Source organism: Empedobacter sp. GD03797 (genome assembly GCF_029842105.1).
Taxonomy (GTDB): Bacteria; Bacteroidota; Bacteroidia; order Flavobacteriales; family Weeksellaceae; genus Empedobacter; species Empedobacter falsenii_C.
In genome coordinates this window covers 1-57,168 of record NZ_JAOCFS010000022.1, presented here as the reverse complement: position 1 = coordinate 57,168, position 57,168 = coordinate 1, and the positions used below count along the sequence as shown (strand labels likewise).

The following is a 57,168-nucleotide window of genomic DNA, read 5'->3' as shown; positions in this document are numbered from 1 at the left end:
TGTAATTAAAAAAGAAACCTATTCTGTTTTTTACTTCGATTTCTCCCGAATTTAAATCAGAAAGTATAGGTTGAAAATATTCTATACCAAAATTAAATTTTCGAGCAGCTGCTTCTAATCCTAATTTCGCAAATTGAGCTTTTCCCTTAGATTTTGGAATCGTCTCCCCAAATTGTTCATTTTTATAATAAAGTTCGTTTTGAAAACCGACTTTTCCAAGTAATTTTAATTCATTGTTAATGAAAAGATGTTGTAATTGAATTAATTGATTCCATTGATCTCCAAATTTGTATTTCTTCTTATTTTCTCCTTTCAAGTTGTAGTCTGTTACTAATTGTAAAGTCGAATTCTTATAAGCTAATTGGTAATTTATTGCAAACTGAGTATCCCAACTTCCTGTACCTAATTGAAAACTAGGATTGGTTGTTTCAGCATTTGCTTGATTAAATTTTGCGATTGGAATTTTTAAACCTATTGCAGCACTTAATCTATGTTTTAGCTCATTAGAACTTGTATTTGATTTAATGACTTTAACTATTCCCATCATATTTAAATCTCCAATACCAGAAATAGAAGAAGAGTTTTTACCTTCTTTATTATGAAAATGGTAAGGAATGCTAGCATTGATGTCAATTCTATTATTTATTGGAATTCTTGCCCATAATTGAATGGTATTGAATTGTTGCTTTTGTGTTCTTTTATTAGAAAAAGCATCTTCTTTAGCTTTATAAGATTGATGAAGGTAACGAATACCAACGAAATTTGAATTTATAAGATTTTCAATTCCATTTGAGGTTGAAGTTGCTGAACAACCACAAGCATCACAATCTAATTCTAAATCATATAAATGAGAGACTACAATAGAATCATTATCTGTATATGCAAATAATGAAATGGGAGTAAATAATATAACGAAAAATAAATTGATATATAATTTCATTTGAATAGATTTAAAATTCTGCATAAGCAGGGTTATTAATAAATGAGTAATCAGTTAATGTTTTTAGAAAAGAAATAATTGCCTTTTTTTCTTCTTCTGTCATAGGAATTCCAATTCGATTATTTTGTTTGAGTTGAGAATCCAAATATTTATCATTTTGTACACCTTCTGAATAAAAATTCAAAACAGCTTCTAAACTATAGAATCGACCATCGTGCATATAAGGTTTGGTCATTTCAATATTTCTTAAACTTGGAACTCTAAACTTCATAAAGTCAGTCGAATCTAATGTTACACGATATAAACCTCCATCTTTGTATTGTTTATTATAATACATTCCTGTATTTCGAAAAGACTCATCTGTAAAAAGTGTTCCTTTATGACAGCTTGAACATTTCTGTTGAAAAAGTTGTAAACCTTTTTTTTCGGTTTCGTTTAAATCTGCCTCTTTCCTTAAAAATTGATCATATTTAGAATCTTTTGATACAACTGAAGCCATAAACTGTCCTAATGCGCTGAGAATACGATTTGCATCTATTTTATCATCTCCAAAAGCATTTTTAAACATTTTTCGATAAGAAGAATCTGATGATAATTTCTTAATAATTTCGGGAAAAGTTGTATCCATTTCTTCTTCAGCTGTAATAGGAGAAATTGGTTGTTGAGCTAAATCATGAATAACGCCATCCCACATAAATCGATTTAGAAAAGCTAAATTTTGAATAGGAGGAGCATTTCGAATTCCTAATCGATCATCAATTCCATGACTAACAGGATGTCCGTGGTGAGTAAAGGCATTTTCTTGAATATGGCAAAAAGCACATGAAATAGTATTATTTCTAGATAATCGACCTTCATAAAATAGTTTTTTTCCTAACTCAACACCATTCTTAGTTAACGGATATTTATCTGTATCAAATGTTATTTTAGGAAAATAAGAAGGAATTTCTAATTGATAAGGTTCATCAACGATCTGTCCATAATCAATATCATCATCGTTACAACTTAGCAAGATGAATAAACTGAAAATGATTGTTATTATTTTATTCATTGTTTGTAGAATTATGCGGTGTTTATAAAACACCGCTATAAACTTTATTGATTTTTTTCGTCGTTATGTACATGATCAACTCGAAACATATTTTGTATATTTTCTGTTACCAATTGTGCAAAGTTGGAAGATCCCATAATGTTATTGTTCGACTCATCTAATATCAATTTATGATCACCACTTAAATAAGTGTTCAAATTTGCCATAATATGAATAGATGGCTTAATCTTAGAAGTTACCCGTGCAGATGTAGGTAAATCTAATGTTACTTCTCTATATAAATCTTGAACATTATTTTTGTTAATATCTCCCATATTTCCAGTATGAGTTAAGAAGAAAGTGTCAGTAGTAGTTTTCCCATAAAAACCTTCTATTTTAAAGAAAACATAACCAGCAGCCCAAGACCAAGTCATTCCATTTTTCTTTGCTTTTTCCCAAAAAGTAGCTTGTCCAGTCTGGCCTAATAAATAAGCTTTCTGAGATACACCAAGTCCAAAACGTACTTTTGTATATTTATTTTGAGGAATATTATCCAAATTTAAATAAACGACATTAGCTATTGCAGAATCTTGATTAATAACAAAAGCGCCTTTGTCTGGATCGTTTTTATGATAATCAAATTCATTTCCTTTTTCGTCAATTAATGTGATGTTAGAAATGATATATTTTAATGTTGTTAATTTATGTTTTTGTCCGTTTGATGAGGTTTGTGTTGTTTGATCTAGAACAATTCCTCCCAAATTATCAAATCCATTTTCAAACTTTAATTGAATTTTACCTGTTTCAGTTGATTTAATTTCAGAGAAATCATCATCGTTGTTGCAGGAAGTAAATAAAGTAAGTAATGCGATAAATGATAAGTTTAAAAAATATTTGATTGTTTTCATTGTAATAATTGTTTAATTTTTTTGAATAAAAATGCTGTTGGAAAACAATAATTGTTCTCCAATACTGAATATTTGTTCTATTAATTAAACAATTGGAGGTTTTAGATATTTAAAAACCCAATCGATAGAATAGGATGATTGCCAAAAGAATCGATGTTTTATTTTTACAATAAAATCTTGAATAAATGGAATATCTAAACATTCGAAATGTATATAAATTTCTGCAAATCGAATATTCTTTACTAAAACCGAATCAGATTCTTGTTCCGTTTCTTTTAGTTGCTTCGATAAATAACATTTTCCATTACATTGCATTTCTGGTCGCTCTTTATTGATACAATATTCATCAATAATCTTCTCCTGAGTACTAATGAATACAGTAAAAGGAATTAATGATCGAAAACCAATTAAAAGCACGAACAATGCAATCAATAAACAATTGAAACTTTTGACAAATCTTATATGAAATGTCAACTTGATTAAATGTTAATGAGATAATAATTTGATAAATATGGGCTATTTATCAAATAGGAGGCTGAAGTTGTTGATCTAATTGATATTGAGTCTCGAAAGCTAATTCGAAAGTCGATATTTTTTCAATAGATTTTGTAAAGTTAGATGTATTAATTTCGAAGGTAGGTTGATAGATAAAATAATCAATTGTGCGTAAAGAAACTTGAATTTTATTATCATCATTTTGTTCATCACTAACAGTCTTGGAAATCTGTTCTTTCAGATAACAAACGCCATTACACAATAATTCTGGACGTTCTATATTAACACAATATTCTTTAGAAATCTTATCATAATTCACTAAATAGTCAATAACTGGTAGCAATGGTCTACAAGTTATTAGAACAACAGTTAGTATGAAAAGGTAAGATTTCAATTCCTTAAAATTTTTATAAAATTAGACAGTTTTTATTTATTTTGAAAATGAAGATTATCAGTTTTTTCAGAAATTAAATTTAAGTTACTTTTTATTGAAATGACATTAATGAAATAATCTTAAAAGGTTTATATTTTTTAGATTGAGAAAGATATCGTAACTTTGAATTAATCATTTTAGGATCAATTTATGGCAAATTTTATCGACATCTATAGAAGAAACAACCAATCGTGGTTGTTTTTGTCGTTGGCATATTTGCATGATGATACTTTCTTAAGAAGCTCGAAAGAGTTTATCAACTAATCCCTGTTACGACTCGAGACAGGGAACCTTCTATTTTTTTCAATTATCAATTATTTTCAATTTTCTGTAAGGAGATTTGTATCAAATTTTAGCGAATTTTATTTTCGGTCATTTGATATTTGAGTCTTAGGAAATCTTCTTCGAATGATTGAAAGTTTAACTAAGAATTTATCAAAATGACAACAAATATTATTTTAACAACAGGATTATACGATTTAATTAAAGACCATTTAAGAAGAAAAAAAGTAACAGCAGAACAAGAAAATATCTTGACAAAAGAATTGCGTCATGCAGAGCAAATTTTGAGAAGAGATTTGGCGGATAATATTGTGACTGTTGGGAAAAAAGTAACAATAAAAGAATTAAATTCAAATCAAGAATATCAATTAAATTTTGTTAGCCCAGAAAAGGCAAAACCGAAAAAGAATCGTCATTCTATTTTAATGGACGAAGGTTTAGCAACAATTGGTTATAAAATTGGAGATGTAATTGAATGGCCAGCAAATGATGGTACAAAAAAATATGAAATTCTGAATGTAGAAGCAGTATCATAATTTGTACAAAACGCATAATAAAAAAACCGAGCATTAGCTCGGTTTTCTTATTAACACAATTGAAAAATATGAGTGATTATAAACACTTTATTTCTTGATTATTTTTTGAGAAAAAACTTTTCCTTTTTCATCAATTGCTTTTAAGATATAAACACCTACTGGTAAATTACTCAAATTAAGTTGAGCAGTTTTAGTATTCATCTCTTTCGAGTTTACTTTTAGTCCAGCCATATTGTATATTTCTACAGCTTTGATGTTATAGATAGACTCTATTGTAAGTATATCTCGGAATGGATTAGGATAGATTTTGGTTTCGCCTAATTTTTCTGTTTCTGTTGTTGCAAGACTACTACATCTTATTTTTAAATTATACACAAACTCTGATTTGTGATCATACCAATAATCAACATCTCCATTAGTAGGTACGCCAAAACTATATGCAGATTTACCTATCGTATTTTCGGCATATGGTGTAATGCTCCAAGCATCTATATTACTTTCTTCTTCTAAAGATAGCCAGTATCTATTTGTGTTTTTACCATCTAACTTCAATGGCTCTTTAAAATCTATTTTGGCACGGAATTTTTCATAATGAAAATATATTACACCATCATATATCAAGTGGTAATTCTCTATAAAAGCAGTATCTATAGTCGAAATAGGAACGTTTTTGATTGTTTTATCAGTCGCTTGTACATAAGGCATATCTGTTTTTGGATTATTTTCTAACAGATATATTTTAAGAAATGGCATTTCTGGCCATACTATCTCTGGCTTATTATTTATATCATTTATCCAGTAATCAATGTCTAATCCATCAATCTCTAACGAGTAATTTTTGTCTACTACTACATCAAATATATTTTTGGTAGAGACGGAAGCTGTTAGATCAGGAATAGTCATTTCCAATACTTTTGGAGCTTCTGGTACAGTTTGTTTACATGAGCTGTAACTACAATCTGCTTTTAACTGATAGACAAATTCTGAAGAAGGACTTTTTGTCCATTTATCTTGCGATTTAAGAGCAAATTTATTTCCAAGACTATATAAGGCATTTATTTCTACTGCTTGCGCATCAGTTACTAATTTTAACCATTTTTTTGTAACATTATCTGATTCTAATGCATCTAATGTAATTGGTTGATCAAAATCGATGTTATATTCGTAACCTTTTATTCCATTGATTGTTGCAATTAATTTTTTAGAAACAATTTTTCCTTTTATTTTCGAAATTAGAGTAGAAGGTAATTCATTTGCATCAGCTAGAAGGTCAAAATCAACTTGTGTGGCTTCTCCAAGTAAATTTATTTTAATTCCGCTAATTGTTGTCGCACGACCAGGACTTGCGTTGATATCAAATGCAAGTTCTTCATTGCTTTTAAACTCTTTTAGTAATTGAAATTGAGTTGTAGGTATCCCAAAATTACAAGCTTCATTAATAGGATTCGGATTTGGGTTAGTACCTGTTAATTCAAGCTTAACTTTTTCTGTACCCACTGTACAGTTTTCATCACTATGTATATATAAGCGAACTACACCTGTTATTGGACTTCTAAAATTAATTGCACCAGGACTTGCAGCTAAAACTTTATTGGTTTTAATATTCTTTAATGCTAATTGTATTTTTGTGTTATTATTTACTTCAAAAAAATATTTAACATCTTTATAAACAAAAATATCTACATAGCTTCCCATGCTAATTTCTTGAGGCAGGCTTGTTAAACTATTCATGACAGGAAGTATAACTTCATTTGTTACTGCTCCATTTGGAGTATTGGTACATGCGACAGGTTCTACAACATTAATTGTATAATCTTCTACTTGCCCAAAAGTAGAGCCAATATCACAGCCATCACGTGTATGAAAAGCTGCTCTATCATCAGTTTGTCTTTTCAGAATACGCATTCTTGTCTGTCCTAATTTCGCATCTTGTGGAACTCTTACTCTAACAGTGATTGATTTTCCATCTTTCCCGTTCGAATTATACAACAAATCATCACCAAAAATTATTTCTGATTGTGAATCACTATAATTGTCATAATAATTACTAAAATTTCCATCTTGGTTAAAGTCTATCATTACTGTAAATGAACTATAGAATAATCCTTTTGTATCACCCTCTAATGTAATGTCGTAATAACTCGATTGCTGTAATTTGGCTGGAGTTAAAGCTGTAAAATCTTCATAACCAATATTAGTGTCGTTACCACTGCTGTTTACCAAATAAGTGTTAGCATTACTTTTAATAGTTACTTTAGTAATTTCCTCTGGTGTAGGAATGTTAGCAGGTGTACAATAAGTTAATCCCAATTTGGGTTGAGGACTTGTAAAGTCTGCAAGTTGATTAACGACAACTTTTGGTGTTTTTGCTTGCTCTAACCAACTTTCAAGAATGGATGACTTTGCGTGTTGCGCAAAAACATTCGCACTTAGTAATGTGATTAGAATTATATTTAGATGTTTTTTCATAATAAGTAAGATTAATATTATTTTTTAATGATTTTTTTCGTTACAACACCTTTATTAGTATATAATTTCAAAATATATACACCAGTAGCTAAACGATTTGTAGAAACACGGTTGACTTGATTGTCTTTTTCAACTTGTCCTGTTTCAATCAGACGTCCTGTTACATCAATAATTTCATATTTATTAACATTATCTTTTGCGTTAATGTACACTAAATCTTTCACTGGATTTGGGTAAATGGTAACGTCGTTTACTTCTAATTCATCAGTACCTAAACGTGCACAAGTAGGAGGAAGATCAAAGGCTTCTTTTCCATCTGTTCTTAATAAAGGATCACCTTGATTAGCACTATAGCCTAAGCCTCTTTTGGCAAAAGCTTCCCAAATCAAACATTGGTTAGTTCCTTTGTTTAAAACAACATCCGCCATTAAAATTCCATCACGACCATCAACAAAACCTGGATCATTCTTTTGTATTTTTAAACCTTGTAAAACTAAATCTAAGGTCATATTATTACCGCCTGTATTTGATTTGAAATCTGGATTGAAACCATATTTATCTATCATTTTCCAGTGTAATTCCCATAACATCAATGCCCATACGTAACCTGTAGGATGCATTTTATTTTCACCTGCTCCAATTACTTTCAAATAATCATACGTATGCGGATTTGCTTTCATATCAGTTGTATAAGGTAGGATTCTTAATCCGGCACCATCAAAAGCATATTCTCCCATATTGATTAAATCTTTTGATGTTTGATAAGCTTGTTGCGTCAAATTAAGTGCAACATAATCACTCCAACCTTCACCCATACCTTCTTCGCCATTAATATTTCCTCCAGTCAAACGATTACTAACGGCGTGTGTATATTCGTGCAAAATAACTTGGCTATCAAAACCGCTGTCACGTGTTCTAAAGCTAAAGTTAGAAGATGGCATAGTTCCTGACACCGTCTCATTTTTGGCAATGGCAGCTTTTATTTGATCACCAACTACCTTTTCGATAGAAGCAATTGGAATAGTTAATCCAAGCTCATCTTGTCCTACAGAAACCATTCCGTCCAATGTTGATGTTGGATCATTGTTAATAAAAATAATGGCTGCGGGATTGTGAGGTGCAATATTTTTTACTTTTATATCAAAGGTACATCCACCTCTATCTACTAAAGCGATTTTACCTTTTATTGTTTGGTTATCATCCGCAAATGCTTCACAACCATCATGTTCATTAATTCCTTTTTTATCGTTGATTAGCATCATATCAGCAACTACCGATGGTGATTTACCATAAGTATAACCAGTGTTATTTCCACTAGCTCCTTTGTATATACCTTTTATAGGTCCGTCTTTAATTTCTAAATAACCTGCATCAGCTGGTAAAGTTTCGAATGTTAAGAAAGCCGTAGTAGGATTTTTCATGATTGTTGGACTATATGCCATAAAAGCATTGTTTTTCATTGGTGCTTTTGTTCCGTAGCCAGAAGTTGTAAATCCAAGTACGCGAGCTTTATCACCAACATTCATCTGAAAACTTCCTGCTTTTGGTGTAAATCCATGGTAATGTAAAATATCATGAATAGAATTTACCGAATAAAACATCTGTGTTGTAGCTGCCGAAGTATATTGTAAGGGATCATAGTTCATTGATTTACCAGGATTTGGAAAATCAAATAAGAGTTTTTCTCCTCCGTAAGCTTCATTACCAATCATAACATGTGCTGCAACAATATAGAGAGCACCACTTCCAAAAACGTAATCTGTCAATACACCATTTTTGTCGTATCCTACTTGTGCATTATTTCCTACAGTATGATATTTAGTTAACGACGGATTGAATTTTAATGCTTCTGGTAATGCTTTGTGCCATCCTTCTAAAGAAGCTACAGGATCATAAACATTTGTCAATAATTTGAAATCAGATTTAAGTGGACTTTGCTGATTAGCTGGAATCACACGATATGTTCCATTTAAAGGAGCATCTAAAGTTGTAGTTTCTGCTGCGAAAGCATTGGTTACCCATTTAAAATCTTCAGGATTATTATGGTAAACATTTTCAGAAGTATTATCATGGCCACCACAAGCATAAATAATTGATTTTTTTGACAATAATTCACCTGTATTGGCATCAATTATTGTTTCATACAAATTATTCAGATTATTTTCTTGTAATTCATCTTTAATTTCTGTCAAAGCTAACCAAGCTAATCTTAGGTTTCCATCATTATTATAGTAATACAAATAAGATGGCGACTCTTTAAGAAAAGAAACAGAATTTTCAGTGTTAATAGGTTGATTATTTTTGAATTGTTTAACCAAATCCTCTGTAGAAGTAGCAATAAAGTTTTTACCTAATTTTTGAGCCATTGATTGAATAGCTTGCTCAACCGTAAGACTTGGAGCAACATTTAACGATTTGTTATTGTTTCCATAAACAAATGTTTCGTTATGATTGATAACTTTACCATCTTGAACAAAAAAAGTTGCATTACCTCCATAAACTGGAATGCCATTGATTGTTTGTTGAATTTTTACATAATCTGCTTGATTGTTTCCGATCACATCTTCTGTGATGACATTGTAGTCTAATTTCGAATCAATAGTACCTTTTTGTTTGGCTTGATTCAAAAAATCATCGACTACTTGAACTGGTGTTTGAGCAAATGTGCTTTGAGAAATAAAGCCAATTAGCATCAGTAGGAAGTAATTTTTTTTCATGAATGTGGAATTTCAATAATTGTCCACTAAAATTATAGATAATTGTTTTTTAAAAAATTTATTAAATATTGAAAAACTTCTATGTAGACAAAATGTAGACATTATTTAAGTTTAAATAACTTGTTATAAGGTATTTATGTGAAATGCTTTACTAGATATGTAGACAAGATGTAGAAATTTTTTCTTAAAAAATAAAAAAAATAAAGTGTATTTTGAATTAATATTTAATTTTTTATTAAGAAATAATTAAGAATTAGAAGTCTTTTTTGTAAAAGAATTAATTAAAAATGAATATTTATTCAGAATAAATAGTTTTTTTTTAATATTAATACATCATGATTTTCAATATTTTATATTCAATACCTCAAATATTTCCTAAAAAAAAACCGAGCATTTGCTCGGTTTTTTTATTTGTATTTTTTTGAAAAAATATTTTAAACATCTAAATGTGAAGCAGTAATTTTCTGACCATAAAAAATTGTCGTATTTGCTTCAAAACTTTTCGCATCATCTGTCGTATAAAATGTAAGATGTCCATTTTTTGAGCATTGTGTTTCTACTTCTGGATGGCGATGTAAATAGTCAGTTAATTTATTCGCTACCAATTCTCCTTGCGAAAGAATTGTTACATTTTCTGGTACATATTGCGAAATCACAGGAAGAAGAAGCGGATAATGTGTGCAAGCCAATACAATTGTATCGATTTCGGATGATTGATCAAATAAGCGTTGAATATCTTTTTCTACAATATCGTGCGCAGCTTTGCTATCAATTTCATTATTCTCAACCAAAGGAACCCAAAGTGGACAAGCTAATTGAAAAACATCAATTGTTGGATGAAATTTGTTCATCTCAATTTTATACGATTCGGACAAAACAGTTCCTTGCGTAGCTAAAATTCCGACTTTGTTATTCTTTGTGTATTCATTTATCGATTCTGTTGTTGGGCGAATAACACCCAAAACTCTTTTGCCTTCGGGTAAATCATTTTGCTGAATTGTTCGTAAAGCCTTTGCAGAGGCTGTATTGCAAGCAAGTATAACCAAATTGCATCCCAAATCAAACAATTTAAAAACGCATTCTTTGGTGTATTCATAAACCGTCTCAAACGAGCGAATTCCATAAGGGCAACGAGCATTATCACCTAAATAGATATAATCGTATTGCGGAAGTTTTTTCTGTATTTCTTTGAAAACGGTTAATCCTCCATAACCTGAGTCAAAAACACCAATTGGTCCTTGCATATTCGCTTATTTTTGAAGCACAAATTTACAAAATGTATTAAGATGTTAGCGTAATAATTTGGTTTGAAAATTTACCTATGATTAATGAGTTTTAAAATCTTTATGAACCAACAATTTTTTTCTGCTTTCTTTTTTTATTTCGCCAAATAATAAAACCTGTAATGGGTAAACTTGCCACAATTATTGAAGAAGTAAAGGCTAATATTTTACCAAATAAACCTAATATTTGTCCTGTATGGATATCGTACATTGAGTTTGCAAACTTTTTACCATTTGATAAATTCTCATTCATTAATTTATAAACCTGAAATTGTTCCGAATCAAATTGATATTCGTCAACCGCATAATAGCGCAAACTTTTATGATACGCTCTTACGGCTAAAGGATTTTTATCAGGAACAGGTAAATAAATCCAATGCATTGCAGCTGTAGAGCTATTTTTTAAACTATAAGCATATGCCGAATCAACAATAGTGTAATTGTTTTCTAACATTTTTTTAGGCTGATAGACATATCCTTTTTCTTCATTAGGAAATGATTTTCCTAAATTAACAATTTGCGTATATGAATTACGAACAGGTTTGAAACTAAATGCAATACCTGATAAAGCAACAATAAAAGCAATACTAAAAGCATAAAATCCTAATACATTATGCAAATCATAATTGATGCGTTTCCATTTTGCTTTGTATTTTATCGTTAATCCATTTTTAGCTTGTTTTCTCTTTTTTGGCCACCAAAGTATTAATCCACTTATCATAATCATGATAAAAATAACAGTCGAAAAACCAATTATATTTTTTCCGATATCACCTAATAAAAGATTCATATGAATGTATTGTATCACCAAGAAAAAATCTTGTTTCATATTTTCCTGGTGTAAGATTTTCCCTGAATATGGATTGACATACACAAAGTAAGATTCTTTTTTATCATCCATCGTCATCACAACGGTTGATCGATCTTTATCCATATACATCACGCGAAGAACAACATGTTTAGGATTTTTGTCTTGTACTTTAAGAATAATTTCACTTGGTTTTATGAATGGTTGATGAACAATTTCAACTTTTCTATAATCAAACAGTGCATCTTTTATTTCATCTTGAAAACAAAAGATAGCTCCTGTTATTGCTACAATACAAATAATAATACCTGTAAATAATCCAAGCCATTTGTGAAGAAAAAGAAAATATTTTTTCATTAATAAAATTAATTTAGAATAAATAAAAATTATATTTGCAGCAAATATAAATTATTTAAAAACACACTATGAAAAAAAATATCATCTGTTTAACAATTTTATTTGGGAGTGCCTCGCTGTCATATGCCCAAACGAATGATAGTATATCCACAGATTTGAATGATGTTGTGGTAGTTGCTTCAAGAAAACCTACAAAAATATCTGATTTGGCAGGAACTGTTTGGGTGATCAATCAAGAACAAATTGCGCAACAAGCTAAAAATGGTGTTCCATTAAAAGAAGCTTTAGCGATTATGATTCCAGGGATGGATGTTGGTTCACAAGGAAGATCAAATTATGGTCAGAATATGCGTGGACGTTCGATGTTGGTGATGATAGACGGTGTTTCCTTAAACAGTATCCGTAACATAAGTCGTCAATTGGATGCAATAGATCCATTTAATATCGAAAGAGTTGAGGTTTTATCTGGTGCAAGCGCAATTTATGGCGGAAATGCAACAGGTGGTATTGTCAATATTGTAACGAAAAAAACGCTAAAAAATGGAATTAGTGGCGAAACAGAACTTGGTTCACGTACAGGTTTTTCAGGAAGTGATGATCATGATTGGCGTGCAGCTCAATCTATTGGTTACAAAGATGATAAATTTACTGGACGTTTGGCTGTTGCTTTTCAACAAAATGGTGGAGCTTATGATGCAGATGGTGATCAAATATTTGCAGATATTTCGCAATTAGATTTACAATATAATCAATCTATTGATGTGTTGGCAACAGCGGGTTACAAATTCAATCCGAAACATCAAATCAATGGATCTGTGCAATATTATCGTTCAAAATATAATGGAGATCGTAGTTTATATTTAGGTGAAAATATTAGTGTTTTAACCAAAGGAGATGCTTCTGTTTTGGAAATGCGAGATGGTTTTGATACGGATAAAAATCCAGGAACAGAGCGTGTAATGGGAACATTGAGTTATAATGGAACGAATATTTTAGGAGGGCAAGACGTTTATGTTCAATTTGCTTCTCGTGTTGAGAAATTAGGATTTTACCCATTTCCAGGTAATTTAACGTTGCCTTCTGGGACAAGTCCTTATATGTCGGCTTCTCAACAGGATACGTATTATTCGGGTCTAAAAGCTGTTTTGGTAAAAGATTGGGGGAAATTGAAATTAACATATGGTGTAGACGCTGACTTTGAAAAGTTTGAAGGTCAACAAAATGTATTTGATTCTCAGAAATCATTATCAAGTGGAGGAATGATTAATCACACTGTTTTAACAATTGATCGTTATCCAACCAATCATTCTACAAGTTTTGCAGGATATGCGCAAGCTGAGTATGATATTTTACCTCAATTGAAAGTTTCGGGAGGAATTCGTTACCAAGATATTTCGATTAAGTTGGATGATTTTGTTGGTTCTACTCAACAATTGCAAATCGCAAATGGTTATGGAAACAGCGCCGATTATATTCCAGGCGGAAAAAGTAGCTATAATATGACGATGCTAAATGCTGGTTTGTTGTATAAAATTAATGAATTGAACCAAGTTTGGACAACTTATTCACAAGGAGTTTCGTTGGCTGATCCATCAAAATTTTATGGATATGGAAATTATAAATTTAATTCTGCAACCAATAATTGGGATTTAAGTTCGAGTGTCAATGTAAAAGATTCTCCTCTTTCTGGTGTGAAAACAGGACAATTTGAACTTGGTTATCGTTTCAGAACAAATAATGGATTTAAAGGACAAATCTCTGGATTTATCAGTAATTCCGATAAAAATATTGCTTTAAAACGTGATGGATTAAATCTTTGGGTAGAAGTAGTTGATCAGAAATTAAGAAATATGGGCGTAGAAACAGAGGTTTCTTACACGAACGGAGGATTTTATGTTGGAGCAAATACATTGTTAATCAAATCTGAAGTGGAGAAAAATGGTGATTGGCAAAAACAAGACGTTTCAACTTCTGGACCTTCTAAATTTACAGCTTACGCAGGTTATGGATTTGATAATTGGAATTTTAGATTTCAAACTTTACAAAGTTTCAAATACACAGATGGTTTGGAAAATGTGATTGATTCATACAATACATCAGATTTAATGATTGCTTACAAATTACCTTTCGGTAAAATTAATTTAGGTGTTCAGAATATTTTTAATACCGATTATCAAACAATTTGGAGTGCAAAATCACAAGTTTTGTATAGTGCATATAAAGTTCCAGAATTGTTTTATTACGCTGGACGAGGAAGAACTTTTAATCTAAGTTTTACATACAATTTTTAATTTATGACAAGCGAATCTTTTGATTCGCTTTTTTCTTGAAAATATTTTTTAGATAGGAAATATTGAAAACTGTACTAGAAAGTTTTGTGTATTTCATTTATAAAGAAAACTAAACAAGAAAATGTATTAAAACCTTTTCAAATATGGTTATTGGCTTAATGATTGCAATTGAATTTATAAATAAAGTTTCTCACAAAAAGAATGAATTATGAAGCAATTAAATAAAAAAATGATCTCAGGTTTAGCGTTAGCAGGTTTGGGAGGGTTGACTTATGCTTGGTTGAATTGTCGAAAAGTTAAAATCCCGGATTATGTTACAGCGGTCGAAAATTTTGATCCGCAACAATACATGGGAAAGTGGTATGAAATTGCACGATTAGATTTCAAATATGAAAAAAATATGAGTCATGTAACTGCGACTTATTTTTTGAATAAGAAAGGTGTAATAGAAGTTCATAACAGAGGTTTTGATGATAAAGAAAACCAATGGACAGAAGCTCATGGAAAAGTTAAGTTGAACGGAGAAGAGGGGAAAGGAGCTTTAAAAGTTAGTTTCTTTGGACCATTTTATTCAGGATATAATGTAGTGTTGATGGATCCTAATTATGAAACAGCTTTGGTTTTTGGTGAAAGTCATGATTATATGTGGATTTTATCACGACAAAAAACAATTTCGGAAGAAACAAAACAAAAGTTTCTTTTGTATGCAGAAGAAAAAGGATATGCGATAGAGGAACTTACTTGGACTGTACAAGAATAAGTTGATAAATATAGTTTCATCTCAAAGGGCTAATTTCTTTTAAGAAATTAGCCCTTTGAGATGAATGATGAATATATTATTCTGCTAATGGATTAATTTGATCTGCTGTAGGAAAATCTTGCCCTGTATTACCGATCGTTTTGTTTAAATCAAATTTTGCAGCATCAGACATATTAGCACCACCCGCTAATTTTGCTTTGTCTAATAAATCGAGTGCTAATTTTTCTTCTTCACGTTGTTCAGCAACCAACCATTGTAAGAAATTCCATGTTGCCCAATCTTCTTCCTCCATACTCATTTTTACAATTTTGTAAATGGATTCGGTATTTTCGATTTCTTGTTTTAAAACAGCTTGAAAACACTCTAATACATTTTTAGGTTCAGGTCCAGGTTTTTTTATGGCTTCAATTTTTACAGTTCCACCACGTTCTTGAACATATTCTATAATTTTAGCCATATGTACGCGCTCTTCCTGAGAGTGTTTCATCATAAAATTTTTGACTCCGTCCAATTGATTTTCATCTGCCCAACATGCAAGCATTAGATAAATTTGTGCCGAAAAAGCTTCTAATGTAATTTGATCATTTAGTGCTTTTTGTAATGTTTTAGAAATTCTTGTTGTATTCATTTTTAAGGGTTATTTAAGTTGAGAATATTGAATGGAATTTTCGCACCAAACCCAATTTTTGAATGTTAATACTTTCTAAAATATTGATATTTAGATTCGTTTCAAATATTTTGATAACATTAAACCTTACTTCTTATTATAAAAATCAATTTGTCGTTGAATTGTTTTTTCGGTTTGAATAATGTCTAGTATTAGAATTTTGATGGTTTCTTTTTTGTTCTTTTCTGTTTCATAAAAGTTGGAGTACAAGAAATTCATGAAAAATTCTGTTTTGTTCTTTAAAATGTCTTTTTGTTCTTCAATATTAGACAAAGAAGTAATTTTATCATAATTTATCAAGTCAATTTTGGAAGTTGAAACTGATTTCCAAGCGCTTGTTTTAATCTGAGGAATAAACACGCCTTTACATTTCATTGTGATATCCAAAATGTTAACACTTTTGTTATCAGCATAGTATTCAAGTGAATCGACATAAGAATTTTGCAAAGGAACATTGTATTTTATTTCTTCCGTTGTTTCATTCAATTCACTTTTTATCGTTGAAAATACTTGATTAATATACACTTGGTCTTTTCTATTTGTGTTCCAATTGTCAATAAACAGTGCAATCAAAATACCTACGGTTACAGGAATAATTTCTTTGATAAATTGAATTGAATAATTTTCTAATGCTTTCTTCATTAAATTTAGTTCTCGTTAATTTATATTGATGTGTTAAATCAAACAAATATCTCATATTCATTGGAATGAACCATAACTATTTTTATATTTTTTGAAAAATAGTATCGAAATTTAAACACCAACAATTAAGTTGATGTTTTTGAGAGTTGAATTAAGTTTAATTTGCTCTATTTTGTTCCTCGAAATTCACTTTTTTGTTGTTTTCTTTCACTTTGTTATTTCCAAAATTATATGTTAAACTAAGTTTGAAACCTCGGTAATCATTGTATTGATTAAATTCTGAACGATAATCGCCATTATACGAATACCCTTTGTTTTTAATCGTTTTGAATACATCATTTATCACAAAATTGGCTTGTAATTTTTTATCGAAAAACGAAGCTTTAATGCCTGGCGAAAACTCTAATTGATCTTGCAGTTTGATATTGGCATAAGTGAATGGAAGCGTATGCCAGAAATTAAGCATCAAAAACCATGTTTTGTCTTTATTCAATGTGATGGTGTTGTAGAAAGAATACGACATCGAATAAACTTTTAACTTTTCTAGTTCAGAAATAGTCGGTTTTGTGGTTGTATAAGATGCATTCGCATTAACTGAAGTTTCCCAAATTTTGAAAAAGGTGTTGTAATATCCAATATTGAATCCCGTTCTGTTTTGATCGTAACTATTTTCTACTACATTGCTGTAAATTCCATCTGAAAAATGTGCAATATTAGCCAAATTATTTTGGCTGTATTGATTGTAAAGTCCAAAAGTCAATTTTCCTTTGTACGAATAATTTAGTTCGATATTATCATTAAAAGATGGTTGTAATTTAGGATTTCCTGTGAAATACATATACGGATTTGTGTACCAACGAAATGGATTTAAAGATTGAAAATCGGGACGATTTATTCTTTTGGAATAATTGATACTGAACGAATGATTCGTAGTTGGTTTGTAGCTGACATAGGCTGTAGGAAATAATTTTCCATAGTCCTTTTTCAGTTTGCTGTTTTCGTCATTTGGCGTAAAACCTACTAGCGAAGTGTATTCGTATCGTAAACCTGCTTTTGTTGACCATTTTTCGTTGAAATCTTTTTGAAAACTCACATAAGCTGCATAATTATTTTCTTTGTATTGGAAAATATTGCTGTTCGTAGGATTCAAAATAAAATCTACTCCATCAAATTCATAATATCCCACATCCGATTTGTTGTCCAATAATGTATATTTTGCTCCAGTTTCTATGTTCGACCATTTGTAAGGCAAAGTAAAATCAGCTTGCATCGAAAAGATCGAATATTTCATTTTACTATTGTTTTGGATTAAAGTTTCGTTGTTATTCAATTCATTTTGCGTATTAAAATCATTGAATTTTTTGGGTGAATTATTCAGAAAATTTGCCGTGAAATTTAGCTTTTTTCCAATACTATCTAATTTTATGTCATAATAAGCATTCAAGGTATGTGTAGGTGTTGTCCAATGTTGTTTTTGATTGGTATACAAAGTAGAATCGATAACTGAATGTGTTTGGTATCGGCTGATTCCTTTTGTATCCATATCATAATTCAACTTACTATAACTGTAAATAAATCCTGTATTTTGGTTTTTATTGATTTTGACATCTAAGTTATAATTAACGCTAAAAATCTTCGGATTATCATGTCTTTCTTCGTTTGTATAAATTGCGGATTCTTTCCCAATAAGATTTCGACTATTTTGTAATTTATAATTAATATTACCTTGATTTATTTTTAATGAACTACTTATTTTATTCGATTGATAATTAAGCGTTCCGCCTGTTCTGAAACCATTGTAAGAATTTCGTTGATATGAAGAATTTACACTCCCGCTCCAGCCAAGATTGGGATTTTTCTTTAAAATAATATTAATAATTCCGCTATTTCCTTGCGCTTCATATTTTGAAGGAGGAGTTGTAATGATTTCGATTTTCGCAATATCGTCGGAGCGCAGCGATTGTAGATAATTAGTAAGTTCGCTTCCTGATAAATTAAGCATTCTATCATTTACCATAACCGAAACATTTCCTTTTCCGACAATAGAAATATTATCATTTAGTACATTCACCATTGGTGTGTTACGTAAAGCGTCCAACGCAGACATTCCTTGTGATGCAATAGAATTTTCGATATTGTAAACAAGACGATCAACTTTCTGTTCAATCAATTTCTTTTTTGCTGTAATCGTTGCGCCTTCTAGAGTTGTAGCATCTTGAATTTTGATAAGCCCTAAGTCTTTATCTTGCTTGATTTCTATTTCTTGTGAATAAAATTCTACGCCAAGTTGTTCTATTTTAAGTAAATAAGTTCCAGTATCTATTTTCATAGAAAATAATCCCAGACTATCTGTATATGCTTGATTGATAAGTAAACTATCATTTTCGAAAAGAAGAATATCAGCAAATTCAAATGCTTTATCATGTTGATTGATTACTTTTCCTTTTATCGAAAATTGTTGCCCAAAAACCGACGAACAAAAGCTAAAGGCAATCAAATAGCAGCTAATCAAAATAAGATTTTTCATATGTTATATTAATTTATAACAAAGAAAAAGTATCGAAGAAAGATAAAATTGTAAAAATCGTGCAGCTTAATGTTGCGCATAAATCCAAGCCAATTGTTCTTGTTGAATGCTTGTTTTATTTCTTAATTGATTAGGAGATTGCCCCGTAATTTCTTTAAAATCGCGAATAAAATGGGATTGATCCGTATAATTATTTTGGTAAGCGATATGAGTAAGTTTTTCATTTTCGAAATGAAGAATAGAATCTAGTGCTTTTCTAAATCGAACTGTTTTCAAAAAAGATTTAGGACTTTGCCCAATTTGATTCATAAACAGGCGATATAATGTCGATTCGTTTATCGAAAGTTGTTTGGCTAAAGGACTAACTTTTAATTCATCTGTTTGTTGAATGAGATATAAGATTTCTTTGGTTTTAGTATTTAAATAATCTTGATTTAAGTTTTTCAATAGTATATTTTCGAGCATTGAAATTCTTTTCAGCGAATTCTTTTCCTCAAATAATTGTTCTGTAAAATCTGTAGCAGATTTTGGGAAAATCATTTCAAAAACTTCATCACTTTTAATTAATTCATCGTACGAAATATTCGTAAATAAGCGTAGCGCAGCTGGATGAAAAATGATGCAAACTTCATCTAAAGTAGCATCAATGCTTACATTAAGATTAGATTCGTGAAATCCTGATAAATAACTTTTGTACGTAGCATTTCCTTTTAAGGTAAAAAGATGTTTGCTTGTTTTATTTTGTTCGAGAATGATTTTATTCTGCTTGTAAATGGCAAGACACAAATTGGTGTTAGGGAAAGTTGAATACTCAACTTTTTCATCCTTTTCAGATTTGAAAAGGATGAAATACTGAACAATATTTTTTAATTCAGGATGATGAGGTTGTATAATTTCGGTTTTCATAAACGTACACGTAATAAAATCAATTTGCGCGATTAACACGTTGATAACGTGTTCTATTCTATAGACGCTTTTGCTTGATGTATGTTACGTGTAAATTCGAATTATTTTTAATCTTCCTCCACAAATTTAGGTTGAGAAGCTTTTATTCCAAAAAATGTTAGGATCATCATGCAGAACATTAAAAAGTATAATGAATAGCTCCAAGTAGAATCGATATCATATAATTTTCCGAAAATAGGAGGTCCAAATGCCGCAATTAAATAACCAACAGATTGTGCCATTCCCGAAATTTTGATTGTTCCAACCATTGTTTTTGTTCTTAATGAGAAGAATAAAATAGAAAGACTAAAGGCAAATCCTCCTGCAATTCCAATTAAAATCGCACTCAAATAACTGAATTTCGCTTTGAAAATTAGCAATGTTATGATTCCAATAAAATATAAAATGGAAGTTATGTAAATCATAATTTTTGGATTTTTCATGCGTGAGGCTAAAACTGGACTTACTAACATGGCGGGTAACATGGCAAGTTGTAAAACCGAAAATACCCAACCTGCATTGTTTTTTGTCATACCAAAATCTATTAGTAATGTAGGTAATAATGCAACCAAACAATAATAAATCAACGATTGTAATCCCATAAAAATACTAATGTTCCATGCTTGTTTTGATTTGAAAATATTGAATTTTACATCCTCTGATTGAACAATTTTTTGTTGAGTTGCTGTTTTATTTTTTAAAGAATCAATACAGACAATTATAAGTGCAGCTATAGCCGCTACAATCCAAACTCCAAGAGAACCTTTCCAACCTAAATTTGTCCAATTTCCAATTGCAATACTCAATCCAGAAGCTAATGCGGCGATTAAACTCATCGAAACCGAAAAAATACCTGTCATAATTCCAATTTTTGTTGGAAACGTATTTTTTATATACGCTGGTGTCAAAACATTTCCAATACAAATTCCCAATCCAATTAGTAACGAACCGATATATAACATCGAAATATTGCCGTAAATACGGACGTAAATCCCGATAATTAGAATGATTAAGGAATAAATTAATCCGTGTCGAATGTTAATTTTTGCAGTGGCTTTACTCACTAAAATTGAACAAAATGCAAATACGAAAAGTGGAATAGAAGTCAATAAACTTGCTTGAAAATTATCTATTTTTAAGACAGATTTCATTTCATCTAAAATTGGACTAACAGCTGTAATTGGAGCTCTTAGGTTAGTTGAAACTAAAATGACAACTGCAATTCCAATCCAAATATTTTTATTTTTTTCCATTGACTTGATATTTCTAATTCGGTTACAAAATTAATCATGTCGTTTTTATTAATTTTGCCATATATTATATTTAAAACGACAAATAAAATTAACTTCTTGTACATATTGAATTAAAATTCGTCAGTTCGAGTGATTTTTAGAAATGAAATGAATAAAAATTGTATCGAGAATTAAGATGAATTTTTATCTTCTAAAACTTTATTCTCGATACAAAATTCTTGCAGAATTTCACTCGAACTGACGGTTTTATTGCTATAATTAGCTAAATGTATAAAAGAGAAAATTAATTAATTTATGAAACAAATTATTGGAGAATATTCTGATCATATGAAGACCAATACTTATGTTTGGTACGAGAAGAATCGCAAAAATGCGGATGAGGTTCATTCGCATGATTATTTCCAATTGAATTATGTTGAAGAAGGTTACCAATATTTTCATATCGAACAAAAGATTTATTTAGTTCCTCAAAACCATGTGATTTGGATTCCTGCAAATAAGCTACATCGTACGACTTCCGAGGCGAAAACCGTCAATCCAATGTTGATTTTGTTTAAAGAAGTTTTTAAGGATGATTTTTACAATGATATTCATGTTTTTGTTGCGCCGCCAATTCTAAAGGAAATGATGTTATATGCCTCAAAATGGAACAAATTTTTGGTAGAAGAGAAGGAGCAAAAGATTTTCTTAAATTCAATGTTGTATAGTTTGCCTCATTTTTGTGATGAAAACCATAATTTAGAATTACCAGTTCTTGTTGATAAACGTTTAATTCCGATGAGTGAGTATATTCATTCTTATTATAAGACGAATTTTAATTTGAATGAATTGGCAGATAAAGCAAATATGTCTGCTCGAAATTTGCAACGAATTTTCAAACAAGAAACGGGAATTACACTTCAAAAATATATGCAACTTGTCCGAATTCTAAAAAGTATTGAATTAATAGATACCAATAATTTTACATTGAGCGAAATCGCTTATAAAGTCGGTTACAAAAGTTTGCCTGCTTTTACGGCGTCTTATTTTGCTGTTACGAAAACAAAACCTAAACGGAAATAATTCGTTTTAATTTCGTTCAATTTTTACTTTCCTTAATTTAATTCTTTAACAATTAAATTGATTAATAATGTTTTAACATCTCATTCTTTTATTAGAATTAGAAGACGAAACTCGATTTTTATCACCATTTAATAAATTAATTTAGAATAAATAAAAATAAATTAAAAAATTCGTTTACATTTGTTTTATTAATTATTAGACTAATTCTAAATAATAAAATTAAGAACAAATGAAGAGGCGCTTTTTTCTACTAAGCTTACTTACAACACTAACTCTACAGGCTCAAGAAATTAATTCGTTTCCAAAAGATTCGACGATTAATTTGGAACAAACCGTGATTTCTGGACAATATAATGCGCAATCGGTAAAGAAATCTATTTACGAAGTAAAAGTGATTTCGCAAGAAATGATTGAGCGACAAGCAGGAAATACATTGGCAGATGTTTTAAATCAAACATTGAATATGAATATTATTCCGAGTTCTTCTACAGGAAAATCGACGGTGCAAATGTTTGGTTTGGATGCACAATATTTCAAAATTTTGGTGGACAATATTCCATTAGTTAACGACGAAGGTTTAGGAAATAATACCGATTTAACGCAAATTAATTTAGATGATATTCAACAAATAGAAGTCGTAGAAGGTGCGATGGGAGTGGAATACGGAGCGAATTCTATTGCGGGAGTAATCAATATTATTACCAAAAAAGGAGGGAAGAATAAATTTGATATTTCTGCGACTTTGCAAGAGGAAACAATTGGTGACGAATACAATTGGAAAAATAAGGGAAGACATATACAATCCTTGAAAATCGGGCATAAATTTTCAGACAAAATCTACGCTAATTTAAGTTTTTCACGTAATGATTTTCAAGGATTTTTTGATGATAAAAAAGGAAAGAATTATCCTAATAATGACGGATTGAGAGGATACGAATGGTTGCCAAAAGAGCAAAATACAGCAAAAGCATTTGTTCAATATAAAAAAGACAATTATCGTTTGTTTTATAAATTCGAATATTTCAACGAAGAGACCAAGTATTACGATCCCAATCCCATTGCTTCAACGAATTCGCCAACTGCGACGGTTGATTATTTTGGGAAAGATAGAACGTATACAACAGATCGTATTTACAATCACTTAAATGCTTCTGGGCGATTTAGAAAAGCAATTAATTATGATGTTTCGTTTTCGTATCAAGAACAAAAAAGAAAATTGAAATCGTATAATTATGAAATTCTTGAAGGTATTGAACATGATGTAAACAAATTCGAATATGAAAGTCGAAAAGTGTATTATTCGAAAGGAATGTTCAGTAATTTTATCAATAAAAATGATGTTTTCGATTTTCAATTTGGTTATGAAATCGATCAAACCAAAGGTTATGCTTCAACTTCGGCAGGAGAATTTTTCCAAAAACCGATAGAACGAAAATTAGGAACGTATGATTTTTTTGCTTCTTCTGAAATTAATCTAAATGATAAACTTTCGTTTCGTCCAGGCGCTCGCGTGATGTTTTCGGAGAAATTTGATACGCAATATGTAATGAGTTTGAGTGCGAAATATCTATTTGGAAAACAGTGGGAATTGCGCGCGATTGTTGGGACTTCTCCACGTTTGCCAAATTATGAGGAAATGTATTCGTATTTCGTAGACGTCAATCATAATGTGCAAGGAAACGAAAATCTGAATCCAGAAAAAGGAGTTTCTGCTTTTATTCACTTAAAAAAGAATTGGAATATCGGCGAAAATAATTCGTTGGAGCAAAAAGTTTCGTTGTGGAAAATTAACCTGAAAGATAAGATTGATTTGATTGTTGTTGAAGAATCTCCACTGAAATATCAATATCGTAATATTGATAATTATGATGTACAAGGAGTTACGTATTTGAATCAGTTCAAAGTTCATCAATTTATGGGTGGAATAGGCTTTACGTTGACAGGAATCAAGCAAGATATAGATGAAGCAGTTGCTGTAAATTCAGTTAAAAATAAGTATTTCTATTCAACGCAAATCAATGCAAATGTATCGTACACCTTGCCAAAAACCAATACAATTTTCTCACTTTTCTATAAATACAATGGAGCTCAAGAGCAATTTGTCTTGAAAAATAATCCTGAAAATACAAGTGAACAAATTTTGGTGAAAGGCAAACAAGAAGCTTTTAACTGGATGGATGCGTCGATTAAACAAAGTTTTTGGAACAAAAAACTTGATTTGACAATTGGTGCGAGAAATCTTTTTGATGTGAAATATTTGAACAGTTCATCTGGAAATGATGGTGCGCACAGCCAAGGTTCTACAAGTATTTTGTATGGATATGGACGTTCGTATTTCGCTAAACTTACGTTCAATTTAGGAATTAATTAATCAAAAAATCATGAAAAAAATATTTATATATACCTTATTGTTTAGTCTTTCTTTTTTGTGGTCGTGTAGTGAAGAAAACAATCCAATTGGACAAGATTTTGTTGTTGCTTTTAAAGATGCAAGTATAGATTTTAGTAAGATTGATAATGAGAAAACAATAAATTTAATTTATTCTAAAGTTGCGGAACGAGATGGTGAAATTCATATCAAAGTAACCGAAGATAAAGCAACTTATAATGTCGATTATTCAACTTCTGTTGCAGTTACAAATCAAGAAATTATTATTCCAATCAAAAAAGGTGAAACGTCGACAAGTTTTACGTTCAAGAATTTGATTTATCCATTTGATCGTTCTGATAAAACGATTCAGTTTGAAATTTCAAAAATTGATTATCCATCAGCGATTGTTCAAGGATATTCGTCAACAAAAATCTCTTTCGAAAATTCGATTGGCGGAACAATGGATGTGGAAATTGGCGGACCAAATGAGCAATATCAAGTTTATGTTGACTTAAGTAAAGGAACGCAAACAAAGGTAAAAAGGGATTCTTGGGATTTAGGTTTTTACAATGGAACAAATTTCCGAGTGATGTTAAATACTTCTATTTATATGGCGGTAAAAGCGCTGGACGAAACTGATTTGTCGAAAGTAACAAAAGCATCTGTTGGGAAATTAATCAACGAAGTTGCGGTAGGTACATTTACAGATTCGAACAAAGAATATGTTGACGATCCTACTGGAGATATTTTGAAAACGGCGATTGCGGAAATTAAAGAATCGGATAATCCAGTTTATTTACTGAATTTGGGTTACGAAGTCGGAACATCAACGCCTGCAGTTGGTTCGGCGGCTGTTGCTGGAAATTCGCGCGGTTGGAAAAAAGTGAAATTCATCAAAAAAGATGAGCAATATGTGATGCAATATGCCGATTTAGATGATACGACTTACAAAGAAAAAGTTATAGCAAAAACGTCAACGCACAATTTTGTTCACTTCAGTTTTACGACGAATGATTTTGTAAATGTTGAACCTCCAAAATTAGAATGGGATTTGAATTTTACAGTTTTCACTAATCTTATTACAGGAAATGGTTCGTATGGATATTCGGATTATGTGGTCAATAATTTGAAAGCAGGTGCAAAAGCTTATCGTGTAGATGTAACTAATGAAATTACCTACGAAAAATTTAATGAAACGATGATTGATGAAACAAAATTTTTAGACGATCAGCGTGCAATTGGAGATTCTTGGCGACAAGTAACTGCTCCTCAAAAATTATTCTCGGATCGATTTTATATCATCAAAGATGCAGAAAATAATTATTACAAAATTAAAATGTTAGCCTTCCTGAATGCTTCTGGTGTGAGAGGTTATCCAAAATTTGAATATAAACTTATCAAATAAATTTATCATAAACATACTCATTATTAGTGGTTAGAATCCGTCAATCCGAGTCATACGGGTCAGAGTGTAATCTCTCGGATTGACTGTTCTAATTCTGAATAACAATTAAAAAATTATTATATCATGAAAAACAAATTTACACTTTTAGCAACAATCATTCTAACATCTGTTGCAATAAATGCACAAACGATAAAAGGTGAGGTCACAATGGGCGCTGCTTATGCAAATGATGTTTATTATGGATTGGCAGACCAATCAACAAATTCTGTAAATAGAAGCGATTGGGATATTTCATTTTATCGAAAATCGAATATGTCAACAGGAATTCGAGTGAATGATGGTGCAGGAATTCAGGTGTACGAAGCATCAAATGATTTGTCGAAATGGAATGCAATTGATGTAGCAAATTTATCGTCTTGGACTGCTTTGTATAATTCGGATACAGATTGGCAAGACGGGGCTTTCAATAATGGTTCTGCGACATATGGTTGGGGCGATTATAGTATTGCGAATCATTATGTAAACGGTTCTATCATTTTTGTATTGAAATATGCAACAGGAGAATATGTGAAATTGAAAATAGATAATTTAGCAGCTCCTTTAGGCGAATATAATTTTACGTATTCTAAATTGACAAATGGAACTTGGTCTGCTGATACAAAAGTAAATCTTGCGCATAAAACCAATCCAACTAATTTGTTCAATTATTATAGTTTATTGACTGATAAAGCGGTTACACCAGAGCCAGACCAAAGTAAATGGGATTTGAAATTTACAAAATATGTTACACCACTTACAACGAATGAAGGTGATGTTGTGATGTATACGGTAACGGGAGTTTTGCAAAGTGATTTGATCAAAGTAGCGAAAACAGAATCTGGAAATCCTACTGATGATACGGCTTATGTAGCAGATATTAATGCAGTTGGATATAATTGGAAAACCTTATCGGGTTGGTCTTATGTAGTGAATCCTACGAATCATTTTATCAAAAATACATCTACAAATCAGATTTATAAATTGGTTTTCAAAACGTTTGAAGGAACTTCTACAGGAAAAATAACATTCGATTACGAAAATGTAACAGCTAATTTAGGAACAACAGAATTAGCCAAAACAAAGTTTGAAATTTATACCACTTCTCAACCTAAAACAATTGGTTTAGTGTACAATTCGCAAGAAGCGAAATCGTCTCCATTAAATATTCAGATTTATGCGATAAATGGACAATTGGTACATCAAGAAAGTTATCAACCAACTTCATCATTTACAAATAAAACAATACAATTAAGTAAACTTTCGGCTGGAATTTACATCGTAAAAGTACAATCTGCCGATAAAGTTGAAACGAAAAAAATAGTTTTGAAATAAAGTTTTGAGTACTTTATTTGTCTCTTTGTGTGAGGTCGTCTAGAAAGACGACCTTTTTTTATTATGTGATTTTATAATGCTATAAAAAAATGATAAGTTAGAAAGAATTATAAAGTTGGTTATTAGATTTTACTTTCGCAAATTTTAGACTAATCAAAAATGAAAAAAGCGTAAATATTTCTAAAAATATAAATGTTATGAATGGTTCTATTAACTCTTCATTCAGTAAATATTTTGAGATGGTAATTTGAAGTATAAATAAAGGTGTTATTGTACAGAATAAAACTAAACGTGTAAAATTTAATTTATTATCAAACACTAAATTTTGAAAAGAAAACTTGAATAAATAGACAAAAACATATATGAGTCCAAATATAACAGGAACAATAAAATCTACAATAAATAGATCAATATGATCAAGAAAGATGGTTTTTAGAAGAGTAAAAAATAGTGTAAATCCTACTGAAAAAATCAACATACTTAATATATAAGGTTTAAAAATGAATTTTATTTTTTCTTTTGTCGTTAGCATAATCAAATATATAAAACTCTTGATGAAAGACTAAATTATAGTACAATAAAAACCCGATTAACATTTTCTATTAATCGGGTAAAATATTTAGTGTGAAATATAAAATTTGGTAAGATTCTTCTTAATTCAATTCAGCAACAATCTCGCGCCATTGCTCCAATTCAGGGATACCTGGTTTTCTTTTTCCAAAGAATTGAACAATAATTTCGCCTTTATCGTTAAAAACTTCAATCGCTGTTACAATACCGTCTTCAGTAGGTTTTCTAACAATCCAAGTAGAGGCAATTTTTGACATATCCAAATGCATATTAAAATCTGGATCTAAAATATTGAACCAGTTTTCGTGCCACATCGTACGTTTAATTTCACCAGTATGAATCTGAATATTTCCTTTGTTTCCTGTGAAAACCATGATTGGCGTTTGCGTTTCGGCAGATTTTTCTAAGAACTGAACAATTGCTTCATTCGAAATTTGTTTTGCATGATAATCTGTCGGAGCCAAACGCAACGCTTGCGTACGTGTAACGCCGAATTTGTGCAACATCATAAAGAAATTGTGCGTGTCTTTCAACTCAACCCAAGCTTGTTGAAAACCTTCAACATCAATCTCGTTATCAGGTTTTTCTGTAACATTATTTTCGATGATTTCTGTTGCAGGAATAGTTTGTTGATCTTCGTCTTTGTATTTCTCAACCAATGCATCAAAGACTTCTACATTACTTTGCGGAACCAAATATATTTTGTGAATTGCTTCACCATCTTTCCCGAAAAATTGTAAACTTTTGCGTTCTCCATGTTCAGATTTTTCTACAACAGCAAAAGCTGTTTTCCAATGATTCAAGAAAATTCGCATATCAATATCTTCCCCAACAAAAAGTTGTGCGTGAGGCGAAGAAAAATCAGGATTCAGATAAATACCTTTGCGTTCGTGCACACATTCGTTGTTGCGCGTCAAAGCCATCACTTTTCCAAGTGACTCTATCTCTTGTAAAATCGCAGCAAATTCAGGTTTTAATTTTGTAACATTATCACCTAATTGTGTTGCTAAAAGTTCCATTTCGCTAACGCCAAGTTCTTTCGCTGCGTTACGTATTCTAATTTTAGGTTGATTTGCTTTCAAATCTTCCCATTGTTGTTTTAAATCTGTAAGTGTGTTCATTGTAATTGTTTTTTTACCGAATAAAATAAGTGGTTTTTGGTCGATTGGATTTTTACAAATGGTACAAGGAAATCTATAAATTTTGGAAATGATTTCTGGTCGGAAAACCTTTTCTGGACTGTCTTGATAAACAATTTTTCCTTTGTTCATTAAGATCACTTCATCAGCAAACTGAGAAGCCAAATTAAGGTCGTGCATCACCAAAATTACTAAATTTCCTTTTTGTTTAAAATCATTCAGAATTTCTAACAAATTAAATTGATGAGAAACGTCCAAATTATTCAAAGGTTCGTCTAATAATAGTAGTTTTTGATTGACTTCATTTTCTAATTGCACAAAAACGCGCGCCAAATGTACACGCTGTTTTTCGCCTCCAGAAAGATGAATGTAATCCCTGTCTTTTAAATGATTGATATCGGTTTTGATCATCCAATAATCAACCGCATCGATGTCTTGTTGTTGAGGTGAATTTTGGAAATATGGATAACGTCCCATCAGCACAACTTCCTTTACTGTAAGCGGAATATCAGTTGGTTGATGTTGCGAAAACTTCGCTTTATGTTGCGGTAAATCTTCTTTTTTCCAATTTTTTAAGGCAATATCTTTTAGTCGAATTAGGTTAGCATTTGGTTCAATTTCATTCGCGATATAGCTCAATAAAGAAGATTTTCCTGCACCGTTTGGTCCAACGATTGCAATCATTTTTCCTGCTTTTGCATCAAATGAAATCGTATCTAAAATCTTGAATGATTTGTGTTGATAATTAATATTTTCTACCTTTAACATTACAATGATTTTTTATAATTCATTAAAATTGAAATAAAAACTGGTGCGCCCATTAACGAAGTTAAAATTCCGATTGGAATTTCGGATGGAGCAACCAATGTTCGACTGATTGTATCTGCAACAATGACTAAAATTGCGCCTAAAAATGCAGATAATGGAAGAATGATCACATAATTTGATTTGAAGACTAATCGTAAAATATACGGAACGATTAATCCTACAAATCCGATTGTTCCTGTAAAAGAAACAATTGTACCGACCAATAAAGCTGAAAAAACAATGATCTGTCTTTTCGTTTTTTCGACATTAATACCCAAATGTTCAGCATCTTTTTCGCCTAACATCATCGCGTTTAATATTTTTCCTTTTCCAATTAAAAAGTAAAAACTTACACTAATCACGATTGTTAAAATTAAGATTTTGTCCCAGTTGGCACTCGCAATACTACCTAATGTCCAAAATGTTAGATTGCGTAATTCTTCTTCTGATGATAGATAGGTTAACAATCCGGTTGCAGATCCGCATAAAGCAGAAATGGCAACTCCGGCTAACAGTAAAATGGTGATATTTGTTTTTTGATGATGTGAAGAAATTTTATACACAAAAATTGTGGAACACATAGCGCCGACAAATGCCATCAAACTAAGCAATGAGTAATGGATAATTTCTGGAACAAAATCTTTGATATATCCTCCCAAAACAATTGTAATTGCAGCAAATAAAATACTTCCTGATGTTATTCCAATCAAGTCTGGAGAAGCCAACGGATTTTTGAAAATACCTTGTAGACAAGTTCCAGCAACCGCCAAACCAGCACCAACCAAAATAGACATAATAATACGTGGTAATCGTAAATCGAAAAGCACATAATAATCGCTGTCGTTGATGGCAGTTCTATTGGTAATCGCTTTATTGATGATGGATAGGATGGATTCGTTAAATTGATAAACACCCAGAAATAATGCAAGAATTGCAAGACCAAAGATGCTTAAGCTTAACAAAGAAAGATGTATTCTAATTTGCGGATACATATTGTTTTAGACTTTTTTATTTTTGAAGTAATTGATTTAATTGCGCTGCTGCTTGTCCGACACGTGGTCCAAATCCAGAAACCAATTGACCATCCATCGCGATGATTTTTTTGTTTTTTCCTGCATTTGTAGAAGCAACACCTTCTAATTTTAATACGCCGTCAACGCCACCAATACTTTCTAAGCCTTTGTCAAACATCAAAATATAATCAGGATTTGATTTTACAACCGCTTCTGGCGTTAATGGTTTGAAATCTTCAAATTCTGTAATGGCATTTTGTCCACCAGCAATTCCAATAATTTTTTCCATTGGTGTGTTTGTTCCAGCAACCATCAAGTTTCCTGCTCCACGAGCGTATATGAACAATACTTTTGGTTTTGTAGCTAAAGGTTTTACAGCTTTTAAATCTGTATCAATTTTAGTAGTAATAGCATCAAAATCTTGTTTATTTAGAGAAGTTGCAACCGTTTTTACTAACTTTTTCGTTCCTTCAACTGAATAATCTTGTTTGATAATTTCAGTTTGAATTCCAGCATTTTTTAGTTGTGCAATTTGTTCTGGATTCAAGTCTTTATCCGTTGCATATACTTTTGTTGGTTTCAAAGCCAATAAAGCCTCTATTGACAAAGAACGAGTATGTCCCAAATCTGTCGCTTTTTCCTTTACAGAAGCAGGGTAAGTACTTGTAACGTCAACACCAACAAGGTTATTTTCTTCTCCTAAATCAGCTAAAATTTCAGTAATCGCTCCATTTAAAGAAACAATTTTTTCGTTCGAAATCGTGTTCTCTGTTTTTACCTCTTCAGTCGATTCATTTTTAGCTTCTTTATTCGTGCAGCTTGCTAATAGAGCTAATATTGCAGTAGAAATAAATAGTTTTTTCATTATTATTTGTATTAAGTCTAAATTAAAATACAAATATTAGGAAAAAGATTTAGTTAGGCAATATTTATTTAGAATAATTTAAAATAAATATATGCAATTAAAATTAATTGATCTGTAAATATTGTTTTAGAGATAAAAGTAATTTGATAATAATCATAGAATTGGAGAGAATAATTGTTTTTTAGTTTGTAATAAAAAATCTAAATTAGTTTTTTTAATGTGGGAAGAAATGATGAAGATTGCAATTATTAGTGACATTCATGGAAATTTATTGGCTTTGAATGAAGTTTTAAAGGATATTAAGGATAAGAATATCAATCAAATTTATTGTTTAGGAGATTTAGTTGATTTTGCACCTTGGAGTAATGAAGTTATTTCTTTTTTTATCAAGAATAAAATTCCATGTTTATTAGGAAATCACGATGACCGAATTGCTTTAGATTTACCTTTATTCCCGCTTTTACATCATGACGATATTGAAACTAAAAATAGATTTGAAGCAATTAATCATAGTAAAAGAACCATTAGTTTAGAACATAAAGAATGGTTAGGTAATTTGCCTTATCAACTTGAATTGGTATTTAAAACAGGGAATTCGTTTAAGAAAATATTACTTGTTCATGCAAGTTTAGAGACCAACGACCAATATGTTTATGAAACCGATGACAAGCAAATGATGTATTCTTTTTTGAAAGATAAAAATATAGATGCTTTGGTGATGGGGCATACGCATCAATCTTATATTCAACAGGTTTCGAATATTTTATTCATAAATAGTGGTTCTGTAGGCAGAAGCAAGGAAGATGATAGGAAAGCAACTTATACAATTCTAACTTTGGATGAGCAGAAGATTGAAGCTGAAATTGTCAAGGTTGATTATCTAATAGAAGAAGTCGCATCTGCTATTTATTCGAGTGATATTCCTGATTTTTATGGTGATTTTTTATTAAAGAAATAATCTTGGTTTTGATGCAATCAAGAATTTATAGAGGTGTCTTTTTTAAGAGGAATAATTAATTTGAAAATGAAGATGATAACTCCAATGATTTGAATAATGGAAGCTAAAAATAACATCAAATTTGCAGAAATAATAAAGTAAAAATGTGTGATTTTACACAAAATGCCAATAATAAATAGAATTGAACCACAAAGGAAAACAATTAATGGAAATGCAAATTTCATAGTTTTTAAACTTTTAAAATTCCTCTAAAACCACGAGCTGCATAATAAGATTGTGCGCCGTTGTGATAAATAAAAATAGTTCCGTAACGATAATCGCCAAATATAGCGCCGCCTAATTCTCTAATTTTTTCAGGAGTTTTTAACCAACTTGAGGTTTTTTGATCTACAATTTCTACAGCTTGCAACAAACGATATTCTTCTTCGGTCAATAATTCAATTTTCATACTTTTTGCAACATCTATCGCATTATTTTTTGGTTGATGCTCTTTGCGAGACGTCTGTCCTTCGTAATCATACGCTAAACTTCTACGATCTTTCGGACTTTCTGCCGAACAATCTACAATATAATACTCGTCTGTTTTATCCTCATAAAAAATAATATCAGGTTCACCACCAGTAATTTCCATTTGATGCAAACACCAAATTTTTTCAGGTTGATTAATGATACTTTCTTCTATTTTTTGCCAATCTAAATCTTGATGTCGATGCATATTTTTCTCAAAACGTTCTTTCAAAATCTGAATGCAGTTATTTTGTTCTATTGGAGTTAGTTCTTTTTTTGTCATAGAATTTATTGTTTTGAGAAATTATTTTTCTAACCAAATATATTCAAAAAACAGATGATTTTGGTAATTCATTTATAAAGAATAGGTTAATGAAAAATGAGTAATCTGAAAATTATATACATCATCTTGCAAATTGTATAATCTTTTGAGCTGAAGTTGTACGAAATTTGTAACATAAGATTTTGTAAATTTAAGTGAAATAAATCGCTCAAATTTGAAGAATATATTATGGAAAATACAAGTAAATTATTTATAAAAAATATGGTTTGTCATCGCTGTAAAGTAGTGGTTGGACGAATTTTGAAGATGAATAACATCGAAACAAATCATATCGAATTGGGAGAAGTTGAATTGAAAAATCCGATAAATTCTAATCAATTAGAATTGGTTCGAAATGAATTGGAAGAGGTTGGTTTTGAGTTGATTGATGATAAACGTAGCAAGTTGATTGAACAAATTAAAACATTGATTATTCAATTGGTTCATCAAGAAAATAACGAACTGAAAGTTAATTTATCTGATTATTTGAGCGAACAAACGAAGTTAGATTATAAATATATTTCGAATCTTTTTTCTGAAATGGAAGGGCAAACAATTGAGAAATATTTTATTCAACAAAAGATCGAAAAAGTCAAAGAATTAATGATTTATGATGAATTATCGTTGAGCGAAATTGCGTTTCAATTGAATTATTCGAGTGTAGCACATCTTAGTGCACAATTCAAAAAAGTAACTGGTTTAACGCCTTCTGTTTTCAAACAATTGAGCAAACATACGCGTCGACCAATTGATAAAATCTAAATTAAAAATCATGAAAAAATATAGTTTTTTAGTTATCGGAAGTTTTCTTGCTTTTGCTGTAAATGCACAGTTTAAAAATCAAGAAACCAAACAATTTCAAGTGAAAGGAAATTGTGCAAATGCAAAAGAATTAATTGAAAAAGCGGGAAATCAAGCTCGAATTTCGAAAGTAGATTTTGATGTAAACACACAAACAGCTTCGATTTCGTATAATAAATCAAAAACAAATTCGAACGAAATCTTGAAAAACATCGCGCTAGCAGGTTTTGATAATGCAGAGTATATGGCGCCTGATGAAGCTTATGCGAAATTGGAAAAAGATTGTCAATATTCTCGTGATAAAAAAATGGTGATGAATCATCAAGAAATGGATCATCCTAATCATAATCAAACTGAAACTTCTCAACAAAAAAATCAATTGTCGCACGTTTTTGATGCTTATTTTTCATTGAAAGATGCTTTTGTAAAAGCAAATGAAAGTGAAATCTCGAAACAAATTACTGTATTTTCTAAATCAATTTCTACTGTAGAAATGGGTAAACTTTCGCATGAATCGCATATGGTTTGGATGGAAGTTTTGAATGATTTAGAAGCAACTTCGAAACAATTATCTCAAGAAAAAAATATTGAAAAACAACGTTCAACTTTTGCGAAATTATCACAACCAATGTACAAATTAGCTCAGAAAGCAAATCTTGGTTACACAGTTTATTATCAAAATTGTCCAATGTTTAATGGTGGTTCGAATTGGTTGAGTAAAGATTCGGATATTAAAAATCCTTTCTACGGAAATATGATGTTGACATGCGGAAGCACAGTTGAAACATTGAAATAATAATTAAAAAATTGAATGAAAATGAAGAATTTAAAGATAGTTTTAGGCGTTTCAATATTAAGTATTTTTGCATTAACATCTTGTCAAAATAAAACAGAAGAACCAACAGTTACTGCTCACGAAGAACAGATGTCAGATATGATGCAACCTTCGCAAACAATGGCTTACAATGTTGGAGATAAGGTTCCGAATAAGCAAGTTTGTATGGTGAACAACGCTTATATGGGCAAAGATCAGTTCGAAGTTCCTTATGATGGAAAAACGTATTATGGTTGTTGTAATATGTGCGTAGAAAGAATTCCGAATGATGAAACGGCGCGTAAAGCAAAAGATCCTTTTACAGGAAAGGAGATTGATAAAGCGAATGCGTATATCGTTTTGAAAGATCAACAAGGAAATGTTGATTATTTCGAAAATGAGGAGAATTATAAGAAGTTTAGTCAATTATAATAAATCATTCATATGAGGAAATTACTTTGTTTACTTTTTATTCCGTCGGCGATTGCTTTGCATGCGCAAAAACGTGTGGAATACGATTTATATGTACGTGATACCATTGTTAATTTTTCAGGAAAAGAGAAAAGAGCGATTTCGGTAAATGGTCAAATTCCTATGCCAACTTTGGAGTTTACGGAAGGTGATACGGCTGTCATTCGTGTACATAATAAATTGAATGAAGATACTTCTTTGCATTGGCACGGCGTGTGGTTGCCGAATAAGGAAGATGGGGTTCCGATGTTGACGCAAATGGGAATCAAACCTGGCGAAACGTACACGTATTCTTTTCCGATTATTCAGAACGGAACGCATTGGTACCACAGTCATTCAGGCTATCAAGAACAAATCGGGATGTACGGTTCGATGATTTTGAAGAAACGCGAAAATGATCCAACTTTCAGAAAAGGAATTGATGATTTACCTACAATTCCTGTGATGTTGAGTGAATGGACAGATCTTAATCCAAAAAATATTCAGCGAATGTTGCATAATGCAAACGATTGGGCGGGAATCAAAAAAGGTTCAACGCAAAGTTATGCTGAAGCAATTCGAGAAGGGCATTTCAAAACAAAATTGACCAACGAATGGAAACGTATGTTGGCAATGGATGTGAGCGATGTTTATTACGAAAAATTCTTGATAAATGCAGCGAATGAAAGTCAACTGAAACAATTCAAAGCTGGTGATAAAGTTCGTTTACGAATTTCGAACGGTGGTGCGTCGACTTATTTTTGGTTGCGTTATGCGGGCGGAAAAATCACGGTTGTAGCAAATGATGGAAATGATGTAGAACCTTTAGAGGTTGATCGTTTGATTATCGGTGTTTCTGAAACCTATGATGTGGTAGTTACAGTTCCTGAAGGTGGTTTATCGTACGAATTTCAAGCAACTTCTGAAGATAGAACGGGTTCGGCTTCGTTGTTCATTGGTGATGGAAAGAAACAATTGATGGAACCACTTCCGAAATTGAAGTATTTTGAAGGAATGAAAATGATGAACGACATGATGAATATGGACGGAACAATGAACGATATGGGCATGAAAATGAGCTTGCAGCAAATGGACATGAATACCGTGATGTATCCCGAAATTTCTGGCGATTCGAAAAAGAGATCCAAAAAATCAAAGAAAGATTCGGCAGAAAATCATCAAGAAATGAATCATTCGGAAATGGGAGAAATGGATCATTCTTCGCATGAAAATTTATCATCAAATATCACAACATTGAATTATGGAATGCTAAAATCACCTGAAAATACAACACTTCCGAAAGATGCTCCTGTAAAAGAATTACGTTTTGAATTAACGGGAAATATGAGTCGTTATGTATGGAGTATGGATAACAAAGTATTTTCAGAATCGGATAAAATTCCAGTCAAAAAAGGCGAAATTCTGCGTATTACTTTATACAACAATTCGATGATGCGTCATCCGATGCATTTACATGGTTTTGATTTTCGTGTCATCAACAAAAATGGTGAATATTCTCCGTTGAAAAATGTGTTGGATATTATGCCGATGGAAACAAATGTCATCGAATTTCAGGCAAATACAGAAGGTGATTGGTTTTTTCATTGCCATATTTTGTATCACATGATGGGCGGAATGAACCGCGTTTTTGAAGTTGGAGATTATCAAAATCCGAATTTACCAAACAAAAAACATGCGTATAAAATGTTACAAATGGAAAGTAATATGAAGCATGTAATGGCAGAAAATGATTTTGCAACAAATGGGTTAGATGGTATGTTGATGGTGCAAGATGCACGTTGGGCATTGACTTCGGAATGGAGTATAGGTTACAAACCAGAACACGGTTACGAGGTTGAAACACATTTGGGACGTTTTATAGATCGAAATCAATGGTTTCAGGTTTTTGTAGGATTTGATTGGAATCAACACAAAATGTTAGCAGAACACGGAAATGTAGAGAAGAATATTTTTGGTCAAAAAACCGATCGTAACAAAGGTTTATTCAGTACAGGTTTTGTGTATAAGTTACCAATGTTGATTGATTTCCAGACCGAAATTTATCACACAGGAAAAGTGCGTTTACAATTCATGCGCGAAGATATTCCAATCTCGAAACGAGTTCGTGCAGGTTTTATGTGGAATACCGATAAAGAATATATGGGTGAGTTGAGTTATATCTTAAACAAAAACATGCACATCAGAACTCATTACGATAGCGATATGGGGTTTGGCGTAGGATTGCGATTAGTTTATTAGAAATATAAATAGTACAAAACAAAAAGCTTCGAGAATTTTCTCGAAGCTTTTTTATGTTTTTATAATTCTTAAAAGATTAATTCATTGCTTTCAATTCATTCAAGAAATCAACAATATCTTGTCCAGAATAATCCGCCATTCCCATTGTTGTATGTGCAATATTTCCTTTCTTGTCTAAAATAACAGTTGTTGGTAAAGAACCGTTAAAAAACTCCGTTGGAATAGATGAATTTGGGTAAACTACAGGCAACGATAATTTTTTACGTTCCATAAATTTTGCCACTTTATCACGTTTTCCTTCCACTTCAACCGTCAAAATAACGATGTCTTTGTCATCTTTTACTTTGTCATACAATTTTTGAATTGATGGCATTTCCGCAATACAAGGAGGACACCAAGTAGCCCAAAAATTCATGAAAACAACTTTACCTTTCAAATCTTCCATGTTGATTGCTTTTCCATCAGCATACACCATTTCGAATGTATAATTCGCTTCAGATTTTGGTTGAGTTGTTGGTTCAACTTTTTCTAATTTCGGTTCAAATAAGCCTAATTTCATTAAACCTTGTTGCATCATTGCTTTTGCTTCTGGCACAAAAAGTAAGACCAAAGCCAGCGCTCCTATGATAATTGTTGAATAATTTCTTTTTAACATTGCTATAAATTTGTTATTGTTTGTTCCCATTGTAATCCGCTTATATCGGTTAAAACTACTTTGTGAATTTTGTCTGAAATATCAAAATTCAGATTTGCTTTCGCACCCAAAGGTAACACCAAACTGTGTTTGTGCGGTGTAACTTTTGCTACATAATAATTCGAAATTTGTTGTTTGTCCAAATTTGATAACTCTTTCATATCCAAACTTTCAATTATTTCATTTTGATGATTATGAAAATCGATTTGAATCAAAAAAGAGCCATAAACATCCGCGCCTTCTATTCGCATTACATCAAATGAAACCTTGTTTTGATGTTGTTTTAAATTTGAGATTTCTACTTTTGGTTTGACAGATTTATTGTGCAAAGTTCCGTAAACTCCACCATGAAAAACCTGATTTGTAAACAAAGTAACGAATAAAATAAAAAAACTAAAACCTATAAAATAAGGTCTATATTTTTGGAATGAAATCGAATTCCAATTATTTTCTTGTTGAATAAATTGGTTTTTATTGAAGAAATAATCCAACGAAATTTTTCCTGAACCAGCCTGAAATAGCGTAAAACCTCCAGCTAATCCTAAAACGCCAATTTGCCATTCGTCCAAACAAGTTGTACCAATCCAGCCCGAACCAAGTAAAATTCCCATTGCCAAAAAGAAAACGGCAATACTCATGATTCGTGTTTTGTAACCAAGCATTAAGAGTAAGCCAACAACGCCTTCTACGATGGTAAAAATCCACATATTCCAAAGCAACGCTTCAGGATTTTCGACTAAATATTGAATAAGTGGTTTGATGAAAAGGGCATTTGGTAAAAAATGATTGAATTTTTCGCCAATATAACCCGCAGCTTCTGGATCGAGTTTATTTTCTAAAATTAAACGCCTCCAAAAGGCAGAAAAGTACGTCCAACCAATGACTAAACGTAACGCCAATACAGCATTACCCATTGATAAAACAGATTTATTTTGCATGAATTTTTATATAAGTGATTGAATATTTGTTGTCTAAATTAATTGTGAAAAATTAAGACATCAACGAATATTTCAATTGCTTATACAACAGATAAAAAGGTATTTTTGGTGATTGAATTTCATTCGAATCTATATCTTCTTCGATTAATGAAGAACGTGCTAACCCAATGAAATGAATCGATGAATCGGGTAAATCAAAATTCGGAACATCAAGATTTTTTGTTGATTTTTTTATCGTTTCAAACTTAACAACAGAACATGAATTCGAATGATTTTGATTGATTTTGACTTGAGAAGTTTTTGTTTGATGAACATTTTCTACGTCCAAAATAGTATGAATAGAAGCTTTGATGCTACATGGCGTAAGTAGCACAAAAATCGAAGAGATAATTAAAACGAAACTTCTAAAATTCATGAAACGAAACTAATCATTAATTTTCAATAAAAACCAATTCACAATTAAACTTTAAGAAATTATTAGAATTTCTATCTTTGTCTTGATGAAAGAAAAACCACTATTTTTTGTTTTAATAATTCTGACACTTTTACTTTTTGTTTTGAGTTTAAGCGTTGGAAAAGTCTCGATTTTTTTCACCGAAATTTTTAATGTATTTTCTGGTCAATCAGACGAAATGTTGCACAATCTTGTGCTCAATTTTCGTTTACCAAAATCATTAACAGCTTTATTGGTTGGTATTTCGTTGCCGATTTCAGGTTTTTTGATGCAAGAATTATTCAAAAATCCGTTGGCAGAACCTTCTGTTTTGGGAATAACTTCGATGGCAAGTTTAGGCGTTGCGATTGTGATTTTTCTTTTTTCGATGATTGGTTTAGGAGAATTTCTCAATAATCCTTGGATTACAATTATTGCTTCATTTTTAGGTGCAATTGTCGCCTTGTTTTTAGTGATTTCGTTATCATTTCGTATCAAATCATCTGCCTCTTTGGTGATTATAGGATTTATGATTGCAGGTTTAGCGGGCGCATTAATTGGCATGATGCAATATTTTGCTCCTTCCGATAAAATTAAAGCCTATTTAGTTTGGGGATTCGGTTCGTTGAGCGGTTTATCGTGGGAACAATTAGGCGTTTTTGGTTTATTTGTTTTGAGCGGAATTATTGTTTCATTATTTACTTTACGAGGAATTACAGCCTTATTATTAGGTGAAAAATATGCACAATCTTTAGGGATTAATATCAAAAAATTACGTTTTACAATTTTAATTTCAACAGCTTTATTAACGGCTTCAGCAACGGCTTTTGCAGGTCCAATTAGTTTTATTGGATTGGCAGTTCCACATATTTGTAGAACATTGTTACGAACAGGTGATATGAAAATTTTGTACCGATGGATTTTCGTTTCAGGTATATTTTTCATGTTATTATTCTCGATTTTGACCGAAGTTTTTCCGTTCGGAACGTTACCGATTAATATCATTACCGCGTTGTTTGGAGCTCCAATTGTCATTAGTATTTTGTTGAATAATAAAAACGAAGTGCGATGAAAAATACCATTTTGAAATTAGAAAATCTTTCGGTTGGATATGGTTCAAAAGAAATTGTTTCAACCATAAATGCGAGTATAAATTCGAATGAATTAGTTGCTGTTTTAGGTAAAAATGGTGCAGGAAAATCAACGTTGATTAATTCGATTTTAGGTTTTCAGAAAACACTGAATGGAGAAATTTATTTAGAAAATAATTCGATCAAAAAATTATCTTCTCAAGAAATTGCGCAGCAAATTGCAGTTGTTTTACCACGTTTGTCGATTGTTCCAAAAATTAAAGTTTCGGAATTGGTTGCGATGGGACGTTTGCCTTATCACAAGGTTTTGAAAAAGATTTCTGAGGAAGAACAAAACCTAATTGATGAGGTTTTAGAATTGGTTGGAATTTCGAATTTGGCAAATCAATTTGCGAATGAAATCAGCGAAGGTCAATTGCAATTGGTGATGATTGCGCGCGCGTTGTGTCAAGATGCGAAATTGGTTATTTTGGATGAACCAACATCAAATTTAGATTTAGCGAATCAATATCGAATTTTCAATTTACTGAATGAGTTAAAATTGAAAACGGATAAATCATTTCTGATGATTACGCACGAAGTTGATTTTGCTTTAGAAAAAGCGGATAAAATTTGGTGGATTGAAAACGGAAATTTGTTTGAAAATATTCCAGAACAAATGGCTTTTGAACATCAAATTATTCAAAAATTATCCAACCAAAATTTAACGTATGATGAAAAAAATAATCGTTTTTCAACACAAAAATCATTTTCTAAAACGATTGGTGTAAAAGGAAATTCGGAATTGGCTTTTTGGGTAAAAAATGCCTTAATTCGAAATGGAATTTCTGTCGAAAATAATGCGGAAAATCATATTGAAATCACAGAAAATAACATCATCTTTGATGGAATAAAGTTTGAAACGATAGAAGAAATTGTAAATTTTGTACAACATTATGAAAAATATAATTGTAACGGGAGCGAGTAGAGGAATTGGTTTTGAATTGGCAAAACAACATTTGGAATTAGGAAATCGAGTGTTGACAGTCTCTCGAAATGTAGATAAATTGAAGGAATTAACAGCTTTTGCAAAAGAAAATCAATATCAGTTTATCGGTGTTGATTTGGCTAATTTTGATGAGATTTCAGAGGTTTTGAAAGCTGTGGAATCTTGGAATAAAGTAGATGTTTTGTACAATAATGCGGGAGTTTGTATCAACAAACCATTCATAGAAATGCAACAAGAGGATTTGTTAACTTCTTGGCAAATTAATTTTATAGCACCATACCGATTGATACAGGTTTTGATGCCAAAATTTGATACATCTTCTCATGTAGTTAATATTTCGACAATGGGAGCAGTACAAGGTTCGGTGAAATTTCCAGGTTTGTCTGTTTATTCGTCTTCAAAATCTGCAACGGTTAATTTGACTGAATTGTTGGCAGAAGAATTGAAAGATCATGGACCAAGAATAAACGCTGTGGCGTTGGGAGCGGTGCAAACAGAGATGTTGGAGGAAGCTTTTCCGGGCTATATTGCGCCTTTGCAACCAGATGAAATGGCCGAATATTTGGTCGATTTTGGATTGAATGGTTGGAAATATTTCAACGGAAAAATTCAACAAGCTTCTATTTCTACTCCTTAGGAAAAATAGAATTTAGATAAATAATAAAATCCAACTTTGTGAAAAGTTGGATTTTTTTTAATGCTATTTATTTAAAATTGATTGTAACTAAAAAATAATGTGGAATTTTGAAATGTTCGCCCAATTTTTCTGGTGCAATATCTGATTGAGCAACTTCACAATATGAACCTGAACCATCTGGATGAATTGTAGGAGTGAGAATAGCAAATACTGCATTTTTCTTATTTGGATTGATTGTTAATTCTTTTTTCTCTCCAAAAAAATCTTTTAAAGCATATTTATCTGAATCATTCATAAGATTGAAATATGATTTTTTTGTTCCAAAAAGATTACTCCTAATATATGTTTTAAGTTTTCCATCACTCATTTTGAAAAAGAATTTTAATGATAATGAGTTTGAATTAATCTTGAAATAATCAGATTCTGAAGAGTCAAAAAGTAACTTTTTAGTAGTTAATTTTCCATTTTTATATTCTTCAAGATTAATTTGATAATTCTTTCCGTTTAGTAAATCTCCTTCAAAATTTAAAGTTTCGATATAAATATTTTCAAAATCAATGATATCTTGAATTTCACCATTATCGCTTCCATATTTATACGTCATTTTTATTGTATTTTGACTGAAAGCAAAATTTGAAATTAAGAATAAAGAGAAAATAAATTTTAATAATTGCTTCATTTTTATAGTTTTAATGATATTCTATAATGACGCAAAAATTAAATAAATGTTGCATTTAATATAAAAGAAATTGATAATTAATACGATTCAAAAACTCGTTTTCTAAAAATATACATCAACGGAAAACTGCGTAAAAACATCCAAATTCCGAATGCAATCCAGATTCCATAAATATTTAAACCAAAGTAATCTGCAAGATAAATGGTTGGTAGAAAACCAAAAAATGTTGCGATAATTAAGTTGTTTCGCAAGAGTTTTGCATCGCCCATTCCCTTGAAAAATCCATCAAAAATATAAGCCAATGTGTTGATTGGTTGCATCAGTAAAACCATCCAAAATACCGAATTGAAAATGGTCAAAACATTTGGATCTTGATTGAAAATTTGCCCAATTTGATTATAAAAAATGAAACAAATAGCAATTAAAATACATGCAATTAAAACAGAATATTTAGAAATATTTTTGCTTAAAATCCAAAGTTTAGAATAATTTCGTTCGCCTTGTAATCGTCCTGCCATTGCATTTCCAGCGCCAGCATATCCATCGATAAAAAATGAAAAAAACAACCAAATATTCATCAAAATACTTTGAGCTGCGATATAATCTTTTCCATAATCGGTGGCATAAGAATTGGCAAGAAAAAATGCAACATTCAGTGAAGCTGTTCGCAAAATAAAATTGAAACTTAAGTTGACATATTTCTTAAAAAGTGGATGAATGGTTTTTCCTGGATTTAATCCAAATGAAGTTTTCGTGAAATAGTAGTAAAACGCCATAATTACCATAATCAATTGCGCAATTAAACTTGCATAAGCAGCGCCTTTAATATGATAAGCGGGGATTATCCCATTTACTCCAAAGATTAGAATATAGTCTAAAAAGACATGAACAAATGCAGCTGTTAAACTACATTTCATTGCCCAAACGGTGTTTTGCATTCCTCTAAATGCTCCAAAAAGAGTGAGCGAAATAAGTGTTAATGGAAAACCAAATGCTCTGATTTTGTAATAATCTACTGAAAATTGAAGAACCAAATCTTTTGCATTGTACAACTCGAATAGATTTTGTGCAAAAAAATACGTTGGAACAAAAATAAGTAAACTCAAAAATATATTGAAATACATCGCTTGCGGAACTAAAGTTTTGAGACTTTCCAATTTATTTGCTCCAAAACTTTGCGAAACCAAAGACGAAATAGAGGTTTTGGTTTGGGCAACAATCCAGATAATTCCTGAAAGAAAAGAACCAACTAAACCAGTAGCAGCAAGTGCTTCAACCGAATATTCTTTTACATTACCCACCATAGCAATATCGGTTAAGGTAATAAGAGATTCGGCAATTCCCGAAAAAATCGCAGGAATCGCTAATTGATTAATTTGTTTGAACGTAATTCTATCCGAAACCAAACTCATTTCGAAGAATTATTTTTTTATGCGTTTGTACGGAGGTTTGTTTTTGATGATTTGACTCAACATAAATAAGGTAGTTCCGACCAATGTAAAATAACCCAAAAGTGGCAAACCCGGAATGTGATAATTGTTGTATTTGAACATGAAAATACACGCTAAATATCCAGCAAAAATTAAATAATAAATTACTTTTTTGAATGATCCGTAAGTAAATTTTCCACGAATATATTCGATCAAATTCAAAAGAATTAAGAAGAAATAAAAACCGAAAAAGATGTAGCGCAATGGATTAATCGGACGATCGGTTGTTCTTATATTCACCATTAAATTGTAATTGTAAACACCGTTATAAATTAATAACAATAAGATAAGAACGATAATGATACGAAGTATTTTCATAAAGTATTTTTGCATTAAAAAAGCTGTCGAAACAGCTTTTTGATTTTATTTTACAGGTTTGAAATCTAACGAAAGCGAATTCACACAATAACGTAAACCAGTTTCTGTAGGTCCGTCATCAAAAACGTGTCCTAAATGGCTTCCACAATTCCCGCAAAGAATTTCTGTTCTCTTCATTCCGTGCGAAGTGTCTACACGTTCTACAATTTTCCCTTCTTTTATTTCTTTGTCAAAACTTGGCCAACCACAATGTCCATCAAATTTAGAAGAAGAAGAAAACAATTCTTCTCCACATGCATTACATGTATAAATTCCGTTTTCGAAATGCATGTTGAATTTTCCTGTAAAAGGACGTTCTGTTCCAGCTTCTCTTAAAACATAATATTCTTCAGAAGAAAGTTCTTTTTTCCATTCTTCGTTTGACTTATTAATATTGAATTGAGGTTTTTCGTTCATCGTAACAGTGTTTGAAGGTTGTTCTACTTTAGCATCTTCTTTCTTGTGTTGAGATGTACAAGTAACCATAAGGCTCATTATTAATCCAACAACAAAGAAAGAAGTATTTTTTTTTAGGCAATCCATTGATTATATTTTTCAAAAGCTTGTCTGATTTCTTCTTCAGTACAAACTACATCATAACGACAATTTCCAATCTTGTTGATCAAAGTAAAGTTGATTGAATTGTTTTGATTTTTTTTGTCGTGTTTCATCCATTCCATTAAGTTCGGAAAAATTTTCATATCAATTGTATTTAAAGCATACATTGACGAAAAACTTTCACAAACTTCTTCCACATCAGCTTTAGAAATTAATTCTTGATCATAACTAAGGAACGTTTCAATAATCATTCCGATTACAATTGCTTCGCCATGTAAAAGCGGAAAATCAGTTTCTAAAGATTCACTTTCTATAGCATGACCTATTGTATGACCAAAATTTAAAATTTTGCGTTCACCTTTTTCATATGGATCATTATCAACCACATTTTCTTTGATATGAATAGAATCCATGATAAAAGGAGCTAAAGATTCGGCATCGTGCGAAGGTAATTGCACCAAATTATCCCAATGATCACGGTTCTTGATTAAACCATGTTTTAACATTTCGGCTAAGCCAGATTTTACTTGACGTTGCTCTAATGTCAACAAAAATTTAGGATCAACTAACACCATTTCCGGCTGTGTAAATGTCCCAATCATGTTTTTCATTCCTTCCAAATCAATTCCATTTTTTCCACCAGCAGAAGCATCAACTTGCGATAATAACGTAGTTGGAATGTTGATGAATTTGATTCCACGCTTGAAAGTAGAAGCCATAAAACCTCCCATATCCGTTAAAACTCCACCACCAACATTAATAACTAATGAATGACGATCTGCACCCAACTCGCTTAATGCTAACCAAAGATTAGTTACAGTATCGATGTTTTTATTTTCTTCTCCAGAGTCAATTTCAAGGATTTCGTAAGCAGAAATATTGTCCAAATCGGCTAATAATAGCGGTAAACAATGCACATGAGTGTTCTCATCTACCAAAAAGAAGATAGAAGAAAAAGTGTTATTTGCAAGGTAATCGTCTAATATATATGCGATTGAACCAAAATGAATCGGAGCTGATTTCAAAATGAAAAATGTTTTTAAAATGTGCCTAAAATTACGACGACCTTTTTACATCAACCAAATATTTTGAATGATTTATTTTAGGAGGGCTGTCGATAGAATCTATATTGATATTATCGACTTATAAAATAATTATTTTTAAATTTGCACAAATTCATAGATCAATGAACATAGTTCTTTTTGATGGCGAAGAATGGGAAGATTTTTTGCCCCTAACATTTACAAGACCTGTAGCTGCCCTAAGAATGGGGATATTGAGTTTTGCAGAACGTTGGGAAAAAATACTAAATACAGAGGTTTCTTATCAAACGAAACCTTATTTGCAAGAAAAATTTCCTGCTAAACTTCAAACAGAAAATACATTTATCAACCCAACTTTTTTTCCGAATGAAAAATTAATTGAAGCGATAAAGAATTTAAAACCAAACCAAACCCTAATTTTTAACAATCAACTTTTAGCAGTTAAATCAACTGAAGAAACTCCAAAAATCACATCAGATATTATTCAATTTGAAGATGAAGTAATTCATCTACAACATTCTTGGGATCTGTTTACTTACAATTTCCAGGCAATTGAATTTGATTTTGATTTGGTGACAAAAGGAAGAACTTCTCAATCAATATCTACAACCAACCAAGTTTTAGCTCCTGAAAAAATATTTATTGAAGAAGGTGCGAAAGTTGAATTTTCTATTTTGAATGCATCAGAAGGTCCAATTTATATTGGAAAAGATGCCGAAATTATGGAAGGTTCTATGATTCGTGGCGGATTAGCTTTATGCGAGCATGCAAAAATAAATATGGGTGCAAAAATATATGCTGGTTGTACGATTGGTCCTTTTTGTAAAGTTGGTGGTGAATTAAATAATTCAATCCTAATAGCATATTCAAATAAAGGACATGATGGGTTTTTAGGGAATTCTGTAATTGGAGAATGGTGCAATTTAGGCGCGGATACAAATAACTCAAACTTGAAAAATAATTATGCAGAAGTAAAGTTATGGAGTTATAACCAAAAAAGATTTGTAAAAACAGGTTTGCAATTTTGTGGTTTAATAATGGGCGATTATGCTAAATCTGCAATCAATACACAATTTAATACTGGTACAGTTGTTGGAGTTTGTGCGAACGTTTTTCAATCAGGTTTTCCACCAAATATGATTAAACATTATAGTTGGGGTGGACAATCAGACGCTCCTGTTTTTAATTTTGATAAAGCTTGTGAAGCTGCAGAAAAAATGATGGAAAGAAGAAAAATTGCTTTTACACTTGCTGATAAAAGAATTTTAGAACATATTTTTAATTTAAATAATAACTAATTTAATAACGAGTAAATCATAAGAATTTAAGTTTAAAATTGTAATATGATTAATTTTACGTGTTAATCTTTTAACAATTAATTAAAAAATCCTTAATTTTGCTTTTTGTTAGAAAAGAATATTTGTGAAATGACTGGTAAATATAAAAACGTTTTAGAGTTAATTGGAGATACTCCATTAGTTCAGTTAAACAGAATTAACCAAGACATTCCAGGCGAAGTTTATGCAAAGTTAGAATGTTACAATCCTGGACATTCAACAAAAGACAGAATAGCTTTACATATTATAGAAGAGGCTGAAAAAAATGGTCTATTAAAACCTGGTGCTACGATTGTAGAAACAACTTCAGGTAACACTGGATTTGCTGTAGCTATGGTGGCTATCGTAAAAGGGTACAAATGTATCTTAGCGGTATCGGATAAAACAAAGGCAGAAAAGATTTCATTCTTGAAAGCGATGGGAGCAAAAGTATTTTTGTGCCCTGCGAATGTACCTGCTGATGATCCAAGATCATATTACGAAGTAGCAAAACGTATTGCTGCGGAAACGCCAAATTCTCTTTATATTAATCAATATTTTAATCAAGGGAATACAGAAGCTCACTATTTAACAACAGGTCCTGAAATCTGGAATCAAACAGAGGGTAAAATTACTCACCTAATCGGTTGTACAGGTACAGGAGGAACTTTGACAGGTAGTGCACGTTATATAAAAGAGCAAAACCCAGATGTGAAAATCATCGGAGTTGATGCTTATGGATCAATATTGAAAGGTTATCACGAAACTGGAAAAATTGATCAGAATGATATCTATCCTTACAGAATCGAAGGAATGGGAAAAAATTTAGTTCCTGGAGCTTTAGATTTTGAAATGGTTGATTCTTTTATCAAAGTGACAGACGAAGAAGCTGCTTATCGTACAAGAGAAATTGCTTTGAAAGAAGGAATTATGGCAGGATATACTTCTGGTGCTGCAACACAAGCATATAAACAATTGGCTGAAGCTGGAGAATTTGACGAAAATTCTTTAGTTGTAATTTTGTATCCAGACCATGGTTCGCGCTATATGACAAAAGTTTTTAGTGATGATTGGATGGCAGAGCAAGGCTTTACAAATAGCAGACTCAATGGTTTAGAAGCTCGAGCAACAGTCGAAAGAATTAAATAATACGTATATTTGTAAAAATTAAATATTTAAAGTAGGTAGTGTTCGTTCACTTTCTACTTTTTTTCAATTAATAAAAAATTAAACTATAATAAAATGGACATTTTTGAACGTTTAAAACAGAACCCTGGACCATTAGGTCAATTCGCTGATTATGGTGAAGGTTATTATGTTTTTCCACAGTTAAAAGGAGAAATTGGACCCGTAATGGAATTCCAAGGTAAAAAAGTAATTACTTGGTCAATCAATAACTATTTAGGTTTAGCTAACCATCCAGAAGTTCGTAAAGCTGATGCTGATGCGGCAGCTGAATATGGTATGGCTTATCCAATGGGAGCTCGCGCAATGTCTGGACAAACAGATTTTCACGCACAATTAGAGCAAGAATTGGCTGATTTTGTTCAAAAAGAGTCTGCTTATTTAATGAATTTTGGATACCAAGGAATGGTATCTACAATTGATGCTTTAGTGTCTAAAAATGATGTAATCGTTTATGATGCTGAATGTCATGCTTGTATCGTGGATGGTGTTCGTTTACACTTTGGTAAACGTTTTATTTATCAACACAATAACATCGAAAGTTTCGAAAAAACAATTATTCGTGCACGTAAATTAGCCGACAAACAAGGAGGAGGAATTTTAGTGATTACAGAAGGTGTTTTCGGAATGACAGGTAAGCAAGGTATTTTAAAAGAAATTGCTGCTTACAAAGACGAATACAAATTCCGTTTATTAGTTGATGATGCACATGGTTTTGGTACTTTAGGTAAAACTGGAGCTGGAGCTGGAGAAGAGCAAGGTTGTCAAGATGCAATTGATATCTATTTCTCTACTTTCGCAAAATCTATGGCTGGTTTTGGAGCTTTTATCGCTGGAAATAAAGATATTATCCGTATTTTAAAATATAACTTACGTTCTCAAATCTTTGCAAAATCATTGACAATGCCAATGGTAATCGGAGGTTTAAAACGTCTTGAATTATTACGTTCTCAATCTGAGCTTAAAGACAAGTTATGGCACAATGTAGAAAAAATTCAGAAAGGTTTACAAGAAAGAGGGTTTGATATTGGAGGTTCTAACACATGTGTTACGCCAATCGTATTGAATGGTTCTCCTATCGAAGCGACTGTATTGGCAAAAGAAATGCGCGAAGAATATGGTATTTTCGTTTCTGTAGTAGTTTATCCAGTTATTCCAAAAGGAATGATTATTTTCCGTATTATTCCAACTGCTGCTCACGAAGACGAACACATCGAATATACGTTAAACTCATTTGCTGAGATTAAAGATAAATTAGCTGACGGATATTACAAACGCAAAGCAGAAGAATTGAATGTTGATTTTGTTCAATACTAAAATAAATATTCAATCAAATAATAGAAAAACCCTAAACTGAATTAGTTTAGGGTTTTTTGTTTGTATTCTGTTCAAAAGTTAAGTAATTATTCACTTTTTTCCATATTTGATTTACTATATTTGTTTACAAATTAGACACACAAACACACAACAATTTTAATTATGAAAATTCACAATTTTAGTGCAGGACCATGCATTTTACCACAAGTTGTTTTCGACAAAATGGCTCAAGCTTGTTTAGATTTCAACAATTCAGGAACATCAATCTTAGAAATTTCTCACCGTCGCAAAGATGCGGTAGAAGTAATTGATACAGCAAGAGCGTTGGTAAAAGAATTGATGAATGTTCCAGAAACACATGACGTAGTTTTTATGCAAGGTGGAGCTTCATTGCAATTTCCTACTGTAGCTTACAATTTATTGAAAGAAGGCGGAAAAGCAGCTTATACACAAACAGGAAAATGGGCAGAAAATGCTATCAAAGAAGCGAAGCGTTTCGGAGAAATCGAAGTTATTGCTTCTTCAAAAGATCAAAATTATAGTTATATTCCAAAAGGATATACTGTTCCTTCAGATGTTGATTATTTCCACTGCACATCAAATAATACCATTTTTGGAACACAAATGAAAGAGTTTCCAAATTCTCCAGTTCCAATAGTTTGTGATATGTCTTCGGATATTTTATCTCGCACAATTGATGTTTCTAAATTTGGTGTAATCTATGCTGGAGCCCAAAAAAATATGGGACCTGCAGGTTCTGCTGTTGCAATCGTTCAAAAAGATTTATTAGGTAAAACGGGACGTAATATTCCCGATTATTTAAACTACGAAACACATATCAAAAAAGAATCATCGTTTAATACGTGGCCAGTAATTGCAATTTACGGTGTCATGTTAAATTTACAATGGTTAAAAGAGCAAGGTGGAGTAGAAGCGATTGCAAAAATTAATACTGCAAAAGCAGATGCAATGTATGCTGAAATTGATCGTAACGGATTATTTACAGGAACTGCTGCAACAGAAGACCGTTCTCAAATGAATGCCACTTTTGTTTTAAATAACGAAGATTTCAAAGCTGATTTTGATGCAATGTTAAAAGAAGCTGGAGTTGTTTCTTTAGCTGGTCACCGCGATGTTGGTGGATACCGTGCGTCAATGTACAACGCTTTACCATTAGAATCTGTTCAAGTTTTGGTAGAAGTTATGAAACAATTTGAACAAAAATTTGGATAAATCTTTTTGTATTAAGTACTATGTACAATGTAGACTTAATACTTTTTACAATTTACATTTTACAATAATAACATGAAAATATTAGCAAACGACGGAATTTCTAAGGCAGGAATAGAAGCTTTAGAAGCAAAAGGTTTCGAAGTAATAACTGCTCACGTAGCACAAGAACAATTAGAAAATTATATCAACGAAAACGGAATCGAAGTACTTTTAGTACGTTCTGCGACTAAAGTTCGTCAACCATTAATTGATGCGACAAATCTTAAAATTATTGGTCGTGGAGGAGTTGGTATGGACAATATCGATGTTGCTTATGCACGCGAAAAAGGAATTCAAGTCATTAATACGCCAGCATCTTCTTCTCAATCAGTAGCAGAATTTGTGATTGCGCATTTGTTTTCTATCGTTCGTAATTTGCACCAAGCCAATCGTAATATGCCTTTAGAAGGAGATTCTAACTTCAATGGATTGAAAAAAGCGTACGCAAAAGCAATCGAATTGAGAGGGAAAACAATGGGTGTGATCGGTTTTGGTCGTATCGGTGTAGAAGTAATTCGTGAAGCGATTGGTTTAGGAATGAATATTTTAGTATATGATAAATTCCCAGCAACACGTGACATCGAATTAGAATTTTTTGATGGTCAAAAATTAACGTTTACCATCACTTCTGTTGATTTTGATGAAGTAATTACGAAAGCAGATTTTATTTCGTTGCATGTTCCAGCACAAGATGGATACATTTTGGGTGAGAAAGAATTTGCTAAAATGAAAGATGGCGTGATTGTAATTAACACTGCTCGTGGAGGAGTTGTTGATGAAAAAGCGTTGGTTGATGCGATCGAAGATGGTAAAGTTGCAGGTGCGGCATTAGATGTTTTCGAGAATGAGCCAACACCAGAAATGGGCTTGTTGATGAACGAATCTTTGTCGTTATCTCCTCATATTGCAGGTTCTACGAATGAAGCACAGGACAGAATTGGAACTGAATTAGCTTCGCAAATCGTTGAGATTTACGGAAAATAATTTTGAGTTTCATTCTATCTAAAACTATTCAAAATGCCTCAATTTAAACCATTCAAAGGAATTCGACCTACAGAAGAAACTTCTCAAGAATTTGTGACGCTTGCCGTTAATCAATATTCGAAAGAAGAATTGGACTATTATATCAATAACAGAGAAAACTCTTTTTTGCATATTATTTTACCAACTTGGGACGAAACGATTCAAGATCCGAAAGAGAAATTCAGAAAAGTTCGCGAGAATTTTGAAGATTTCATTTCGAAAAAAATATTAACACAAGACAAGTCTTCTTTTTATATTTATCAAGTGATACAGCCTGATGGGCGTGAAACAAAAGGACTTTTGGGCTTGGTGAATATTGATGATTATCGTCAAAATAAAATTAAAAAGCACGAAGAAACATTGGAGCGTCGTGTGGAATTATTTGCCGATTATTTGAAAGAATCTCACTTTCATGCGGAGCCTGTTTTGTTGACTTATAAACCTGCTCAACGCGTTGATTTGTTGATTGATACAGAAATGAAACGCAAGCCAATTCTGAAAATTGAAGAGTCAAACGGAACACAACATTTGTTGTGGAGAGTTGATAATCGTTTGAATTTAAAACAATTAAAAGATTCAATCGAGAAATTGGACGAATTGTATATTGCAGATGGACATCATCGTATGGAAAGTTCGGAGCGATATACAAAATTTGCAGTCGAAAATTCAAAAGATGAAGTCTATGGTGATGAAGCGTTTAATTATACGTTGGCACTTTTAGTTTCGAATGAAGATTTGATTATCAATGATTATAATCGATTAATTAAAGATTTAAACGGCTTAACTCCAGAAGCGTTTTTAACTGCTTTAGAAGTTGATTTTGAAATTATTCCGAAAGGTGATGAATTAGTTGTGCCAACCAAAAAACATCATATTGTGATGTATTTAGATGGTCAATTTTATAGTTTATATGTCAAAAACAACTTATTGACAACCGAAGGATTAAGTGAGTTGGATACTTATATTTTTGAAGAAAATGTGATGAAACCAATTCTTAATATTCAAGATTCTAAAAAGGATAAACGTGTTCATTACGAATGTGGAACGCGTAATAGAGAAGGAGTGGAAGCACTTAAAAACAAGGTTGATCATCACGATTATATTGCAGCTTTTGCTTTCTATCCAGTGGATGTGAAGGATTTGCAATTGATTGCAGATTTAGGGCTTAAAATGCCTCCAAAAAGTACATATATCGAACCAAAACCTTTAAGCGGTTTTGCTGTATTTGATTTGAAAGAATAAAAAATGAGTATTCAAGAAAATTTAAAAACAATCGAAGCTACAATTCCTGCTCATGTGACATTGGTAGCGGTTTCTAAGACAAAACCTGTGGAGGATTTGCAAGAAGCTTATGCGGCTGGAATGCGAGATTTTGGAGAAAACAAAATTCAAGAAATGTGCGATAAATACGAAGTTCTTCCAAAGGATATTCGTTGGCATATGATTGGACATGTGCAAACCAACAAAGTGAAGTATATGGCGCCTTTTGTGCATTTAATTCATGGTGTTGATAGTCTGAAATTGTTGAAAGAAATTCACAAACAAGCCGAAAAAAATAATCGCGTAATTGATGTATTGTTGCAACAATTTATAGCAGATGAAGAAACTAAATTTGGTTTGGACGAAGAAGAAATTCATCAAATTATGCAAGAAGAAGTTCAGCATTTACCTAATGTTCGCGTAGTTGGATTGATGGGAATGGCAACGTTTACAGAAGATGAAAATCAAATTCGTGAAGAGTTTCGTTCTTTAAAATCTAACTTTGATTCGTTGAAAAATAATTTCGAAAATCTAACTATTTTATCAATGGGAATGTCGGGAGATTATCAAATTGCGATAGAAGAAGGCAGTACAATGGTTCGCATTGGAAGCTCAATTTTTGGACATCGTAATTATTCGATTTAATAGAATATTTATACAATACAAAACCCCTAAAATTTATGTTTTAGGGGTTTATTTTTTTATAGAAAGATTTCTAAAAAGGTAAAGTGTCTAAATTGACATTTCCACCAGAAACGATTATCCCTATATTCATATTTTTAAATCTTTCTTTGTCTTTGATTAATGCAGCTAAAGCCACAGCAGAAGAAGGTTCGCAAACAATTTTTAAACGTTCCCAAATTAATTTCATTGCTGCAATTATTTCTTGTTCTGTTACACGTATTATTTTTTCTACACCTTTTTGGATGATGGGAAAATTAATATCACCTAATTCTGTTTTCAAACCATCTGCAATTGTATTCGTTGTAATGTTAGATTCTATTTTTCTACTTTCTAACGAACGATAGGCATCATCTGCTTCAAAAGGTTCTCCACCGATTACTTTACAATTTTTACCAAAATTTTCCGCAGCAATAGCTGTTCCCGCAATTAAACCTCCACCACCAACAGGAGTAAATATATAATTCAGGTCTGGATGTATTTCTAATAATTCTTTCGCTGCAGTTCCTTGTCCAAGAATAACATTGAGATCATTTGAAGGATGAATAAACGTTGCACCTTTTTGTATTTCGATTTGTTTAGCTGTTTTTTCCCTTGCTTCTAAAGTTGGTTCACACTCGATAATTTGCCCATTGTATCCTTTTACGGCATCTTTTTTAACTTGTGGAGCAGTTTTGGGCATAACAATAAAAGCTTTGATTCCCAAACTTTTTGCTGCAAGTGCTAAAGCTTGTGCAAAATTACCAGAAGAATGTGTAACAACTCCTTTTTGCTTTTGTTCGTCTGTAAGTTGCATGATAGCATTTATTGCACCACGCATTTTGAATGCTCCCATTTTTTGAAAATTTTCGCATTTAAAAAATAACTTCGCTCCAACTATTTCGTTCAATAAACTTGATGTTAAGATTGGTGTATTGTGAATAAAAGGTGAAATTCGTTGATGAGTTTCTATAATAGCTTGTTTGTACATCGTTAGGATTTTTTGATTGCGGTTACTTCAACTTCGATTAATGCGCCATAGTGCAATTCATTTGTTGGAATAATACATCGCGTTGGTTTATGCGTTCCGAAAAAATCACTGTAAACGGCATTTACTTCATCCCACAATTGAATATTCGGAATGTAAATTCGAACCTGTAATACATGGTTTTTATCGCTATTAGCTTCATGTAATATCGTTTCGATATTTTTTAAAACTAAGTTCGTTTGCTCTGAAATTGTTGTTGGAATTTTCTTGGTTTCTCGATCAATTGGTAATTGACCAGAAAGATATAGAATCTCATTATGCTCTATGCATTGTGAGTAATGTCCATTTGCAATTGGCATATTTTCGGTTTGAATAATTTTCATTTTCTTATTGGTTTTAAATGTATCTTTATATCAAGATATATTACAAATATATCAAATTATCTTTACATCAAGATAATTTGTACATTTGTTTTTCAATTAATTGTGATGAAAAAAGATAAAGATTTAATTGATGCATTAATTGCTGATTGGAATATAGAACGTCCAGATTTGGATGTTGATGCAATGCAGATTGTAGGTAGAGTGATGAAATTGGGTAAGATTTTCGAGAATAGAGCAAGTTTGGCTTTGAAGGAAAATAGAATATATTATACTGATTTAGATGTGTTAGCAACGCTTCGTCGTTCAGGAAAACCTTATCAATTAACGCCAAAACAATTGATGGAATCTGTTGTAATAACTTCTGGAGCGATGACAGCACTTTTGAATCGCTTAACAAAATTAGAATTAATTTATCGTGCGGCAGACGAAAATGATCGACGAATAAGTTTGGCTGGACTTACAGAAAAAGGAAAGAAAATTATTGATGAAGCGATCAAAAAAAGATTTGATGAAGCTAAAAATTCAATTCAAGTTTTGAATAAAAAAGAGCAAGAGGATTTATCTATTTTATTAAAAAAGCTTTTGATAGAATTGGATCAATAATCATTATTAAAAAATAAAACCTGAACAGATTTGTTCAGGTTTTATTCATTCAGGAATAAATTTTAACCATTTCCTCCACCGCCTCCACCGCTTTGTTCTTGGTTAGATTTTGAACGTTCTATATTAAATTGTTTCCCAAAATTGTAACTAATTCCAATACGATATGTTCTGAAAGCTTGATTAATACCCATATTTG

51 protein-coding genes and 1 pseudogene are annotated in these 57,168 nt (G+C 31.5%); 23 read left to right on the top strand and 29 right to left on the bottom strand.

Going from position 1 to position 57,168, the window contains the following annotated elements; genetic code table 11:
• The 5 genes from N5D90_RS13010 to N5D90_RS12990 all read right to left on the bottom strand — a co-directional run.
• Window positions 1–940, bottom strand: a 940-nt coding sequence (locus tag N5D90_RS13010; RefSeq protein WP_280062745.1) for a hypothetical protein, incomplete at its 3' end; no start/stop codon positions are given.
• Between the two features lie 10 nt (window positions 941–950).
• Entirely contained in the window at window positions 951–1,991 is a 1,041-nt protein-coding gene (locus N5D90_RS13005) for a cytochrome-c peroxidase (protein ID WP_280062744.1), read from the bottom strand.
• Window positions 1,992–2,035: 44 nt separating this feature from the next.
• Window positions 2,036–2,878 carry an MbnP family protein gene (locus tag N5D90_RS13000; protein ID WP_280046164.1) on the bottom strand — a complete coding sequence of 281 codons (843 nt, stop codon included), beginning with the start codon at window positions 2,876–2,878 and terminating at the stop codon, window positions 2,036–2,038.
• 84 nt (window positions 2,879–2,962) lie between these two features.
• Window positions 2,963–3,310 (bottom strand): hypothetical protein, encoded by a 348-nt coding sequence (locus N5D90_RS12995; protein WP_038334068.1) that lies wholly within the window; start codon window positions 3,308–3,310, stop codon window positions 2,963–2,965.
• A gap of 91 nt (window positions 3,311–3,401) precedes the next feature.
• The gene (locus N5D90_RS12990; protein ID WP_280046166.1) at window positions 3,402–3,716 is read right to left on the bottom strand and encodes a hypothetical protein; all 315 of its coding nucleotides are present in this window, start codon (window positions 3,714–3,716) and stop codon (window positions 3,402–3,404) included.
• A 530-nt stretch (window positions 3,717–4,246) separates the two neighbouring features.
• On the opposite strand from N5D90_RS12990, the gene N5D90_RS12985 reads away from it, so the two are divergent.
• Entirely contained in the window at window positions 4,247–4,624 is a 378-nt protein-coding gene (locus tag N5D90_RS12985) for a GreA/GreB family elongation factor (protein ID WP_038334079.1), read from the top strand.
• Window positions 4,625–4,711: 87 nt separating this feature from the next.
• Here the strand turns inward: N5D90_RS12985 and N5D90_RS12980 are convergent, their stop codons facing one another.
• The 4 genes from N5D90_RS12980 to N5D90_RS12965 all read right to left on the bottom strand — a co-directional run bounded on the left by N5D90_RS12980 (window position 4,712) and on the right by N5D90_RS12965 (window position 12,258).
• Window positions 4,712–7,093, bottom strand: a complete 2,382-nt coding sequence (locus N5D90_RS12980; RefSeq protein WP_280062743.1) for a T9SS type A sorting domain-containing protein — start codon at window positions 7,091–7,093, stop codon at window positions 4,712–4,714.
• Between the two features lie 17 nt (window positions 7,094–7,110).
• Window positions 7,111–9,810 (bottom strand): M36 family metallopeptidase, encoded by a 2,700-nt coding sequence (locus N5D90_RS12975; RefSeq protein WP_280062742.1) that lies wholly within the window; start codon window positions 9,808–9,810, stop codon window positions 7,111–7,113.
• A 434-nt stretch (window positions 9,811–10,244) separates the two neighbouring features.
• Window positions 10,245–11,054 (bottom strand): glutamate racemase, encoded by an 810-nt coding sequence (murI, locus tag N5D90_RS12970; RefSeq protein ID WP_221856312.1) that lies wholly within the window; start codon window positions 11,052–11,054, stop codon window positions 10,245–10,247.
• Between the two features lie 100 nt (window positions 11,055–11,154).
• Window positions 11,155–12,258, bottom strand: a complete 1,104-nt coding sequence (locus N5D90_RS12965; RefSeq protein WP_280062741.1) for a PepSY-associated TM helix domain-containing protein — start codon at window positions 12,256–12,258, stop codon at window positions 11,155–11,157.
• A 68-nt stretch (window positions 12,259–12,326) separates the two neighbouring features.
• On the opposite strand from N5D90_RS12965, the gene N5D90_RS12960 reads away from it, so the two are divergent.
• Both N5D90_RS12960 and N5D90_RS12955 read left to right on the top strand, forming a co-directional pair.
• The gene (locus N5D90_RS12960) at window positions 12,327–14,549 is read left to right on the top strand and encodes a TonB-dependent receptor (protein WP_038334089.1); all 2,223 of its coding nucleotides are present in this window, start codon (window positions 12,327–12,329) and stop codon (window positions 14,547–14,549) included.
• Window positions 14,550–14,757: 208 nt separating this feature from the next.
• The gene (locus N5D90_RS12955; RefSeq protein WP_038334090.1) at window positions 14,758–15,309 is read left to right on the top strand and encodes a lipocalin family protein; all 552 of its coding nucleotides are present in this window, start codon (window positions 14,758–14,760) and stop codon (window positions 15,307–15,309) included.
• 76 nt (window positions 15,310–15,385) lie between these two features.
• On the opposite strand, the gene N5D90_RS12950 is transcribed toward N5D90_RS12955, so the two are convergent.
• The 5 genes from N5D90_RS12950 to N5D90_RS12930 form a co-directional block, all read right to left on the bottom strand.
• Window positions 15,386–15,937: a ferritin gene (locus N5D90_RS12950; protein WP_038334091.1), complete on the bottom strand. Its 552-nt coding sequence runs from the start codon at window positions 15,935–15,937 to the stop codon at window positions 15,386–15,388.
• 126 nt (window positions 15,938–16,063) lie between these two features.
• Window positions 16,064–16,618, bottom strand: coding sequence for a hypothetical protein (locus N5D90_RS12945; RefSeq protein WP_038334092.1), 555 nt, complete (start codon window positions 16,616–16,618; stop codon window positions 16,064–16,066).
• A 157-nt stretch (window positions 16,619–16,775) separates the two neighbouring features.
• Window positions 16,776–19,145 (bottom strand): outer membrane beta-barrel family protein, encoded by a 2,370-nt coding sequence (locus N5D90_RS12940; protein WP_280062740.1) that lies wholly within the window; start codon window positions 19,143–19,145, stop codon window positions 16,776–16,778.
• Between the two features lie 66 nt (window positions 19,146–19,211).
• Window positions 19,212–20,051, bottom strand: a complete 840-nt coding sequence (locus N5D90_RS12935; protein ID WP_280062739.1) for a helix-turn-helix domain-containing protein — start codon at window positions 20,049–20,051, stop codon at window positions 19,212–19,214.
• 107 nt (window positions 20,052–20,158) lie between these two features.
• A complete protein-coding gene (locus N5D90_RS12930) occupies window positions 20,159–21,343 on the bottom strand; it encodes an MFS transporter (protein ID WP_114999342.1) in 1,185 nt (394 codons plus the stop codon).
• A 294-nt stretch (window positions 21,344–21,637) separates the two neighbouring features.
• Between N5D90_RS12930 and N5D90_RS12925 the strand changes: the two genes are divergently transcribed.
• From N5D90_RS12925 to N5D90_RS12910, 4 genes are all read left to right on the top strand, one after another.
• Entirely contained in the window at window positions 21,638–22,405 is a 768-nt protein-coding gene (locus N5D90_RS12925) for an AraC family transcriptional regulator (protein WP_280062738.1), read from the top strand.
• A gap of 229 nt (window positions 22,406–22,634) precedes the next feature.
• Entirely contained in the window at window positions 22,635–24,776 is a 2,142-nt protein-coding gene (locus tag N5D90_RS12920) for a TonB-dependent siderophore receptor (RefSeq protein ID WP_280062737.1), read from the top strand.
• A gap of 10 nt (window positions 24,777–24,786) precedes the next feature.
• Window positions 24,787–26,181 (top strand): HmuY family protein, encoded by a 1,395-nt coding sequence (locus N5D90_RS12915; protein ID WP_280062736.1) that lies wholly within the window; start codon window positions 24,787–24,789, stop codon window positions 26,179–26,181.
• A gap of 123 nt (window positions 26,182–26,304) precedes the next feature.
• A complete protein-coding gene (locus N5D90_RS12910; protein WP_280062734.1) occupies window positions 26,305–27,552 on the top strand; it encodes a T9SS type A sorting domain-containing protein in 1,248 nt (415 codons plus the stop codon).
• 653 nt (window positions 27,553–28,205) lie between these two features.
• Here N5D90_RS12910 and N5D90_RS12905 read toward each other — a convergent pair.
• From N5D90_RS12905 to N5D90_RS12890, 4 genes and pseudogenes are all read right to left on the bottom strand, one after another.
• Window positions 28,206–29,243 carry a hemin-degrading factor gene (locus tag N5D90_RS12905; protein ID WP_280062747.1) on the bottom strand — a complete coding sequence of 346 codons (1,038 nt, stop codon included), beginning with the start codon at window positions 29,241–29,243 and terminating at the stop codon, window positions 28,206–28,208.
• An 81-nt stretch (window positions 29,244–29,324) separates the two neighbouring features.
• Window positions 29,325–30,029, bottom strand: a pseudogene (locus N5D90_RS12900) (heme ABC transporter ATP-binding protein); the annotation flags it as partial.
• Window positions 30,029–31,060: an iron ABC transporter permease gene (locus N5D90_RS12895; RefSeq protein ID WP_280062733.1), complete on the bottom strand. Its 1,032-nt coding sequence runs from the start codon at window positions 31,058–31,060 to the stop codon at window positions 30,029–30,031. The gene N5D90_RS12895 and the pseudogene N5D90_RS12900, both read right to left, overlap by 1 nt.
• Before the next feature lie 16 nt (window positions 31,061–31,076).
• A complete protein-coding gene (locus N5D90_RS12890) occupies window positions 31,077–31,946 on the bottom strand; it encodes a hemin ABC transporter substrate-binding protein (RefSeq protein ID WP_280062732.1) in 870 nt (289 codons plus the stop codon).
• Between the two features lie 229 nt (window positions 31,947–32,175).
• On the opposite strand from N5D90_RS12890, the gene N5D90_RS12885 reads away from it, so the two are divergent.
• Window positions 32,176–32,904, top strand: coding sequence for a metallophosphoesterase (locus tag N5D90_RS12885; protein ID WP_280062730.1), 729 nt, complete (start codon window positions 32,176–32,178; stop codon window positions 32,902–32,904).
• Between the two features lie 229 nt (window positions 32,905–33,133).
• Here the strand turns inward: N5D90_RS12885 and N5D90_RS12880 are convergent, their stop codons facing one another.
• Window positions 33,134–33,694: a DUF4256 domain-containing protein gene (locus tag N5D90_RS12880; protein ID WP_280062729.1), complete on the bottom strand. Its 561-nt coding sequence runs from the start codon at window positions 33,692–33,694 to the stop codon at window positions 33,134–33,136.
• Between the two features lie 228 nt (window positions 33,695–33,922).
• Here N5D90_RS12880 and N5D90_RS12875 point away from each other — a divergent pair, with 228 nt between their 5' ends.
• From N5D90_RS12875 to N5D90_RS12860, 4 genes are read left to right on the top strand one after another with little or no spacing between them, the layout of a single operon-like run.
• Window positions 33,923–34,495, top strand: coding sequence for an AraC family transcriptional regulator (locus N5D90_RS12875; protein WP_280062728.1), 573 nt, complete (start codon window positions 33,923–33,925; stop codon window positions 34,493–34,495).
• 10 nt (window positions 34,496–34,505) lie between these two features.
• The gene (locus N5D90_RS12870) at window positions 34,506–35,330 is read left to right on the top strand and encodes a DUF3347 domain-containing protein (protein WP_280062727.1); all 825 of its coding nucleotides are present in this window, start codon (window positions 34,506–34,508) and stop codon (window positions 35,328–35,330) included.
• Between the two features lie 21 nt (window positions 35,331–35,351).
• Window positions 35,352–35,780 carry a hypothetical protein gene (locus N5D90_RS12865; RefSeq protein WP_262487863.1) on the top strand — a complete coding sequence of 143 codons (429 nt, stop codon included), beginning with the start codon at window positions 35,352–35,354 and terminating at the stop codon, window positions 35,778–35,780.
• Window positions 35,781–35,792: 12 nt separating this feature from the next.
• Window positions 35,793–38,057 (top strand): multicopper oxidase domain-containing protein, encoded by a 2,265-nt coding sequence (locus N5D90_RS12860; RefSeq protein WP_280062726.1) that lies wholly within the window; start codon window positions 35,793–35,795, stop codon window positions 38,055–38,057.
• A gap of 76 nt (window positions 38,058–38,133) precedes the next feature.
• Here N5D90_RS12860 and N5D90_RS12855 read toward each other — a convergent pair whose 3' ends face one another.
• Genes N5D90_RS12855 through N5D90_RS12845 form a run of 3 tightly spaced genes read right to left on the bottom strand, consistent with a single transcriptional unit; the run spans window position 38,134 to window position 40,104 of the window.
• Window positions 38,134–38,712: a TlpA disulfide reductase family protein gene (locus N5D90_RS12855; protein ID WP_280035899.1), complete on the bottom strand. Its 579-nt coding sequence runs from the start codon at window positions 38,710–38,712 to the stop codon at window positions 38,134–38,136.
• A gap of 2 nt (window positions 38,713–38,714) precedes the next feature.
• Entirely contained in the window at window positions 38,715–39,689 is a 975-nt protein-coding gene (locus tag N5D90_RS12850; RefSeq protein ID WP_244958022.1) for a TQO small subunit DoxD, read from the bottom strand.
• Window positions 39,690–39,741: 52 nt separating this feature from the next.
• Window positions 39,742–40,104: a hypothetical protein gene (locus N5D90_RS12845; protein ID WP_180906144.1), complete on the bottom strand. Its 363-nt coding sequence runs from the start codon at window positions 40,102–40,104 to the stop codon at window positions 39,742–39,744.
• Window positions 40,105–40,189: 85 nt separating this feature from the next.
• Here N5D90_RS12845 and N5D90_RS12840 point away from each other — a divergent pair, with 85 nt between their 5' ends.
• The 3 genes from N5D90_RS12840 to N5D90_RS12830 are packed head-to-tail and all read left to right on the top strand — an operon-like array spanning window position 40,190 to window position 42,838.
• Window positions 40,190–41,194 (top strand): iron ABC transporter permease, encoded by a 1,005-nt coding sequence (locus N5D90_RS12840; RefSeq protein ID WP_180906145.1) that lies wholly within the window; start codon window positions 40,190–40,192, stop codon window positions 41,192–41,194.
• Window positions 41,191–42,180: an ABC transporter ATP-binding protein gene (locus N5D90_RS12835; protein ID WP_280062725.1), complete on the top strand. Its 990-nt coding sequence runs from the start codon at window positions 41,191–41,193 to the stop codon at window positions 42,178–42,180. The genes N5D90_RS12840 and N5D90_RS12835 overlap by 4 nt, the downstream gene beginning before the upstream one ends.
• Window positions 42,149–42,838, top strand: a complete 690-nt coding sequence (locus N5D90_RS12830; RefSeq protein ID WP_280062724.1) for an SDR family oxidoreductase — start codon at window positions 42,149–42,151, stop codon at window positions 42,836–42,838. The genes N5D90_RS12835 and N5D90_RS12830 overlap by 32 nt, the downstream gene beginning before the upstream one ends.
• A 67-nt stretch (window positions 42,839–42,905) precedes the next feature.
• Here N5D90_RS12830 and N5D90_RS12825 read toward each other — a convergent pair whose 3' ends face one another.
• From N5D90_RS12825 to aroB, 5 genes are all read right to left on the bottom strand, one after another.
• Window positions 42,906–43,517 (bottom strand): hypothetical protein, encoded by a 612-nt coding sequence (locus N5D90_RS12825; RefSeq protein ID WP_280062723.1) that lies wholly within the window; start codon window positions 43,515–43,517, stop codon window positions 42,906–42,908.
• Window positions 43,518–43,594: 77 nt separating this feature from the next.
• A complete protein-coding gene (locus N5D90_RS12820; RefSeq protein WP_280062721.1) occupies window positions 43,595–44,929 on the bottom strand; it encodes an MATE family efflux transporter in 1,335 nt (444 codons plus the stop codon).
• 9 nt (window positions 44,930–44,938) lie between these two features.
• Window positions 44,939–45,325 carry a hypothetical protein gene (locus N5D90_RS12815; RefSeq protein ID WP_280062720.1) on the bottom strand — a complete coding sequence of 129 codons (387 nt, stop codon included), beginning with the start codon at window positions 45,323–45,325 and terminating at the stop codon, window positions 44,939–44,941.
• 45 nt (window positions 45,326–45,370) lie between these two features.
• Window positions 45,371–45,781, bottom strand: coding sequence for a peptide-methionine (R)-S-oxide reductase MsrB (gene msrB, locus N5D90_RS12810; RefSeq protein ID WP_038337020.1), 411 nt, complete (start codon window positions 45,779–45,781; stop codon window positions 45,371–45,373).
• A gap of 113 nt (window positions 45,782–45,894) precedes the next feature.
• A complete protein-coding gene (gene aroB, locus N5D90_RS12805) occupies window positions 45,895–46,947 on the bottom strand; it encodes a 3-dehydroquinate synthase (protein WP_280062718.1) in 1,053 nt (350 codons plus the stop codon).
• 161 nt (window positions 46,948–47,108) lie between these two features.
• Here aroB and N5D90_RS12800 point away from each other — a divergent pair, with 161 nt between their 5' ends.
• The 7 genes from N5D90_RS12800 to N5D90_RS12770 all read left to right on the top strand — a co-directional run bounded on the left by N5D90_RS12800 (window position 47,109) and on the right by N5D90_RS12770 (window position 54,983).
• Complete coding sequence (locus N5D90_RS12800) at window positions 47,109–48,263, top strand: GlmU family protein (protein ID WP_280062716.1); 1,155 nt, start codon at window positions 47,109–47,111, stop codon at window positions 48,261–48,263.
• Window positions 48,264–48,392: 129 nt separating this feature from the next.
• Window positions 48,393–49,430: a PLP-dependent cysteine synthase family protein gene (locus N5D90_RS12795; RefSeq protein ID WP_038336998.1), complete on the top strand. Its 1,038-nt coding sequence runs from the start codon at window positions 48,393–48,395 to the stop codon at window positions 49,428–49,430.
• A 93-nt stretch (window positions 49,431–49,523) separates the two neighbouring features.
• Complete coding sequence (locus tag N5D90_RS12790) at window positions 49,524–50,783, top strand: aminotransferase class I/II-fold pyridoxal phosphate-dependent enzyme (RefSeq protein WP_114999385.1); 1,260 nt, start codon at window positions 49,524–49,526, stop codon at window positions 50,781–50,783.
• A 162-nt stretch (window positions 50,784–50,945) separates the two neighbouring features.
• Complete coding sequence (gene serC, locus N5D90_RS12785) at window positions 50,946–52,016, top strand: 3-phosphoserine/phosphohydroxythreonine transaminase (RefSeq protein ID WP_038337000.1); 1,071 nt, start codon at window positions 50,946–50,948, stop codon at window positions 52,014–52,016.
• A 72-nt stretch (window positions 52,017–52,088) separates the two neighbouring features.
• Window positions 52,089–53,039, top strand: coding sequence for a D-2-hydroxyacid dehydrogenase (locus N5D90_RS12780; RefSeq protein ID WP_180906157.1), 951 nt, complete (start codon window positions 52,089–52,091; stop codon window positions 53,037–53,039).
• 33 nt (window positions 53,040–53,072) lie between these two features.
• Window positions 53,073–54,320 (top strand): DUF1015 domain-containing protein, encoded by a 1,248-nt coding sequence (locus tag N5D90_RS12775; RefSeq protein WP_280062715.1) that lies wholly within the window; start codon window positions 53,073–53,075, stop codon window positions 54,318–54,320.
• A gap of 3 nt (window positions 54,321–54,323) precedes the next feature.
• Window positions 54,324–54,983 (top strand): YggS family pyridoxal phosphate-dependent enzyme, encoded by a 660-nt coding sequence (locus N5D90_RS12770; protein WP_280062713.1) that lies wholly within the window; start codon window positions 54,324–54,326, stop codon window positions 54,981–54,983.
• Window positions 54,984–55,053: 70 nt separating this feature from the next.
• Here the strand turns inward: N5D90_RS12770 and N5D90_RS12765 are convergent, their stop codons facing one another.
• Window positions 55,054–55,989 carry a pyridoxal-phosphate dependent enzyme gene (locus tag N5D90_RS12765; RefSeq protein ID WP_280062712.1) on the bottom strand — a complete coding sequence of 312 codons (936 nt, stop codon included), beginning with the start codon at window positions 55,987–55,989 and terminating at the stop codon, window positions 55,054–55,056.
• 2 nt (window positions 55,990–55,991) lie between these two features.
• Window positions 55,992–56,369 (bottom strand): RidA family protein, encoded by a 378-nt coding sequence (locus tag N5D90_RS12760; protein WP_280062711.1) that lies wholly within the window; start codon window positions 56,367–56,369, stop codon window positions 55,992–55,994.
• A gap of 105 nt (window positions 56,370–56,474) precedes the next feature.
• On the opposite strand from N5D90_RS12760, the gene N5D90_RS12755 reads away from it, so the two are divergent.
• A complete protein-coding gene (locus tag N5D90_RS12755) occupies window positions 56,475–56,972 on the top strand; it encodes a MarR family winged helix-turn-helix transcriptional regulator (protein WP_280062710.1) in 498 nt (165 codons plus the stop codon).
• Window positions 56,973–57,168 lie beyond the last annotated feature (196 nt).

Coding starts and splice junctions, on each gene's coding strand:
- N5D90_RS12840 (WP_180906145.1), top strand. CDS start 40,190: ATGAAAGAAAAACCACTATTTTTTGTTTTAATAATTCTGACACTTTTA.
- N5D90_RS12955 (WP_038334090.1), top strand. CDS start 14,758: ATGAAGCAATTAAATAAAAAAATGATCTCAGGTTTAGCGTTAGCAGGT.
- N5D90_RS12960 (WP_038334089.1), top strand. CDS start 12,327: ATGAAAAAAAATATCATCTGTTTAACAATTTTATTTGGGAGTGCCTCG.
- N5D90_RS12765 (WP_280062712.1), bottom strand. CDS start 55,989: ATGTACAAACAAGCTATTATAGAAACTCATCAACGAATTTCACCTTTT.
- N5D90_RS12825 (WP_280062723.1), bottom strand. CDS start 43,517: ATGAAGCAATTATTAAAATTTATTTTCTCTTTATTCTTAATTTCAAAT.
- N5D90_RS12800 (WP_280062716.1), top strand. CDS start 47,109: ATGAACATAGTTCTTTTTGATGGCGAAGAATGGGAAGATTTTTTGCCC.
- N5D90_RS12795 (WP_038336998.1), top strand. CDS start 48,393: ATGACTGGTAAATATAAAAACGTTTTAGAGTTAATTGGAGATACTCCA.
- N5D90_RS12870 (WP_280062727.1), top strand. CDS start 34,506: ATGAAAAAATATAGTTTTTTAGTTATCGGAAGTTTTCTTGCTTTTGCT.
- N5D90_RS12865 (WP_262487863.1), top strand. CDS start 35,352: ATGAAGAATTTAAAGATAGTTTTAGGCGTTTCAATATTAAGTATTTTT.
- murI (WP_221856312.1), bottom strand. CDS start 11,054: ATGCAAGGACCAATTGGTGTTTTTGACTCAGGTTATGGAGGATTAACC.
- serC (WP_038337000.1), top strand. CDS start 50,946: ATGAAAATTCACAATTTTAGTGCAGGACCATGCATTTTACCACAAGTT.
- N5D90_RS12820 (WP_280062721.1), bottom strand. CDS start 44,929: ATGAGTTTGGTTTCGGATAGAATTACGTTCAAACAAATTAATCAATTA.
- N5D90_RS12925 (WP_280062738.1), top strand. CDS start 21,638: ATGAAACAAATTATTGGAGAATATTCTGATCATATGAAGACCAATACT.
- N5D90_RS12935 (WP_280062739.1), bottom strand. CDS start 20,051: ATGAAAACCGAAATTATACAACCTCATCATCCTGAATTAAAAAATATT.
- N5D90_RS12845 (WP_180906144.1), bottom strand. CDS start 40,104: ATGAATTTTAGAAGTTTCGTTTTAATTATCTCTTCGATTTTTGTGCTA.
- N5D90_RS12885 (WP_280062730.1), top strand. CDS start 32,176: ATGATGAAGATTGCAATTATTAGTGACATTCATGGAAATTTATTGGCT.
- N5D90_RS13005 (WP_280062744.1), bottom strand. CDS start 1,991: ATGAATAAAATAATAACAATCATTTTCAGTTTATTCATCTTGCTAAGT.
- N5D90_RS12815 (WP_280062720.1), bottom strand. CDS start 45,325: ATGAAAATACTTCGTATCATTATCGTTCTTATCTTATTGTTATTAATT.
- N5D90_RS12985 (WP_038334079.1), top strand. CDS start 4,247: ATGACAACAAATATTATTTTAACAACAGGATTATACGATTTAATTAAA.
- N5D90_RS12790 (WP_114999385.1), top strand. CDS start 49,524: ATGGACATTTTTGAACGTTTAAAACAGAACCCTGGACCATTAGGTCAA.
- N5D90_RS12830 (WP_280062724.1), top strand. CDS start 42,149: ATGAAAAATATAATTGTAACGGGAGCGAGTAGAGGAATTGGTTTTGAA.
- N5D90_RS12780 (WP_180906157.1), top strand. CDS start 52,089: ATGAAAATATTAGCAAACGACGGAATTTCTAAGGCAGGAATAGAAGCT.
- N5D90_RS12945 (WP_038334092.1), bottom strand. CDS start 16,618: ATGAAGAAAGCATTAGAAAATTATTCAATTCAATTTATCAAAGAAATT.
- N5D90_RS12875 (WP_280062728.1), top strand. CDS start 33,923: ATGGAAAATACAAGTAAATTATTTATAAAAAATATGGTTTGTCATCGC.
- N5D90_RS12860 (WP_280062726.1), top strand. CDS start 35,793: ATGAGGAAATTACTTTGTTTACTTTTTATTCCGTCGGCGATTGCTTTG.
- N5D90_RS12895 (WP_280062733.1), bottom strand. CDS start 31,060: ATGTATCCGCAAATTAGAATACATCTTTCTTTGTTAAGCTTAAGCATC.
- N5D90_RS12760 (WP_280062711.1), bottom strand. CDS start 56,369: ATGAAAATTATTCAAACCGAAAATATGCCAATTGCAAATGGACATTAC.
- N5D90_RS12915 (WP_280062736.1), top strand. CDS start 24,787: ATGAAAAAAATATTTATATATACCTTATTGTTTAGTCTTTCTTTTTTG.
- N5D90_RS12755 (WP_280062710.1), top strand. CDS start 56,475: ATGAAAAAAGATAAAGATTTAATTGATGCATTAATTGCTGATTGGAAT.
- N5D90_RS12855 (WP_280035899.1), bottom strand. CDS start 38,712: ATGTTAAAAAGAAATTATTCAACAATTATCATAGGAGCGCTGGCTTTG.
- N5D90_RS12880 (WP_280062729.1), bottom strand. CDS start 33,694: ATGACAAAAAAAGAACTAACTCCAATAGAACAAAATAACTGCATTCAG.
- N5D90_RS12980 (WP_280062743.1), bottom strand. CDS start 7,093: ATGAAAAAACATCTAAATATAATTCTAATCACATTACTAAGTGCGAAT.
- N5D90_RS12770 (WP_280062713.1), top strand. CDS start 54,324: ATGAGTATTCAAGAAAATTTAAAAACAATCGAAGCTACAATTCCTGCT.
- N5D90_RS12910 (WP_280062734.1), top strand. CDS start 26,305: ATGAAAAACAAATTTACACTTTTAGCAACAATCATTCTAACATCTGTT.
- N5D90_RS12835 (WP_280062725.1), top strand. CDS start 41,191: ATGAAAAATACCATTTTGAAATTAGAAAATCTTTCGGTTGGATATGGT.
- N5D90_RS12920 (WP_280062737.1), top strand. CDS start 22,635: ATGAAGAGGCGCTTTTTTCTACTAAGCTTACTTACAACACTAACTCTA.
- msrB (WP_038337020.1), bottom strand. CDS start 45,781: ATGAACGAAAAACCTCAATTCAATATTAATAAGTCAAACGAAGAATGG.
- N5D90_RS13000 (WP_280046164.1), bottom strand. CDS start 2,878: ATGAAAACAATCAAATATTTTTTAAACTTATCATTTATCGCATTACTT.
- N5D90_RS12775 (WP_280062715.1), top strand. CDS start 53,073: ATGCCTCAATTTAAACCATTCAAAGGAATTCGACCTACAGAAGAAACT.
- N5D90_RS12890 (WP_280062732.1), bottom strand. CDS start 31,946: ATGAAAAAACTATTTATTTCTACTGCAATATTAGCTCTATTAGCAAGC.
- N5D90_RS12940 (WP_280062740.1), bottom strand. CDS start 19,145: ATGAAAAATCTTATTTTGATTAGCTGCTATTTGATTGCCTTTAGCTTT.
- N5D90_RS12965 (WP_280062741.1), bottom strand. CDS start 12,258: ATGAAAAAATATTTTCTTTTTCTTCACAAATGGCTTGGATTATTTACA.
- N5D90_RS12975 (WP_280062742.1), bottom strand. CDS start 9,810: ATGAAAAAAAATTACTTCCTACTGATGCTAATTGGCTTTATTTCTCAA.
- N5D90_RS12930 (WP_114999342.1), bottom strand. CDS start 21,343: ATGGAAAAAAATAAAAATATTTGGATTGGAATTGCAGTTGTCATTTTA.
- N5D90_RS12950 (WP_038334091.1), bottom strand. CDS start 15,937: ATGAATACAACAAGAATTTCTAAAACATTACAAAAAGCACTAAATGAT.
- N5D90_RS12905 (WP_280062747.1), bottom strand. CDS start 29,243: ATGAACACACTTACAGATTTAAAACAACAATGGGAAGATTTGAAAGCA.
- N5D90_RS12850 (WP_244958022.1), bottom strand. CDS start 39,689: ATGCAAAATAAATCTGTTTTATCAATGGGTAATGCTGTATTGGCGTTA.